The following is a 57,671-nucleotide window of genomic DNA, read 5'->3' as shown; positions in this document are numbered from 1 at the left end:
GCTGAAGCCGCGTATTCGCCCGACGATCACAACCTCTTTTTCACGCGCTGGTTCAAGCAGCCCAGCGAGACCAAGCGCTACAAGGGTGGCACTGCGGAAAGCATCTGGAAGTTTGACGGCCACGGTGAAGCGGTTTCCCTTACCTCTGACTGGTCCGGCGCTTCCTCTCACCCGATGTTCTGGAACGGCCGCGTCTACTTCCTCTCCGATCGCGATGGAATCATGAACGTCTTCTCCATGGACGAAGAAGGACACAACCTCAAGCAGGAAAGTCACCAGCGCATCTTCGACATCTCTACCGCCTCGATCGATGACGGGCACATTGTCTACGCCTGCGGCGCCGACTTGTGGCTGCTCGATTTGAAGGCCGGCCAGGAACAGGCCATCCCCGTCACGCTTGCCTCTGATTTCGATCAGCTTCGTGAGCACTGGGTGAAGAAACCAACGGACTACCTCACAGCCTTCCACATCTCTCCCGATGGCACGAGCGCCGTTTTCACCGCGCGCGGAGAGGTATTTACCCTCCCTGTCAGAAGCGGCCGTATCGTCAAGGTCGCTGCCAATTCTGCGATCCGTTTTCGCGAAGCGCGCTTCCTACCCGACGGCAAGAGCATCCTCGCCCTCTCCACCGAGACTGGCGAAGCCGAGTTCTGGAAATTCCCGGCTAACGGCGAAGGCAAACCCGACCAATGGACCAATGACGCGCATGTGCTCCGCATAGACGGTGTTGCCTCACCCGACGGCAACTGGCTTGCCCACCACGACAAGGACGAGCATCTCTGGCTTTTCAACACGAAAACCAAACAGGAAAAATTGATCGCGACCTCCATGATGGGTGACTTTGGCGATCTCCACTGGTCTCCTGACAGCAAATGGCTTGCCTTTGTGGAGTCGGCCAACAATCAGTTCTCTCAGATCAAGGTTTTCAACGTCGATTCCGGCGAAACCAAGGAAATCACATCAGACCGCTACGACAGCATCAGCCCCACTTGGAGTTCCGACGGCAAATGGCTGTATTTCCTCTCCGATCGCATGCTCAAGACAACTGTTGAGGGCCCCTGGGGATCGCGGCAACCGGATCCTTTCTTCGATCACCAGGTAAAGATCTACCAGTTGGCGCTCGTTCCCGATCAGCGCTCCCCGTTCCTGCCTCCAGACGAGTTGCATCTCGATGACAGCAAGAAGCCTGACGAAAAGAAACCCGATGAGAAGCCAAAGGACGACAAGCAGAACGATGCCGCAAAGCCTAACGATAAGGCAAAGAAATCCGGCGACGAAAAGAAGGACGAAAAGAAAGATGAGAAAAAAGACGACAAGAGCATTCCGGAAGTAAAAATCGACTTCGCCGACATGTCGCTCAGGCTCAGCGAGGTCCCCGCGGCCCCTGGCAACTACGGCAACTTGCAGGCCACCGAAAAGCGTCTCTGCTGGCTCAACGATCCTGACAACACACAAAAGCATCTCGCCGTGCAGTGCCTCGACGTGGCCAACAATGGCGATGACGTCGAAACCGTAATGGCGGACGTGAAGAATTTTGAGATCTCGCAGAATCGCAAGAAATTGCTCGTCCGCAAAGGGGACGACTTCTTCATCTTCGATTCAGACGTAAAACCCGCCGCCCTGGCCGATCCAAAGACCCTCGCGAAGTCCTCTATCAGCCTGGCCGGCTGGTCCTTCTCCACCAAGCCCGTTGACGAGTATCGCGGGTTATTCATCGATGCGTGGCGGCTCGAGCGCGACTTCTTCTACGACCGCAACATGCACGGCGTTGACTGGGCCGCCATGCGCGACCGCTACCTTCCGCTGGTGGACCGGGTCGCAAGTCGCGATGAGCTGAATCTCGTGATCGCCCAGATGGTCGGCGAGCTCTCCGTGTTGCACACCTTTGTGGTCGGCGGTGACGCACGAAAGCCCGCCGACCAGGTGGAAATCGCTTCCCTCGGCGCGCGGCTTCGCCGTGATGAGAAAGCGGGCGGCTTTGTTGTGGACCACATCTATGAGCACGATCCTGACCTGCCCAATCAGGCCCCGCCCTTCGCCCGATCTGAATCAATTGTCCGCGAAGGCGAAGTCATCGTTTCCATCAACGGCGAAGATCTGCTTGGCGTAACCGACGAGCGAGTCCTGTTGCGCGGCAAGGCCGGGGCCCAGGTCCTGCTTCGCGTCAAGTCGACCTCGGGTGCAATGCGCGATGTGCTCGTCGTTCCCCTCAAGGAACAGGATGAAGCACGGCTGCGCTACGCAGAGTGGGAATACTCCCGCCGTCGCATGGTCGACTCGGCCTCTGACCACACCATCGGCTATGTCCACCTGCAGGCCATGGGTTCTGACGATATCGATCAATGGACACGCGAATTCTATCCCGTCTTTGACCGCCAGGGATTGATCATCGACGTTCGCCACAACGAAGGCGGCGACATCGATTCCTGGCTCATTGCAAAACTATTGCGCCAGGCGTGGATGTACTGGCAGCCGCGTGTTGGCAACCCCTCCTGGAATATGCAAGAAGCATTTCGCGGACACATCGTTGTACTTTGCGACGAGCTGACAGCATCCGATGGCGAAGCGTTCACAGAAGGCGTCAAACGGCTCAAACTCGGCAAAGTCATCGGCGTGCGAACATGGGGAGGTGAGGTCTGGCTCAGTTTCGACAATACTCAGGCCGACAACGGCATCGCATCCGCCGCCGAACTCGGCGTGTACGGCCCGGATGGCAAATGGCTCATCGAAGGGCACGGCACTGAACCCGATATTGTGGTCGATAATCTGCCTCACTCCACCTTCAGCGGCAATGACGACCAACTCCAGGCCGCGCTCAAATTGCTGAAAGAGGAGATCAAGGCCGATCCCCGGCCCGTGCCGCAGCATCCTCCCTATCCCGACAAGTCATTCCGATTCAGCGGAACAGGAAACTAACACGGCTTGCATTCTTTCGTAACGGCCGAATTTCAACGATTCGGCCGTTTCCCCCAATCGGTCCCCCCAATAACCCATCGGTACCATTGAGCCTTCCGCAGACCGATGTCACTATTCCCGCATGCGAGTGAATCTCATCACCCGGCCTGCAGAACATTTCCAGCCTGGCCCTGGAACGATCCCCCTCTCGCTGACAATCCGCCCAGCTTGCGGCTTGCCAGGCGACTATGAGTGCCCAACCGATAGCGCGGCGCTGTTGCGCTTGCTTCGGAGGCAAACCGATCTACCTGCTTATGTGCTACAGAATTTCGAAAAGGACCTCGGAACCCCGTTCGGCGCCAAGCTCCTGGGCGTCGATTTGAACGACACCGTCCTCACCGACATCGGCTATTTCATCGACTAAGCGTCGAATCGCGCCCGGATAATCGCGCACTCACCGTCCGTCCGCCTTGTCCGGCTCTGCTTCAACTATGGAACAATGCGAAACTCTGCGTGCTCCGTAGCCAGCGAACTACCGCCCACCCAAACCGTGTAGTCCGTTTTCTCGATTACCGCCTGTCCGGCATTGTTATAAAAGGACAGCTCCGGAAATCCCAGTTTGAACGTAACCTGCTTCCGCTCGCCCGGCTTCAACGTGACCCGCTCAAATCCTTCCAGGCTACGCACCGGCTGCTCCATGCTTGCCCCCAGATTGCGCACATAGCACTGCACCACCTCAGTACCCGCACGCATCCCGGTGTTGCGAACCGTCGCCGTTACAGTCACAAGATCGCGCCCTTCGCTCCTATCGGCTTCTGCATGCGGCACCGATCCGCGGGAAACCGCAACATCCGAATATGCAAACTGCGTGTAGCTGAGTCCGTACCCAAACGGAAAAAGCGCATCGTTGGGAACGTCGATGTAGCGCGAAAAGAAACGAGAGTCCCCACCCGGCCGCTGCGAAAGATCAAGCCCAACTGGAGGACGCCCGGTAGGAAAGTGATTGTAAGAGAGCGGTTCCTGGCCCACCGCGCGCGGAAAACTCATAGGCAGCTTTCCGCTCGGCGCGACATCCCCGTACAACAAGTTGGCAATCGCTTCTCCCGCCTCTGTGCCCGGGAACCAGGCCTCCATAATTGCCGGAATGTGCTGCGCTGCCCAGTCCAGCACCAGTGGCCGGCCTGAAAAGACCAGCAGAACAATCGGCCGTCCCGTTGCCGCCACGGCTTCCAGAAGCTTTTCCTGGTTGCCCGGCAGATTCAAATGCGCGCGTGATCCCGCCTCGCCGCTCATCTCGCTAGATTCACCCAGTGCCAGCACGACTACATCCGATCCCTTCGCCACCTCCACTGCCTCGGCAAACCCTCCATCGGATTCGCCCAGAATCTCGGTGCCCTTCTCATATTTGATCGATCCGCCAGTCCGCTGGGCCCGTGCCTCCAACGCGTCCTTCACCGTAACGACATCAGGATCCCTTCGGTCGCCGCCCCACAATCCGGTCATCTCCGTGCTGTTGTCGGCCAGCGGACCAATCAACGCAATCTTCTTCACGCTCTCCGCCAAAGGCAGCAACGACGATCCACCTTCGAGCGCCCTGTTCTGCAACAGCACGATCGCCTCTTCGGCAGCTTTCCTCACCAGCGGCCTGTGCTCCGTAACAGCAGAGGTAACTTCGTTCCCCTCCGCATACGGATGTTCGAAAAGCCCCATCGCGAATTTGACGCGCAGCACCCGCCGCACAGCCTCATCCACGAGACCCATGGGGACCTGCCCCGACTTCACCAGCGCCGGCAACTCCGCGTCGTAGTAGTGCGACATCATGTCGATGTCCACTCCCGCCGAGATTGCCTTGCGCGCCGCCGTAGCCGCATCCAGCGCGATGCCGTGATTCCGCAACTCCATCACCGCCGTGTAATCGCTCACGACAAACCCGTTGAATCCCCATCGATCCCGCAAAATATCCTGCAAAAGGTACCGGTTCGCCGATGCTGGAACCCCATTGAGCGCATTGAACGAGCTCATGAACGTTGCCGCCCCCGCTTCCACCGCAGCCTTGTACGGAGGAAGATAATCCTGCTGCAATCTGCTCTCCGACATATCGGTCGTGTTGTATTCCAGCCCAGCTTCCGCCGCGCCGTAAGCCGCAAAGTGCTTTACGCACGCCGCCACGCTGGTCGGCGACAAAAGATCATCCCCCTGGTAGCCATGCACGTACGCCCGCGCCATGGCCACTCCCAGGTAGGCGTCTTCTCCTGCACCTTCCTGCGTCCTTCCCCACCGCGGATCGCGAGAAATATCCACCATCGGCGAGTAAAACCAGTCCACACCGCCTGTCCTCGCCTCCGATGCCGAAATGTGCGCGAGGGACATCACCAGTTCCGGATCAAACGTCGCCGCAAGACCAAGTGGAATCGGATATACCGTCTTGTACCCGTGAAGGATGTCCGCGCCAAACATCAACGGGATATGCAGCCTGCTCTTTTCGACAGCCGCGTGTTGCAATGCATTCGTGCGCGCCTGCCCCACCGTGTTCAGCATCGAACCCAGCCGCCCCGTCGACACCAATTCCATGGCATCAACCTTGTCGTGCGTCGAGGGATTCTTCCCGGGCGCAGCCGCCGCCTCCGCCGCCGTCTTTGCCTCACCGTCATATCCGCTGTCGCTGTACTGCACCAGTTGCCCCAGCTTCTCTTCAAGCGTCATCTGCTTCAAGAGCGCATCCACCCGCTTCTCGATCGCGGGCGAAGCCAATTGCAGGTTCGATGGTGGAGCATGTCGAACCGTAGCCGCGCGCTCCTGGGCCAACGCCACGCAGGCTGAAAGTGCGCAGACCAACGCAAACACGCCGCACCGTGCTGCCGAATTCGCTGTGGTGCCCTTCCCCTGCCGGAGCGTCATCCTCTTCTGCGTTTTTTTCATCGTGTCCTGCGTCTCCATTACCGGCCCGTTACACATACCAGTTTTCGCGCGCATTCGACTCCATGGGAAGGCACGTTCGATTCCGTCTACATCTGCGGAAGTGTGGAGATTCTGATGCCTGACGCGTCGAAACGAAGTCCACTCGCGCCTACACGGACAAACTTTGCGCAAACGATTGCGCAACGGATTAAATAGGTATCACCGTCTCTATATCACTGTCAATAATTAAGTATTTCCTGTCACATGGACCGCCAAATTTCCAAGCCTCAGCCCTGCTGAACTTGTCGTGCGATGCCCCCGCTCGTAACGGGCTTCACCAAAAACCGCGGCGACAACTCTCTCACCGCAATCGCCACCGCCGGCACCAGCATCACCAGCGAATTCAGCACCCACATCTCCGCACCTGCCGCCACTTGGTCTTTCAGCGGTGTCAGAAAACAAATTCGCGGAGCCGCCACGTACGACGGATACAGCACGCGTCCCGAAAACGCCAGAGTCGCCGACAAGACCGTGTTCACGACATCCGCGCTCAGCAGATACGGAATCATCGCCCAACGCGGCCACCGCACAGGCGCAGGCCATGGCCTCAGCACTACCCACCAGAACGCCAGCGACGTCGCGAAGAAACAAACGTGTTCGCAATCGTGAATCCCTTCGCTGCGAAACGTCAGTTCAAACGCCGTCGGAACATGCCATCCCAGATACGCTACGTTCATCGCGATCCACGCAAATACCGGATGCGTCACCACCCGTCCGACACCACGGATCCAGCCCGAGCGAAACAGCGGCCGCAGCAAGCCGTGAATCAAAACCCGCGGCATCCCCCGCAACATCGGCACCACCGGCGCACCCAGCACAATCAACGGCGGCGCGACCGACATCAGGATGAAGTGTTGAATCATGTGTGCTGCGAGCAGATAATCGTCCAGCGCATCGATCGGCGATGCCAGCGCCATCCAAAGCAAAACCACTCCCGCCAAAAAACTCGCCGCCCGCCAAATCGGCAGTTCCCGTTCACGTGTAACGCGCGCCACATTCCACCCACGCACATACAAGGCGAGCGCAATCGACAGCGTGATCATCGGCGCCAGCGGCAACGACCACCGGCGCAGCAATTCCCCCAGCGCCGGAACGCCATTCGCACCATCGTCAATCAGCATCAGGCACATCATCCAGTTATTTCGCGCCTCGCCGCATCACCGCACCGGAGTCTGCGTTGCTCCTTGCGCCACTACGCGCCGTGACGCATCCTGCGAAGCCGGCTGATAGTTCGGGTGCAGCGTTTCCAGGAACCGCACCAGCGCCGTTGTCTCCGCCGGAGAAAGCGCACTGCCATATGCCGGCATATTGCCTCCGCCAAGCAGCACCTGCCGGTAAAGCTGATCCTCCGTCAACCGAGTCGCCACCGCATCCAGTGCCGGTCCGCGCTCTCCGCCCAGCCCGCCAAGCTGATGGCAATTACGGCACTGCTTCTCCTGAAACACATTGGCTCCCTGCCGTTCCAGCGGTGTCCGGCCCTGCAGCAGTTCCACCGGCACCGCCGCACCGCTCCACGCATCCATCTTCGGACTCCATGGCGTATAGGTCCCCAGGTTCGTGAATACTCCCCAGCACACCGCAATAAACATCACCGCGAACACCGCCACCGGCCGCCGCCACCAGCTCTTCTCTCCAATCCCTGCCACGAACGGCAATCCAATCAGTGCAGACACCGCAACCACCGGCGCAATCAGAATGAACGGAGTCTCCATCTCCGGCGGCAAAAATGAAAGGACGGTATAGATCCACAAGAAGAAAAAGTCCGGCTTGGGAACCGTGTTGATAATCGTCGGGTCTGGCACGCCCTTTGGCCCATAAGGTCCAAACACCGCCGCGCAGCACGCCACCGCAAACAAGATCGCCGCCGAAAAAACCAGGTCCTTCCACACCGCACCCGGCACAAACGGAATTCCATCCGTGTGCGCCAGTTTGTTGTACTCCTCGATGTAGGTCTCGCGCCGAACGATGCGCCCAGGCGTCGGCCACTCATTGATCCCGAGTTTCAGCACCATCCATACATGTAGTCCTGTGAATGCAAGCAGCGCCCCCGGAATGACAAACACGTGCAGCGCAAAAAATCGCGTGAGTGTCGCACCGTTGATCATCGGCCCACCCAGCATCAGGTGCACAAGCTGCCCGCCGATCCATGGCACGCGCCCCACAATCGACGCGCCGATGCCCAGCCCCCAGTACGCGTCCTGATCGAACCGCAGCACCTGCCCCGTGAACGCCATGCCCAGCGTCATCAGCAGCATGAACACGCCCACAATCCACGTCAGCTCTCGCGGAAACTTGTATGCGCCAAACAGAAACACCTGCGCCATGTGAATCAGAACGACGGCGACCATGAAGTTCGATCCCCATCCATGCATAGCGCGTAGAAACCATCCCAGCGGCAATTCGTGATTCAGCAGTTCCAGCGAACTCCACGCATGCGCCGCGGACGGCTGATACACCAATGCCAGCAGGATGCCAGTCACCACCTGCAGAATCAGCAGAACCAGGCTTGCGCTGCCAAAGACGTACCACCAGCTCGCGGTACTCCGCGGCACGGGATGCAGCACCGCGTCCTTCACCGGCCCTTCGAGTTGTACGCGCCGCTCTACCCAATCGTAGACGCGCTTGTACCATGGCTCTTTGTGTCCGGGCATGCTTCAATCCTCGAAACCAGTTGCTGTGCCGCTTGTGTTGCATTCGAAGGGCAAGGCCTCTTGCTCGCGCGATTCTGCAGTGTCGGCATCTGCCCTGCATCGATCAGCAGTTTTCCGCCCTGCACCTTAAGCTCGTAGGTAAACAGTCCCCGCTCGGGAGGCCCCGAAGCTCGGTTCCCGTCCGCGTAGTACACGCCCCCATGACACGGACACATGAACAGCTGCGACTCCGAAAACCAGCGCACCGGGCAGCCAAGATGCGCACAGTTGATCGCAAACACGGTGAACTCATCCGGTGCAGCATGCCGCACGTACGCCGGCACCTTCGCAGTCGCCCCATCCCATGGGTCCGAAAACGGATTCGTAAACGTAATCAGCTTCGTCTCGCCTACAGGAAAGTCGCTCACCTCGCCGATGGCGATCCAAGCCAAATACTCTTTGCGCCGCAGCACTGGCCCCAGCACATACGCCACCACCGGCGTTGCAATCACCAGCGCCACCGCGGCATTCAATGCGATTCCCACATTCATCAGAAATGATCGCCGCGTGACGCTCTCCGTTTCCGGGCGCCGATCCTGCTCCGGCTCACCGGGCTGCGGAATCTTCTCATCCATAAATCGCTCCTGCTCGCGTAAGCGCTCTCAATGGTTCACAGGCGTAGCCGGCTTCTCCGCCGCATTCACATTCGGATAAGGCTGCCCGGGGTTCTGCGGTCTTTGCGCCATCAGCCACGCGCTCACATCCGTAACTTCATCGTCCGTCATGGCCCTTCCGGGAATATGCCCTCGCCAATCCGGTTCGCCGATATCCGGCCGTCCCGCAATCACTGTTGTACGCAGCATCTGTCCGTTGATCAGCGCAAGAAACGATCCATCCTGAATCGAACCAGCATTCCCCGGCTCCTGCGCCGATACTCCATGGCAACGCGCGCACGCAATCGCGTAGACAACCTTTCCCTTTGCCACATCGCCGGCATGGGTTGCTTTGTAAGGCGGTGGCGTTTCCCCGCCAAACACATTTTCCTTTCGCCAGCTTGCACGAATCCCCGCGACCAGCGCATCGATCTGCCTGTCGGTCAACTGCCCGCCGTTCTCCTGCGCAAACGCCGGCATTAGTGTTCTCTTCTCTCCCTTTGCAATCACATCGCGCATCGATGCATCGTCAATCAGCGCCTGGTACTCCGGATTCGCAAGATTCATCGCTCCGCCGTTCTGCCCATGCGCACCGTGACACCCCGCACAGTTCGCTCCATACAACATCTCAAACCCAAGCACCTCCTCCGGTCGCAGCACTTCGGGTCCAGCCTTCGGCTTCCCAGGCAGCTTACAACCCGCAAGCGCCAACAGCACCAGCGCGCCCCATCCCGCCAACGTATCCGCCGTCCTCATCGCTTCGGCTCTTCTCCACTGCGCTCCCGCATCAAGCCCGGCGACTCCACGCCCAGACGAATCGCCAACGGCACCTGCCGAAGCCGCTTGATCTTCCCCTGCTTCGTCACCACGTATCCAGCCACGAGACCAAAGATTACCTGCGCTGCCGCAAACGACCACCAATCGATGTGCTGATCCAAGAACGGATTTACGATCCCCAGCACGCTATGCAGCAGCCCCGTCCACGCCATTGGCGCAAGAATTCCGCCCAGTAGAATCGGATGCTTCGGCCATATCGGCAGGATCGCTCCGTACAGCAAACCCACCAGCAGCGTCGTCGCTCCCTGAATGATGTTCGCCGTCACAAACGCGCCCAAGCGAAAGTGGCTCATCTGCTCCATCGTCGGATTCACCCAGCCACCCACGCCCGCTCCGCCCAGCAGATTCACCACGTACCAGATACTGTGAAAGCGAATAATCCCGTAAATCTCCGCCGGGATCACCATCGCAATCCCGCCCGCAATCCCTCCGATAATTCCGCTTGAAATCGGAAACGTCTCCAATGGCAGTTGCGCGCGATGTGTCTCACCCACATCGATCCGCGCCACCTTCTCCCGCGACGGCACAATCACCACCGTCTCATCGGTGACCGCAATCTCCTCGTGCGCCTCATGCGGCAGCACCTCGCGAAACCATCCTATGATCGACACGACTGTCAAAATTCCACCCAGCACCGCAAGCCCCGCGCTCGTTACCAGCGAAGCAAATACCAGCGTCAGTCCCAGCGCCATCAGAAACGGCCACGCCGTCGGCGCTGGAAGATGAATCGATCGCGTGCGCAGCGCACCCGCCTCTTTCATCGAATCGTGCGACGTATGAGAGTCCGTCATTTCCCCACCACGTACACCACCGTGAATACCACCACCCACACTGCATCTACAAAATGCCAATAAAGCGCGAGCACCTTCACGCGTTCCGCATGTTCAGCGCGCAACTTCCCCGTAAGCGCGAATCCCATCGTCACCGTCATCATCAGCAGTCCAACCACCACGTGCGACGCATGCAAGCCCACCAGCGAATAGAAAGTCGTGCCAAACAGATTGGTGTGAACCGTCAGATGATCGTGAACGATCAGTTTGTACCACTCCATCCCGGTGTCCACCAGGAAGATCGCGCCAAGCAGAATCGTGACCATCCACCACAACCGGAATGCAAACATGCGCCCGTGTTCGATCGCCCGCTCCGCCAGCATGATGAATCCGCTGCTCGAAAGCAGGCATACCGTGCCGAAATACGGAATCTCCAAAACGTCCTTCGGAAACGGCCCGCTCACGTCGCGGCCCAGGTAATACAAATACGCCACCACAAAAATCGTGAAGATCGACGCTTCCGCCGTGATCAGACTCGCCATTGCCACAACGCCGCGCGAAGGCATTTTCCACTCGCCTTCATGCGTCACGTGTTCCAGCGGTACCGTCGCCATCGCTCTCCTCACTCAAATGCAGAATCCGGATCTTCCGGATGTTTCAAATCCCAAAGCGGCCGCCGGCTTGCCACCACCGGTTCCACCGGAAAGTTATAGGCTGGCGGAGGCGACGAAGTTGACCACTCCAGCGTCCACGCATCCCACGGATCCGGCCCTGCCTCCGCGCCACGAAAGTACGAATGCACCAGGTTATACACGAGAATCAGAACCGCAATGGCTTGGATGAAACCACCTACGGAAACAATCTGGTTCAGCAGCGTCCATCCGCGGTCCGGCTCATAGGTAAAAATCTGCCGCGGCATTCCGAGCAATCCAGGAATGTGCATCGTGTCGAACGTGACATGGAAGCCGATCACCATCAGCCAGAAGTGCCACTTGCCCAGCCGCTCATCCAGCATCCGCCCCGTCATTTTTGGGTACCAGTAGTAGATCGCCGCGAAAATCATGAAGACAATCGCACCCACCAGCACGTAGTGAAAGTGCGCCACCACAAAATAGGAGTTATGCGTCTGCCAGTTCCATGGCGATATCGAGAGCATGATCCCGGTAAGCCCTGCAATCACCCACTGGAACAAAAACGCAATCGAAAACAGCATCGGCGTGGCAAACCGGACTTTCCCGCCCCAGATCGTCGCCAGCCAATTGAATGTCTTGATCCCCGTCGGAATCGAAACCAGCATCGTCGACAGCGTGAAGAACGCATTTCCGAACGACGTCATCCCGATCGTGAACATGTGGTGCGCCCACACACTCAGGCTGATGAACGCAATGCCCACCGACGCCGCGACCATGGCCGGATAACCGAAAATAGCCTTCCGCGAAAATACCGGGATGATCTCATTCGCAAACGCGAACGCCGGCAGCACCAGCACGTACACCTCCGGATGTCCGAAGATCCAGAAGAAGTGCGCCCACAAAATCGCCGACCCGCCCGCCTGCGTATCGAAGAAATGCCCGCCCAGGTAGCGATCGATCAGCAGCATTGCCTGGCACGCAGTTAGCGGGCTCACCGCCACCAGAACAAGAAACGACACCGTCGCATAAAGCCACGGCAGCAGCGGCATGCGGAACAACGTCATCCCTTTGCACCGCATGCAAAACACGGTTGCAAGAAAATTGATCGCCGTGCCGATGCTTCCAATGCCGCTCGCCAGCAACGCCACCGCCCAGTAGTCCACCGTGTGTCCCGGTGAAAACGCGCGCTCCGTCAGAGGCGCATAGGCAAACCACGCCACATCCGGCGCCGATCCCGTCCCCGCTAGCCCAACGCCGCCGATAAAGCTGTAATAGAGGAGAAGGCCCGCAAACGCGCTGATCCAGAAGCTGAAGGCATTCAGCCGCGGAAAGGCCATGTCGCGCGCCCCGATCATCAGCGGCACAAGATAATTGCCGAAGCCAAACAGAATCGGCATGCCCACCAGGAACACCATCGTGGTGCCGTGCATCGTAAACAGCCGGTTGAAGGTGAATGGCGAGATGAAATCATTGTGAGGAAAGAAAAGCTGAACGCGAATCAACATCGCTTCAAATCCGGCCACCAGTAGGAACACCAGCGCGTAGCAGATGTACAGAATACCCAGCCGCTTGTGATCCACCGTCACAATCCAGCTGTGCACAAGCTCGAGGTACGTACCCGTCCTCGTCGAAGCAGGTGTTCGATCGATCCCCGCTTCAATCCCCTGTGCCGTTGGCAAACTCTCCGTGCCCATCTCCCTCTCCCTGAGTGCCGCTTTGCGCCGCCTCTTACTTTGCCGTATCAAAGTCCAGCTTTTGAAAGGACACTACTTTAGTCGTGCCGTAACGCCCGCAAAAATAAGCAGGCTTTAACCCCTGAGGGACGACTACTTCAACGTGAGCAAATACGCCGTGATTTGCTCGTTCTGCGTATCGGTTAAATGCATTGCAGGCATCAACGATCCCGGCTTGATCTGGTTTGGGTCCGTAATCCACCTCAGCAGTTGCTCCTGCGCATTCGGCGCGGCTCCCGCCGCAATCGTTGCGCGGCTCATCAAGTGCGTTAGATCAGGACCGTACCGCCCCGTCGCAACTGTTCCCGCCACCGTGTGACAACTGATGCAAGCCTGGTGCTCAAATACATACTGCCCAACCTCCTGCGAAATCTCCTCCGACTTCCCATGCCGCGCCAGCGACATATCTTCAACTGTCGCTGGCGAGTTTTGAACCGCCACTTGCGTTCCCGCATGCGCAACGTTCCTGGCGCCACGCGGATTCGCGCCACTTTCTTCACCCGTTCCCTGAGCCGTCAGCTCCGGCTCTCTCTTCTCCTGATTCGCAATCCACTCCTGAAACTGCTCGGGCGTATCCACGTAAACGCGCAGCAGCATCTTCGCGTGCTCCGCGCCGCAAAACTGCGCGCACTGTCCCACGTAGAGTCCCGGCTGTCCCGGATCGATCCACATCTCGTTCACGCGATTCGGCAACAGGTCAGTTTTGCCTGCAAGCTGCGGCACCCAGAAGCTGTGAATCACGTCCGCCGACGTCAGCTTCAGAAAAGTCGGCCGATCTGCCGCCGTCGCGCTCACCGGCACGTGCAGTTCATTCGCCGTCACCACGTTGTACTTTGGATAGCGAAACTCCCACCAGAATTGGTGTCCCACCACCGTCACGTCCAGGGCCGACGCCGGCTTCGGCGCATCCTGCACACTGAACAAGACCCGCGCCGTCGTCAGAAATAGCACCACAATAATCAGGATGGGAATAATCGTCCACGAGAGCTCGATCTGCACGCTGCCAAAAACCTGTGCGGGCTCCGACATATCGCCTTTGCGCCCCCTGAAGCGAACCAGCGCGTACGTCAACAGCCCGCTCATCGCCAGGAAGATCAAACCCGTGATCGTGAGTACGAATACAGAGACGTTGCTCACTTCGCTTGCCGGCGTACTGGCATGCGAAAACGTCGACGTAGAGGGAGCGCCCCAGGCAATCACACTCGCAGCAACTGGCGTCGCCAATGCCAAACACCATCGACAGATGAGGGCTATCGATCTCACTCGAATACGCAGACCTTGTCGGGTTCCAAGCTGCTGAATGAAACGCTATACCGCACGCACCGACGCGTGAAGTTGCCGTTATTCTCGGTGAACAGCGCATCGAACAATGCGCGCTCGATGCATTTGCCAGGTTTCTTGCGGGACCTCAACGGTGCAGGGGCTCACCGAAGAAGCTAATCATAGCACGCAGCCTCTGAGTCGAATCTCGCTTCGCCGAGCCTGCCGGCGCGCCATTCACGAACTTTTTAGGATCGATAGTTGTGCTGACTCGCTCTGTGCGTCGCAGGTTTCTGAAACCTTGATATGACGATTACCCGCCTCCTCCATATCCGGCTCCGTCCACAACAGAATCCTCTGCGGCAACGTCATTGGCGCCACAATGTTCTTACGCGTTGGAATGAGAGGTAGAAAAAGGCAGGACACTGGACAAGCGAGAAAAGCGTTCAAAGAGTTTGTCAAAAACTCAGGATTCGAAGTCCAGTTCCACCGGATCGATCAGCGGCACAAGCCACTCTAGCAGCGCAAGATGGGCGGGGTGAATAGCATAGGCATCGCATGCCGCACGGTCGGTGAATTTCATCAGCCCCGCAAATGTGTACCCCTGTCCTCGCGGTGACAGATTTTTTCCCACAAACACTTCAATCAAGCCAGGAATCTGCCCCTGAAATGCGAGAATCTCCCGCTCCGCACGTTCTTTTTCGGCGTCTGTCGCTCGCTCTTTCCACCGAAATCCAAAGATATGAATGAACACCGCAATACCCTTTAGTAGTTTGAGGAAGCTCTTATCCGCGTATAGCGTAGTTCGCTCTGAACTACGAACTCAGAATTCGAACTCTGGCTTCAGCTCTCCATCGCAAAGGCACGCCCGCTTTTGAGCAGCGTCGCCACAGCTTCCTTCGACGTCGACTCCGTATAAATCCGCATCAGCGGTTCCGTCCCGCTGGCCCGAAACAGGATCCACGTCTCCGCCGCATTCGGCTTCGTCTTCGCTTCGGGATTGTCGAGGTAGAACTTCACGCCGTCCAATGTCTCCTGCCGCAAGATCGGCATGCCCGCTATCGATGCATCGCCAACCTGCAGCACATGCGCCCGCGCAATCGCCGCGTTCTTCAGGTAATCGGGAATATGCAGATCAATGCGCCCGTACTGGTGCTCGCCATACTCGGCCTGCAAATCGGCGACAAGCTGTCCCAGCGTCTTCTTCTCTTCCGCCATCACGTTCGCCAGCAGCAGCGCATTCAACAGCCCATCGCGCTCCGGCAAGTGCCGTTGAAATCCGATGCCGCCCGACTCCTCGCCGCCCATCACGATCTCGCGCTCCAGCATCAGGTCGCAGACGTACTTGAATCCGATGCCGTGTTCGATCAGTTCGCGACCGTACTTCTTGCAAATCCGGTCCAGCATCTTCGTAGTGTTGAACGCCCGCGTCACGGCACCCGGCCAGCCCTTGCGTCGCAACACCCAGCTCAGCAGCACCGAGAAAATCTTGTGCGGATCGACAAAATTTCCGTGCTCATCTGTCGCGCCAATGCGGTCCGCATCGCCGTCCGTGCAAAGGCCTGCATCGCACTTGTACGCCACCGCAGCTTCGCCCAGCGCGCGAATATGCGGCTCAATCGGCTCCGGATTGATCCCTGGAAACAGCGGATCAACGTTCCCGCGAATCTGTACGTGATCCACGCCGATCCGCGTAAAGATGTCCGACAGAATCGTCAGCCCCGCGCCGTACATCGAGTCGATTGCAAACTTCATCCCCGACTTCGCAATCAGGTCGAGATCCGCGAAGCTTTCGATCGCCTTCAAATACGGCGGCAGAAAATCCACTTCCTCAATCGCCGCGGCAAGTGCAGCCTGTGGCGCCGGTTTTTCGAGATAGGACTCGATAGCCGCAATGATCGACGGCTTGCCGGATCCGCCGTACCACGCCTTGTACTTTACGCCGTTCCACTCCGCCGGATTGTGCGACGACGTGATCATGATGCCGCCCGCCGCGCCCCGGCCGCGCACGCCAAAGCTCAGCGCCGGCGTAGGCGTAATGTCATTGGCCATTGCTACGCGGATTCCCGTCGCAGCCACAACTTCCGCGCAAGCCCGCGCAAAAGCCTTCGACCCGAAGCGCGTGTCATAGCCGATGCACAGGCCCTTCGCAGGATCTTCCTGTGCGTGAATATAGGCAGCAACCGCCGCAGCCGCAGTGCGCACGTTAGCAAACGTATAGTCGTCGGCAATGACGCCGCGCCAGCCGTCGGTTCCAAACTTGATTTGTGGATGGGGCATACGAAACTGACTCTTCCTCGGATAAATGTAGACTGGCGAACGGGTCAAAGTCTGCTCTGAACAGGGATGCACCCGCATGCCCAGGGGTCACGCACAAACAATGCTGAATCAATTTCAGATCAGCTCGTCACGCCCCGACAGCCCCAGTTCCTTCACCACCTTGCCCACGTCCTGCGAATGATCGCGATGCACAATCAGCAGCGCATCGTCGGTATCCACAATGACAAGGTTTTCAACGCCAACCAGCGCAACAAACTTCTTAGGGCTGTAGACGTAATTGTTGCCTGCTTCGATCGTCAAGTGTCCATCGGACTCGGCAACATTCCCGTCGCCGTCGCCGCGCAGCCGCGTCTCCATCTGGTACTCGTAAAGCGAGGCCCACGAGCCCAGATCGTTCCACGCAAACTCCGCCGGCACGCAGAAAAGATGCGATGCGTGCTCGCCCTTCGCAGACCGCGGTTCCAGCACCGCATAGTCGACCGAAATATTTTCGCACTTTGGATAAAGCTCGCGAAACACCTCGTCAAACTCCGGAGCCCCGAAGCGCGCAGCAATCTTTTCAAGCAGCGGAGCCATCTCCGGCAGATGTTCCCGCACCGCATTCGCCAGCGTCTTCGCCGACCACAGAAACATGCCCGAATTCCAGTAGTAGTTCCCTGAGGCCACAAACTCCTGCGCGCGGTTCAGGTTCGGCTTCTCAGTAAAACGGCGAACCCGCAGCTCACCGCCATCAGACGCCTCTTCACCCGTCTCAATGTAGCCATAACCCGTTTCCGGCCGCGTTGGCTCAATACCCAGCACGACGATATTGTCGCCCGTGGCTGCCAGCGCAATCCCCTTCTGCAGCGCCTTCAGAAATCGCGGCTCGTCCGCGATCACATGGTCCGACGGAAACACCCCCAGCACCGCGGCAGGATTCTCCCGCTCGATCAGGAATGCCGCCAGCCCGCACGCCGGAGCCGTGTTCCGTGCGACAGGCTCCTCGATAATTTGGTGTCGCGGAACGCCCGTAAGCTGGTCGGCGATCTCCTGCGCCAGAAATTCATTGGTGATAACCCACGTCTTCTCCGCCGCAGCCAGTGGCTTCAGCCGCTCCACCGTTTGCTGAATCATCGAGCGCTCACCATCGAGCGCCAGCACTTGCTTGGCCCGGGCGCGCCGGGAGCGGGGCCAGAATCGGGTTCCGCTGCCACCGGCGAGTATAACTGGACGAAAATCAATAGACTTCGGCATGGAAAACACATCCTACCCGACAGAAGCTAGGTTTGCACAGTGATGGTCGATACTTTTTAGGTCTATAGAGCGGGCATGCGCCACGGCTCAACTGCGTAAAAAAAGGTTAGCATCTTCGGCCATCGACATCTCCCACCATTCGAGCCGCTCTAACTCTCATCGGGACCTCAATTTCGCGCGAATTCAGCCCCGACCGCCGGCAACCGGCAACTTCGGGTAAGCTAGCTGCATGTTCCGCGCCAGCCAAGGCTCAATCCACCTATTCCGCATCAAGGGAATCGACGTCTACCTGCACTGGTCATGGTTCCTAGTCGCCTTGTATGAAATCCAGGCACGGAAGGGCCAATACAGCTCCGTCGTCTGGAATGCCTTCGAATACCTGGCGCTCTTCATGATCGTCCTGTTGCACGAGCTTGGTCATGCTCTTGCCTGCCGCTCCGTCGGTGGAACCGCGGATAAAATCATGCTCTGGCCGCTCGGCGGCGTCGCCTATGTCAATCCCCCGCAGCGCCCCGGCGCAACCCTGTGGAGCATCGCCGCAGGACCTCTTGTGAACGTTGCGCTGGCTGTTCCCCTGGCCATCGCATGGAAAGCCGTCGATGCGCTCAATTGGCGGGAATCGAATCCAGATGCTTACCAGCTGATTTTTGCGATCCTCTTCACAAACATCGTTCTGTTGGTTTTCAACATTCTCCCCATCTACCCCCTCGACGGCGGCCAGATTCTTCGCTCCCTGCTCTGGTTTCCTCTCGGCCGCGCGCGCAGCTTGTTGATCGCTTCGTTTCTGGGCTTCTTCGGAGTCGCCGGGCTCATCGTGCTCGCATTCCTTGAAAAGTCCATTTGGACCGGCCTCATCGCCGCCTACGCAGGCCTCAATTGCTGGAACGGCTTCAAGACCGCACGCGCCTTGCGCAAGCTTGAAAAGATTCCCCGCCGCCAGGGGTTCGCCTGTCCCAGCTGCCGGACCGCGCCGCCCATCGGCCCCTTCTGGCGTTGCAACAAGTGTCAGGCCCAGTTCGACACCTTCCAGACCGGCGGCGTCTGTCCGCAATGCTCGGCCCGCTTCGAGAAAACAACCTGCCTGGACTGTCGTCAGTCCAGCGCAATAGCCGATTGGCAGGTAGGCCACGTCGCCGGCGTCGGCATCATCAGCAGCGAAGTCCCCGCGAATTAGCAGTTCCGCGACTCCGATGGGTGGCCCAGGTCCGGGGTCCCCACGAACGGGTCTATGTTCGTGGGGTGGAGATCTCGTTTCTGATACCTGGGAGGGATGCCGATGAGTCTGTTTGCCTTTCACAAATAGGAAGGCCCGGGCTCACCCGGGCCTTCTCTTCATCAGCAGTGAAACCCTACCCCAGATTCCCCAGGAACTCGCCCATCCGCCGCGTGCCCTCGTCGATATTCTGCTTGGTCACCGGGTATGAAATGCGAATATGCTCAGCCGTCCCGAACGCCTCGCCCGGCACCGTCACCACATGCGCCTCGTGCAGCAGCCGCGTCGCCAGCTCTGTCGCCGACTTGACGCCGCCCTTCCCAATGAATGCTCCGATATTCGGATACACATAGAACGCGCCCTCTGGCCTGGTGCACGTCACGCCCGGAATCTCAGCCAGCTTCGCCAGCATGTAGTCCCGCAACTCGATAAATTCCGCCCGGAAACTCGACACGCACTCCTGCGAACCCGCCAGCGCCGCAATGGCCGCTTTCTGCACCATACTGGCTGCGTTCGACGTCGACTGCGACTGCAGCTTGCTCAGGTTGGCCGCCAATGGCTTTGCTGCCAGCGCATATCCCGCGCGCCACCCCGTCATCGAGTAGGTCTTCGACAACGACCCGAGAATGACGATGTGCTCCTTCGCCCACGTATACGAACCGCCCGAAACCGGCTTGCCCGCATAGTTCAGATACACATAGCACTCGTCCAGCAGCAGGAAAATCCCGCGCTCATGCGCCAGGTGCACAATCCGCTCCAGGTCCTCCGCCGACATCACCGACCCCGCCGGATTCGACGGCGAATTCAGAATGATCGCCTTCGTTCGCGGCGTAATTGCCTTCTCGATCGCGTCCGCCGTGATGCGGAAATTCTCCTGCTCGCTCGTCTCGAGAAACACGACCTTGCCGCCCGCGTACTGAATGATGTCCTTGAAGCTCACCCAGTACGGTACCGGCAGAATCACTTCATCGCCGTGATCCACCAGCACCTGGATCGTGTTGAACAGCGCCAGCTTTCCTCCCGTGGTAAACACGGCCTCGTCGATTGAATAGTCCGACCCGAAATCGCACGCGTGCCGCTCCACAATCGCCTTCCGCACGTCCGGAATCCCCGGCACCACGGTATAGCGCGTGAAATTGGCCTCGATCGCCGCAATCGCCGCGTCCTTAATGTGTCGCGGAGTAGCAAAATGCGGCTCTCCGGCGCCAAAATCCACAAGGTTCGCACCTTGGGCGCGCAGTTTCGCAGCCTCGGCGCCCACCGCCATGGTTGCAGAAACCTCAATCCGGCCAATACGGTCAGCAAATACTTTCGCAGCAGCAGCAACGGTCATAATGCTTCTATCTTTACAGATTTTGCGCTGAGCAGCAAAACCGATTGCGTTGAATTCGCGCGGAATCACGGCTTGGCAGCTTGTTGTTTCTCCGCTTCGGCAATCAACTTCTTGAATACATCGACGGCAGGAACGCCCGGCGAAGACAGCGCGTCCTTGGTCCTGTACCGCCAAACTGCCGGGGCGTCGAGCGCGTTGTCACGTTTCCCGCGATACACCGCAAACATATCCTGCGCCGACCCAACCTCAATCTGTGGATGGGGATCCTGCGGTTGGGCATTCGTCGGATCGCCGGCTTGCGGTGCAGTTCCCCGATGTCCCCCAATCACGCCCCCTGAGTCTGTGGGATCGAAGATAACCGGGCGATTGTTGTTGGGGACGCCGCCAATTGTCGGTTCAACGATTTTCCCGTTTCCTTTGCGAACCGAAATGATCAAATCGGCCGAGGAAACGTCGGTCGCGAGGCTGAAACGGCCCCAGTTCATCAGCGCCTTCTCCACGTCCTCCTGGGCCGTGCGGTTGGCATTGGGAGTACCCATCGCCATTCCAGCGTCGGGATCGATAACGACAAGCACGGTCCTCGCCTCCAGAATGTCCGCTGGCAGTATGATCTTCTTCTTATCCTTGCCGGCCGCAACCAGGCAGCACATCAACAGTGCTGAAAACGCAAACCTCCCGTGATACCGCATAAGGCGCCTCCCAAGATGGAAGCCAGTCTAGTCTAGGGAGACCTTTTGCGGCAAAATCGTTTGCCATGATGCTGTCTCGTGACACGATCGCTTCCCGCACTGCCGCGCCCGCACCGTTTTCGAGCCCATTTGTTCGGAGTCCTTAGTCCCTAGTCCCTAGTCCTAGCCCCTGGCCCCTGTCTTTACTCCGGCTCCCTCTTCGTCAATTCCACCAGCCGCTTCATCAGCCCGAATGCCGCCGACAAAATCGGCCCCCCCATCGCGTCCAGGCTCAACGCCTCCACCGGTCCCTGTCCCAAATGGATTCCGCTCGGCGTCAGCAGGTTGATGCGCGCGGTGCCATTCTTCGGCTCCGGCGGTCTGGCCTGCGCCCACGGACCGATCGCCTGCGCGACCAGCATCCCGGCCTGGAGCAATTCGTCAATCAACCCATCCAGCGAATCATCACGCCGCTCCCACAGCACCCCGGCTCCGCTGTAATTGAAGTAGCGCGCGCGGTGATCCCGATAGGCCGCCACCAGATCGAGGCCCTTCGGCATCCCGATCTCCACCACCACACCCAGGACTTCCTTTTCCCGCCCCTGCGGCGGCTTGTCGCCCAGTTCCCGCAGCGTGTGACAAGCCTGGAGAAAAACCCGCGTCTCAATATCGGGCATCTTCAGGATCCCGCGAACCGCATCCCTCGCAGCCTGTTCATCACCCGTGTCTTTCAGGTCCCGCGCCCGCTGAAACGAGGCCCACGGTTCCGTCAGAGCCACCTTCGGATGCGCCCGGACAAGCTCAACCAGCGGAACATCTCCGAAGAGCGTATTCCGAATCTCGCGGTGAATCGACGAGGGATTAAGTGCGACAAAGTCCGACAAACTGAACCTCCTGCGCCCGAACGCGCAGCCAGCAAGATTCAGCCTGCGCTGCTGATACGGCTGCGCAGGCGCTTGAGAACGTTGGGGGGAACCAGCCCGGCAACTTCCCCGCCGAAACTGAATACTTCCTTGAGCATGCGCGAACTCACAAACGAATAACGCCCCGCCGGCTGCAGAAAAACAGTCTCGATCTCTGGCGCCAGGCGCCGGTTCATCAGCGCCATTTGAAATTCATGTTCGTAATCGGAAATTGCGCGAATCCCCCTCAACACCGCGGTTGCGCCAAGCTGCCGCGCAAAATCGACCATCAACCCGTCAAACGTTGCCACGCTCACATTGCCCAGCGCCGCCGTCGACTCGCGCAGCATCTCCACGCGCTCTTCGACGGTAAACAGGGGATTCTTAACCGGGTTCTTCAGGATAGCGACGGTCAGATGCTCAAACAGTTTTGAACCACGCTGGATCAGATCGATGTGCCCGTTCGTCGGAGGATCGAACGTGCCGGGATAGAGGGCTTTCACGCTCATCGAGTCTGCTCCGGTTTGATTCTACGGCATTTCCGGTTCATCAATCACAAAGGGGGTTAGCGACAAAGATGCGCACGTGCAGTAAGTCAATTCCTTGTCAGCATGCAGCAAACCGGCGCAAGTACACCTCGATGAGCCGCAAGCGTTATGCGCCGTCTGCGTCGATTCTACGGAAGAGAAAAAGCCATGACATAGTCGCCTTGCTTGGAGCCCAATTTGCCGTGGCCTCCCGCGCAAATGAGCAGATACTGCTTGCCCTTCCACAAATAGGTCATGGGCGTTGCATTGCCTGAAGCAGGCAATTGGTAGCTCCACAATTCCTTTCCGGTCTCCGTGTCGAACGCGCGCAGGTGAGGGTCAATGGTGGCGGAGGTAAACACCAAGCCACCGGCAGTCACGATCGGACCTCCCAGGTTAATCGAGCCCGTCGTTTGCCCCGGCACCAGGGTGCCCAGCGAAACATTCCACGTAATCTTGCCGGTGAATAAATCGACCGCAGCTGTTGTTCCCCATGGCGGACGGTTACACGGGGTACCACTGGGCGAAAACAGAAATGAGCGATAGAGGCCATACGGGGAGGGCTCCTGGTCACCGAACTCTCCGTAAATGCGGTTGTCCTGATTCTTATGTACTTCAGCGTCATATTCCGCACGCGGAATCAGTTTGACCCACGCGATCAGGCGATTCGTGTTGACGACCATGACATGGTGCTGCGGGTCATACGCGGCACTCCCCCAGTTCACGCCTCCGACGTTTCCGGGAGCCTGCACCGTGCCATGTAAACTCGGCGGCGTGAAAATTCCTTCGTTCCGCAAAGCGCCGATCTTGTCGCGACACCACTTCTCATCCTCCGGCCTCGGTCCCCACGCTTCCGAAGCTTCAAATCGTTCAGGCACCAGTGAAATCGCCGAAAACGGTTGGGTCGGCGAACTTTCCTCACCGACAATATCGGATGCAGGCACCGGGCGTTCTTCAATTGGCAGAAGTGGCGTGCCAGTCAGGCGGTTGAGCACAAATACGTGGCCCATCTTGGTGTTGATCACGACTGCGGGCGTTCCATCTTTCCAATCGATCAAGGTGGGCTGGGCGGCGACATCGTAGTCCCACAGATCGTGATGCACAACCTGAAATCCCCAGACAAATTTGCCGGTCGACGCGCGTAGCGCCACCACCGAGTTGGCCCATTTGTCGTCGCCTTTTCGGATGCCGCCGAAATAATCAGGCGCCGCGCTTCCTGTAGGCACAAACACCAGGTCGTGCGCAGCATCCACTGAAAAGACCGCCCAGGCATTACCCGCTCCTGTTCGCGGCTTGGTGTCCTTTGCCCAGGGGATGGGGTCCCAGGTCCAGCGGAGTTTACCCGAGCGAGCATCGAATGCGCGGACAATGCCGCGGCCGGTATCCACCCGCCAGTTGTCGGCAATCGAAGATCCCACGATCACCAGATCTTTGTAGATCGCCGGCGGAGAGGTCACCTGGTAACCGCCTGTCCACTCCGTCTGCGTGGCCGCGTCTTGATTCAGATCCACCGTGCCGTTCGTGCCGAAATCAGTACAAGGCTTGCCCGTTTGACCATCCAATGCAATCAGGCGGGCATCCAATGTGCCGATGAAAACGCTTAAACTGCATGGCGCGCCGCTTTTCCTGCGTGGGTCTTGCCATGCCGAAACCCCGCGCGAACTCACCTCTGAAAAATTCTGATCGAGATTCACGCCAGGGTCATATTCCCAAAGCTTCGCTCCGGTCCCAGGCTCAATTGCGATCACGTGGTCGTACGGCGTACTCAGCAGAAGCTTCCCACCGACCAGAATGGGCGTCGATTCGAACGCGGCCTTCCGCTTCAGCTTGGTCGGCATGTCATTTGCGCCAGTGCGGTAGCTCCACGCTACCTTCAGACTGTTCACGTTGCTTCGATTGATCTGCGACTCAGCCGAGTAGCGGGTACCGCCGGGATCTGCTCCATAGGTTGGCCAACCGCTTTGCCCAGCAATCTGAATGGGCGCGCGCGCCCACGACATTGCGGAGACTGTGGATACAAAAATTATGGAAGTAGCCCAGGCGATGTCTTTCCTCATGCCCGCTACGATAGCGGGAGACACGCAAGGCAGGCAACGACGCGGGACAGCAGACTGCCGGATCGTGAATCTTTTCGAACTGCCGACGCATTTTGCAGCCAGCGCTAACCATCGGAGTAGCTCAGCGTTTTCAGACCGGTCGCAGCCGTAGATCTGACACCCGCTTACTTGCTGTACGCGAGTTCTTCGCTGCTGGGCTGCGCCGTCTTTGAAGACAGGTAAAGCGAGACAACCGTGATGTCGTCCGTCTGGCCGAAGTGCTGCGCTGTTTGCGCAATGTACCGCGCCGATTCGTTGCTCACCTGCTGCGTCCGCTCGAAGCCGAACAGTTCGCCTTCCCCGTTGGTCGCCTCCACCACGCCATCCGAAAGAAACACAAGCCGGTCGCCGCGCTTCAATTGAAATGTCGCCTGCTCGTACTCCGCGTCCGCAATCACTCCAAGCGGCAGGCTCCCCGCTAGCGAAATCTCCCGCCCATCGCGATAGGGATTCAGGTGTCCGGCATTGGCAATCGTCGTGGTTCCGTCGGGATAGACACGCGCGCACAGGCAGGTCGCAAAGCACGGCGCACAATCCAACTCCTTCACCGCGGTTCCCGGCGAAGAGACGGCCCCGATCAGCACATGATTCAGATGATTCAGCACCGTCGCCGGATCATGCGACAGCTCATTCCGCAGCGCGCCCACCAGCGTGCTCGAGTTCATCGCCGCTTGCAGCCCTTTTCCGCTCACGTCCCCCACCACAATCAGCAGCGAATCATCTTTCAGCGGCAGCACCTGGAAAAAATCTCCGCCTACCCCGTTCACCGGCAGATACGCGCTCTCCAGCATGAAGTTGCGATTCGACGGCAACTGCGTCGGAATCAGCAAAGCCTGTACGCTCCGGGCCGCTGAAATCTCCGCGGCCGAGCGCTGCTCCTCCTGGCTGATCCGCACAAAGCGATACAGGATTACCGCGATCAGGCTCCCCAGAAAGATCGTGTAGGCTATTGTTCCAATTCCGAATTCAATTGGCCCAAAGTAGAAGCGATGAGAAGCGAACTGGTCGGGCAGCCAATGCCGGCTCGCCGCAAAATCGAGGACAGTGTTCGCAGAGTCGGCTGTTGCCGCCAGAAAGAACGGAAGCAGCATAACCCCGGCCTCGCTCTTCCCCGCTCGCCACGCTTGGAACAACAAAACCACCACCAGCCCGCAGAAGAGAACCTCCGAGGCAACCGACAGGATTTGATAAACGAGTGTCAGGTGGATGAAGGAAACGAAAGGAACCAGGACCACGCCAATCTGTACGCCACGAACAACCCTGCGCGACTTCGTGCCCGTAAAATGGAGGACAAACTCCAGCGTGACGGCCATGAAGATGCGACCGCTAAACATGGTGAGAATGCGGTAAACCGACAGCGGCATGATCGCCAGCCCGAAGGCCGAATCAGCCGCTCCACCCGCAGCTACCGACAGGCACAACAGCGCAAGCCACAGGTACTCCGGGTGATGCCGCTGCGCCATGTAGAGAAATCCACCCAGCACCGCCACACAGACAAAAAGAAACGCAACGACCAGGTCGGAGATGACCCCCTCATTCCACTGCCGCCCGATCGCCATCGCGTGGCGCTCCGCCATATCGTTCGCCGCGCCCAGTTCAACCCTGCGCAAAAGCCCGTGGGAGACAGGCGTATCCGGCCCCGCCCAGGTGCGAATCGCAATCACCGTGGGCCCCGAGGCCGAAGGATTGAGTTGCGCCACAAACGGCGGAGACTGGTACTCGGATGGCGACTCCGTCATGCCCTTGGTATGGCCCGCTTCCATGCCATTCACAAACACATCAAGTTGGCCAACCGAATTGCTTGAAACCACCAGCGAAAGCGGTTCGCTCGAAGCAAGATTGCCGAACTGGGCAATTTGCTGTGGCTGAATCTTCAGCCGGTACCACCCATATCCGCTGTAAGTATCGATTCCTTGCTCAGCAAGCGAGGAGCTAAGGCTCACGGTTGGCCAGCTGGAATCGTCAAATCCCGGCTCGGCCCACCGCAGATCGTCGCCAGCCTGGAAGCGCCACTGGCCATCAAGAATGGTGACCCCGCGAACTCCGCTGGCCGCCCCGCTTCCCGCAGCATTGCCCGGAGATGCAGAAGGCTGCGCCAATACCGGCAACGCGCAGAAGCAAACGGCCGCGAACCCGCAGAGAATAATCTGCGCAAATTGTTTCGCGACCGTTTCCCGGATGGTCTTCATTTGAACCTTCAGTTTAGAGCAAGCAACCGAGCGCGCCGTCATCAAGGCTGTACGAACTTCTTCCGTCCCGTGTTCCACGCGGCACTGCATCCCGCACCGGTTTGTGCCTGAGTGCAAGTCGTTCTAAGAAGACTAAAACAAATTTGTATTCAATCCGGTAATAAAGTGAATCCCCGAAATTGCAAGTTTGTGGAGCTTCAAGTCATGCGTAATGAAAAGATCCACGCCTGACTCAGCTGCGCAAGCCAGGTGAATTGCATCGGCAGGAGTCACGTTGGTGGTCTCGCGAATCACACTATAGCGGTCTGAGGTTCCAACGACAAAGGGCAATAGTTCCACTTTGCCGCTCGATACGAAAAACTGTCGGATTTGATCGACAACGTTCTGTGCTCCCACCTTTCGTGGTCCCGCCAAAACTTCCCCCAGCGTGAAGATGCTTGTTACCAGCTGATCTCTTCGGCGCGTCATTTCTTCGTGGATTGCCTTGACGCGCGGCGCATACGTTGGATTGCCTTCAATCAGATAGATAAAGAGCATTGAGTCCCAGTAAATGCGGCTCATGCACTCTTACCGGAATGGGGATATCCTTCTGCAGGGAATCTAAGTTCATCTCTTTCGCGCTTCAAATACTCTTCGCCCCCGCCAAGCTGCTTGAATACTTCAGCACCGATACCGTACAGATCCATCAAGCCAGGCCCTTTCGGAATGTTCGAAATCCTCGACGCTGACTCCCGTGACGATGGCAGAATGCGATACACGAATTCAACCGTTGTGCTTGGCCCTCCAGAAGCTGGCCCCCCGCTCTTCTCGATCAGTTCCAAACCGGCTTCATTCTGAAAAGGACGCGATGACAAGGTCGAGAAAACAGAAGGCGCCCGGTTTGTCCAACCGAGCTCCTTTTGAACATTCCCCACTCGAATGCGAAGCAGTTCCTCGCCCTTCTGCCGAGCGGGTTCGACATATCGAGCGATCACGTGCCTTTTTGTCATCTCGGTTATTGTCATTTAATCTCCATACATACATTCATACATTAACACTCATTCATTGTTGGGTCGAAAGAAAGGCGGCCAACACTTCGGCCGCCCTCTCAGACTTCGATTTCGCAGCTCTATCCCCGTCGGACCCGAACCGCTTCCTTTGCCTCGGCATGGCCAGCCGCCGGAACCTCAGGCACCTCCGCCTTGGGTGCGCCGATGTTCAGCGCCTTCCGCACTTCGGCGTCCATTTTGGCAAAGATATCCTTGTTCTCTTTGAGGAAGTTGCGCGTATTCTCGCGTCCCTGCCCGATGCGCTCGCCAGAATAGCTGTACCACGCACCCGACTTCTCCACGATGTTGTTGGCCACCGCTAGGTCAAGCACATCGCCTTCGCGGCTGATGCCCTCGCCATAAAGAATGTCAAACTCGGCCTCGCGGAATGGAGCGGCAACCTTGTTCTTCACAATCTTCACTTTGGTCCGATTGCCCGTAACCACGTCGCCTTCCTTGATGGCGGCTATGCGGCGAATATCGATTCGCACCGACGAGTAAAACTTCAGCGCGCGTCCGCCCGTCGTCGTCTCCGGATTACCGAACATCACGCCGATCTTCTCGCGAATCTGGTTGATGAAAATCAGAGATGTGCGCGACTTCGAGACCGTGCCCGTCAGCTTCCTCAGCGCCTGCGACATCAACCGCGCCTGCAAACCCATGTGCGACTCGCCCATTTCACCGTCGAGTTCTGCCTTAGGCACCAGCGCAGCCACCGAGTCCACCACCAACACGTCAATGGCCCCCGAGCGCACCAGCGCTTCCGTGATCTCCAGCGCCTGCTCGCCCGAGTCCGGCTGCGAAACCAGCAGATTGTCCACATCGACGCCAAGCTTCTTGGCATACCCAGGATCCAGCGCATGCTCGGCATCCACAAAGGCCGCCAGCCCGCCGTTCCTCTGTGCTTCTGCGATGATCTGGAGTGTAATCGTCGTTTTGCCCGATGACTCAGGCCCGAAAACCTCGATTACTCTTCCCCGCGGTACGCCACCCACACCCAGCGCCGCGTCAAAACTGATCGATCCGGTTGAGATGACAGAGATCGGAACCAGGGCCTCCCGCGATCCAAGACGCACAATGGACCCTTTTCCAAACTGCTTTTCGATCTGCGAAAGGGCCAATTCGACCGCTTTTGCGCGCTCATCGGCAATAGGCATTAGATATTTCTCCTCTAGAAATGCTCGCTTGGCGCGACTTGTTGGGAACGACAGAAAACACGCGGCGGCTATTGGTATTTCGAACGGATTGTAGCAGGATGCGACACTCAATTGATACTGAAAAAGCGAAGAAAAAGAGAAAACAGTAAAGAGGCGTATTCCCTGTCACGAAGCAAACAAATATGCAACAATCCGGTGGACAAAACTGTCCCAATTCAAGGGGGCATCCCATGCACAAAACTGTCCGCTTTCAGCGGCACCGCTTCGCCGTGCTGGCGGTCGCTGCCGTAGTTGTCGTAACCGGTGTGGCACGGCATGCGTCGGCGCAGAGTCCCGCGGAACACAGTGCGGCGGTGCCGGCGCAGAATGCCGGCGCGGCACCAGACGCACAAAAGACGATGACCATCCACGTTCAGCTCTCTGACAACCAGGGTCATCCCGTCGAGGCATTACAGGAGGGCGACTTCACCCTTCTCGACAACAACCAGCCACAAAAACTGCTCGGGTTCCGGGCCGTCGATGCATCGGTTCTGAAATCTGATCCGGTGCAGGTGGTGATTGTGGTCGACATGATCAACGCCGACGCAATCACAGTGGCGCGCGAACGCGAGGAAGTCGGCGCCTACCTGAAGGCAAACGGCGGCGAACTCCCCAATCCAACCTCGATCGCGCTGATCGAGGACAGTGGAGTGAAGGTCCTGCCGGTTTCAACGCAGCATGGAGATTTGCTGCTCGCCTCCTTCAATCAAACGCACTCAGAACTCCGCGGAATCGGCCGAGGGGGAGGATTGTATGGAGCCACCGAGAACGTTCAGAAGTCGCTGCTCGAACTGGGCCAGTTGATCCAGTACGAGGGCAAGAAACCTGGGCGCAAGCTGGTCCTGGTTGTCGGCCCGGGATGGCCATTGCTGAGCCTCGCCGGGGATCGGGCGGATAGCAAGCAAAGAGCATGGGTGTTCAGCAATATCGTGCAATTCACGAATTTGTTGCGCGACTCGAATGTTGCGCTTTATTGCATCGACCCGTTCGAAGTGGGGGGTACAGATCTGTTCGAATACAAGGGATTCCTGAAAGGCATTTCAGCAGTCAAGGATGCCACATATCCCGACCTCGGCCTTCAGGTGCTGGCGACACACACGGGGGGACAAGTGTTTATCAGCGGCCGCGATATCCTCGGTTCGTTGAAGATCGCTGTTCGCGATGCGAGCGGAGGCTACGACCTGACCTTCGCGCCGGCGCCCGGCGATCGGGTGAACGAATATCACGCTCTTGATGTACGCGTGGACAAGCCAAACATCAAGGTGCGGACCACCTCGGGATACTACGCGCGCGTTCAGTGGGTGCGTGACGGAAAAGGTCAATGAGCTGAACAGGGCTAGCCTTGGCGGACCGCGCTGAGCCCGTAATCTGACGTTTGGTCAGATTCAAACCGTATACGCTCCGATGCGCGTTTCCCGCGAGGTCAGCGCATCGCACAATCGGTCCAGTGCCTCATAGGCCGTATCGTTTTGCTTGCGGAAACTCCGAAACGCCTCTTCGCTGGCCCACCGGTCGATCGTCAGATACGACCCCGCAATGTACGCATCACGCAGCAACTCAGTCCCGAGATACTCCGGAGAACTGCGAAACAGCTGAGCCCAGTTCCCTTCCGGCCCGTATGCCGCCTCAAATGCGGATACCTGTTCCTCGGCAATTTCAAACTGCCACACCACCAAAAACATGCGCCCTCGGCTTCTCGTTCCATGGTAGCGCATGCAATGTGGCCTCATGCGTTACGCGCATTCGCTCTCATCGAGTTGGCCAACTGGTCACCCAACCCGGCCGCACGTTGCCAAGACCTAATTCGCGGATGATCTGCCGTGACAATTCAGCACGAACGAGGGTGCCCCATCCAAGCTCCGCTTGGGTGGGAAAGCACGATCTGACCATCGGTGCTTTTCATTTTTTCCAGGTGTCGCGTAGCGACATCCACGACTGCGGTCCGGCGATCGATATGTTGGTTCGATCCAGAAAGGCAATGGGCGCTCAGCAGAAAAATGCAGAACACCAGCCACGCGCGCATTGGCACCTTGCGCGTCCTGAAATACTATCGATTCAGCCGGATATTGGCGGGGCTAAGGATCGGCAACTCTCGAGTTGCACACTCAACGGGATTCCAATGCAAACCAGGTTCAAGAGGTTCAGTGTCATTGCCGCCTTCGCACTGCTTCTTGCGGTGCTCATCGTGAATGCGGCGATCACGAAGAGACAACTTGACCGGCAGGTTGCGACCGGGCTTTGGGTCGCTCATACCCATCAGGTTCAGCTCAAACTCAGCGAAACTCTTGCGCTGCTCACAGATGCCGAAACCGGCCAGCGCGGCTTCCTCTATACAGGGGAGGAACGATACCTTGCGCCATACAATCTTGCAATTCGACAGATCCAGTCGCGGATAGACGAGCTCTCTCGCTTGACTGCGGACAATCCCAGCCAGCGAGCCGCAATCAGACAACTTCGTTCGCTGGCGCGCGAAAAGCTTAACGAACTTGCCGCAACCATCGCGCTCTACCGCTCCGGCAAAGTCGATGATGCTCGAAAACTAGTGCTCAGCGACGCTGGACTCCGTACGATGGAAAACATTCGCACCGTCGTTGCCTTGATGGACGAGGAGGAAAGCCGCCTCGAGAGTGATCGCGATGCTTCCTATCGCGCCACCATCCGGCTTACGTCGATCTGTATTTATCTCACCACGGTCATCGCGGCATTCGGTCTGGTTCTGCTGGCTTTCTTCATTCTTCGGCAAATGAATCTTCGCGAGCGTCATACACGCGAGATACATGCGCGCGAAGAGTGGTTCCGTGTAACGCTCAAGAGCATTGGTGACGCCGTTATCGCAACCGACCAGAATGGACACGTTACATTCTTGAACCCGGTCGCCGAAGGTCTAACCGGCATTTCAACCGCAGAAGCGATGGGCAAGAGCATTCTGGAAGTTTTTCCGATCTTCCACGAAAGCACGATGGCGCCTGTTGACAGCCCTGTTGTACGCGTGATCGCGGAAGGGCGCGCAATGGGGCTCGCGAATCACACTGTGCTCCGCCGAGCTGACGGTACCCTGACCCCAATCGATGACAGTGCTGCTCCGATTCGGGATGACAGCGGCAATTTGATCGGCGTTGTCCTGGTCTTTCGCGACATCACGAGTGATCGGAAAACAGAGCGCGTATTGCGCAATACCGAGAAACTGAATGCCGCGGCGCGCCTCTCGGCTACCGTTGCTCATGAGATCAACAATCCGCTCGAGGCCGCCGTCAATCTTGTCTATCTCGTCAGAATGACTCCGGCGTTGCCCGAAGACACCGTGCGGCAGCTGGCACAGGCAGAACAGGAATTGGAACGGGTCGCCCACCTGACCCGGCAAACACTCGGATTTTTCCGAGACAAGAATGCACCTGGTCCCGTTCAAATGGAGGCCCTTGTCGAGTCGGTACTTCGCATTTACTCGAACAAGATGAGAAGCAAGAGAATCACCATTCATCGACGATTCGAAGAATGCCCCCCGATCCGCGGTGTCGAAAATGAAATCATGCAGGTTGTGTCGAATCTCATTTCGAATGCCGCAGATGCTGCGGCGACCGGAGGAGTCGTCGCGATCACCCTCAAATGCCTCGAAGAGGCAGGAAAAAGCACGGTTTATATGAAGGTGGAGGATGATGGACCTGGGGTCGCCGACGAACACAAGGATCGGATCTTTGAACCCTTCTTTACCACGAAACAGGATGTCGGCACTGGGCTCGGCCTGTGGGTATCTCGCGAGATTATTGAGCGGCACGGCGGCACTATCCAGTTAGTGAAGCGCGAGGACGGCGCTCAGGGTGCAGCTTTCAGCGTCGCTTTCGAAGCCGCCCGGCGTTCGATGTGATCGCTGCTGGCAGCCTGCGCGATCACGCGCCGTTCCCATCTGAAGATCAATAGCCGTTGCCACAACAATGAAACGGTTCTTCCCGGCCTCGTAGATCCAGCGATGTCGGAGCCCCGCGTCTTCGAACCGCCTCTTGGAATGAGTCACAGCCGTACCTACACGGCACGCAGTGCACCGATCGGCTCCGTCGCCGCCGCTCGCGCCGCCGGCAGCGCAGATGCCGCCATCGTCAACAGCAGCATCACAGCAGCACTCAGCGCATACAGCAGCGGATCCGTCGGACTCACATCGAATAGAAACGAACTCACAATCCGCGACAGCGCCACTGAGCCCGCCACGCCCAGGCCGCATCCCAGCATTGCCAGTTTCACGCCGCCCGCCAGCACCATCCATGCAATCTTGCCGCGCTCGGCTCCCAACGCCATCCGGATCGCAATCTCCTGCACCCGCAGCGTGACCGAGAAAGCGACGACTGCATAAATCCCCGACACCGCCAGCAACAGCGCTCCCAGGGAAAATGCTCCGATCAGCCCGGTGTTGAATCGCCGCGGCGCTTCGGTGTTGGCCAGCGCATCCACCATCGGACGCACCTCCTTGAGCGCCAGCATCGGATCTACCTCCGCCACCGTCGCGCGCAGTGTTTGCTCCATCTGGTCCGGCGGCAACGCCGAACGCAGCACGATATATCCGCCTGCCGCATTGGTCAAATTGTCCGGCGCATCCGTGCCATTCAGCGAGTCCGGCTGATCCGTCGGCAGGTAGTACTCGTCTCCGGCCAGCTCATCGCGCGACCGCCTGGTGTCGCCCACCACGCCTACCACGGTAGCCCAGGGCAGCCCGCCGTTCGGATTTCCAAGATGCATCCGCTTTCCCACCGCGTCCTGTCCCGGCCACGCGTGCTTGGCCATTGACTCGTTTACGATCAGCACGAGCTGTGCGCCGGTTTTGTCCTCGCGTGTGAAATACCGCCCCTCTCTCAGAGGAATTCCCATCGCACGGAAATAGTCGCCATCACTCACGGTGCATGGCGCAAACTGCATCTTCCAGCTATCCATCCGCACGCCCTCTATCGTGTAGTCCGCCATCGGCACAGACGCCGTCGCGGGCAGAACCTCGGCCATCCCCGTCGCCACAATTCCCGGCTTCCCTGCGAGACGATCAAGTACTTCACGGTTAAATCGCTGTGCCGAAGATCCCGTGCCATACTGCTCGAGCGGCAATTGATACCCAGCCACCAGCACGTGGTCCGGCCGAAATCCCGGATCGACCGCCAGCATCTTCTGGTAGCTGCGCACAAACGCCACCGACACCGTCAGCAGGATCATGGCAATCGCAATTTCCGCCACCACCAGCGCCGATCGCAGCCATGCATGGCTCGTCCCGTGCTGGTCCGCCCGCTTTCGCGCAGACTCTCCAGCAGGTTGGTCCGCATCGCGGCAAACGCCGGCACCACGCTACACAGCGCGCCCGTCGCCACCGCCAGGAGCAAGGCAAATCCCGCTACCCCCTGGTCCATGTGGATCGCATCGATGCGCGGCATGGACTCCGGCAGAAGCACCAGCGCCGTCTTCAGCGCCACCGCGGCGGACGCGAATCCCAACAGGCCGCCAGCCACGCTCAGCAGCAGTCCTTCCGCCAGCGCTTCGCGGATCATCGCGCCTGCCCTCGCGCCCAGCGCCAGCCGCACGGCATACTCCCGGCGCCGCCGGATAGCCCGCACCAGCATCAGAATCGCCACATTCACGCAAGCGATCGCAAGCACGATCAGAACCGTGAGAAACAGCGTTCGCAGCAGCGGCCGGGCGGAGTCAACCACTTCCTCCCGCAGAGGCGCCGCAGCCCCGCGAATGCGAATCGCCGAAAGCTTCGCCGGAAAATCGCGCATGATTTCGTGCGCCACGCGATCGGCATCCTGGCTGGCTTGCTCCACGCTCACGCGATCCTTCAAGCGCGCCACCATGTTGAAACGCCATTCGGCCGCGTGGCTCTCGGAGAGATCTTCCGCAGTCAGGCTCATCGGCACCCACAACTGCGCCTGCCCCAGCCGCCCCGTCTCCAGCGGAAATTCAAACTCACGCGGCATCACGCCCACAATCGTGAAGGTCTTCCTATCCAGCACCATTGAATTGCCGATAACATTGGGATCTCGATGAAACCGATTCAACCACATCGCATAGCCAATCACTGCTAGCGGTGCATGCGCCGAATCTTCCTCTGGTGTGAACACCCGTCCCAGCATCGGTGCCACACCCAGTGTCTCGAACGCGCGCGCCTCCATGCGTGCGGCGTGAATCACCTCCGGCGTCCCACCGCTCGCAAGCTCATAGGTCATCCGTGTGTAACCGCCCGCCGCCGAGAATGCCGTGGCAGCCTTCTCATACGTTGCCAGTTCGCGCGCAGTCACGCCGATGCCGGTGTTTTCGCCCACATGATCGCCGAGCGCTACCAGTCGCCCCGGATTCTGAAACGGAAGCGGCCGCAACAACACGCCTTCCACCAGCGAAAAGATCGCCGTCGTTGCGCCAATGCCGGCCCCAAGCATCAGCACCACCGCCGCCGCAAATCCCGGCGCTTTGCTCAACTGACGCAATGCATAGCGAAAACTGCTCAGGAACCCACCCACGCGTCACCTCCGGGAAAAATGACGAGACGGCAAAGCAACAGACCGCCGCGGAAGCATGCGGCAAGCATACTGTGGTCCACCCGCTTGAGACCGCTGAAAACGAAAACGGATAAAGCGGCAACTTAGTTCACAGTAAACGGAATATTCACGGATTGCGTAGTCGTTCCGTTTGTTCCCTGAACAGTCAGCACGTAATTTCCGATTGTGGTTGTTGCCTGGGTCTGGACGAACACGTAACCGGTCACAGCGGCAGTTCCTGAGATAGTCCCCGGTTGTGTGGATACCGTGCAGGTGGGAATACTCACCGCACCGGCCGGGCCTGTCACAGAGCAGGTCAGCGGCACTTTCCCCGTAAATCCCCCGCTCGGAGTAACAGTGACCGCCTCATGGATTGACCCGCCGCGCCAGGTGATCGTAAACGGATTACCCGCCAGCGTGAACGATGCGCCCGTGGAAGATCCAATGACGTATGCAGCGCTCGAAACCACGCTGGTCCCCATCGTGGGGCTGATGGCAATCGCCTTGATGGTAAGCGAGGTCGAAACCGGAATCGCACTCGTATACACCGCCGACGTAGCCGTGGGGGTAGAGCCATTGGTCGTGTAGTAGATGGTGGCGTCGGGAGTCTTGCTGCTCAATACAACGTTCTGCGGCGAGGAGTAAGTGCCCGAGCCCGGCGAGAAGTCAGGATGCACCGCCTGGGTCGTGTACGTCCAGCTAATGAGCTTCTGGCTTGAAGAGAGCCCTCCGGTCCCCCCGGTGAAACCGACATATGCCGTATTCGCGCCGACAATTTGCGGAATGTTGATCGCCTGCGAAAAGGTGAAGGTTTTGTTTGTGACGAGATCGAGCAACTTTAGAGTGATCGTAAGGCCGGTATAGGAAACCGTCGCCTGGATCGAATCTCCGCTCCCCAACTGAATCCCGCTCGGACTGATGTCCACCGTCGGCAGAACAGGCGCTTGTCCATTGCTATAAATGCCGGTGGAATCGCTCCCCTCGCCGTTGTAGTTATAGAAGTTGAACTTGATCGCGACACTCTTCGTGATGTCCTGGTATCCGAGTCCCGCCGAGTTTCCGCCGAGCGCGGTCGAGCCCATATTCTGAATGGTGAACGTAAACCCGTTTGCCTGTGCATTGGACAATTGGAACTGGAAGGTCGTGCTAAACGCCTGGATGTTGATCGGCGTATTCCAGAAGACACTGCCGGCCTGATTCAATCCGCCGTTGGTCAACTGCAATCGGGTATCGTTGGTGCCCACGGCGCTGCCATTCAGTTGCAGTCCTGCTGTTGATGAAAAACCGCTGCCGAAGTTGATCGTGTTTCCCCCGACCTGAATCACATAGGCGGCAGTGGTCACGTTGCTGTTCTGGAGAGCAGGATCGATAGCGATGGCTTTGATGGTCTCTGAGACGGTAACGTGGATGGGTGCAGAGTAAAGAGTCGACGATGCGGAAGGCGTAGAACCGTCGGTGGTGTAGTAGATTTTCGCGCTCGCATCGGCGTCAGACAATGTAACGTTCTGCGCCGCCCCATAGGTTCCGCCGCCCGGGGCAAAGATCACCGGCGCAGCTTGGGTCGTGAACGTGAACACGGCACTGCTTACACTGCTCTGCAAAAATCCGGGCGCACTTGCGATCGCCTTGAGGTTCGTGTCGGCGCTAATGGTGATGGGCCCCGCGTACTCCGTTGAGGCTGGCGTCGGCGTCGTTCCATCCAGTGTGTAGAAAATAGCCGCCGACGGAGTCGCAGAGCTAAGCGTGACGCTCTGGCTCGCGGAGAACGTGCCCCCATTTGGGCTGATCAGGGGAGCTGCAGTCGTCGATTGGCCATTCAGCAGTCCGTAAACATCAACTTCTCCATGCGCCGCAACATAAACCTTTCCGTTTGTCACCACCGGGATGGAGAACTTGTTGGCAGCGCCCGCGTGGTCGCGTGTCGCGTTGGTATCGCTTTCATAGATCGTGTTGGTCAGATCGTTCGCATCCCAGGCGTAAAGCACAGCAGGCCCATTGCTGTTGAACTGATCTGAGCGTACTGCCCAGGCGATGCCGTTCTGCGCTCCGTCTGAGGAGACCGAGAAGGTGGGGTCCGGAAATGCAGACGTAATCGTGGATTGGCTGTCAGGTTGCGAATCCATGACACCGCCATTCAGCTTGAACAACATTGGAACATTATTCTCAGCCCAGAAATAGACGTTTCCGTTCCAGTAGGCAGGAGTACTCCAGAAGCCTACGGCCTGCGGAATAACGTCGGAGATATCCTGCAGTGCATTCGTATTGGAGGAAGCTCCTGAAGCAAAGCCGCCGAGGTTATCCCGATTCAATACAACGATTCGTCCCTCTTTGCCTCCTGTGATCAGCAGATGGGGATTCGCGCCCTGCTGGTCAGGCGGCATCAGCAGGCCACCGGAACCCTGGTCCCAATCATGGTTATTCAGTATCTGGTAATTAAACGGCGTGAACTCATCCACGGGCGTGATCTGTCCGTTGGCAATGTTAAAGGCCACAACGCTCTCGCCATACTCAGTGCTGGCGTTGAAGGGCGGCGCGCCCGATCGCGTACCATTTCCGGTCACGATGAACATGCGTCCGCCCGCCACGGTTGTATCGATGGGCAAGCCCGCGCCTGAAGCCCAGATACCCGCGCCCACGCCGTTCGGCGATAGGCATAGCGCCGTGGTCTGTTGCAGCGTCGTTGCGTTGTAGGCAAACAACCAGCCGTGCCACGGACCGTTGTCTCCGTGAGCTGCGTAACCAATGTAGACATAGCCGTTATAAAAATCGAGTGCTGGCCGCTGATTCTCCCATAGCGCGCTGAAGGAGAGCTGCCCGCCGGAGCTGCCGTTCCCGGTGCCCGCGACCGTCGCGGTGATATTCACGGGACTATTGGGTTGCTCTGTTCCAGTCACGATGTTGATTGCGTGCAGCCGCGAGAAATACACGCCGCTCTCTTTGGTCGATGTCACCACGAACATCGTATTCGTCGCCGGGTCGATCGCTGGAGTGCCTGTAATCCCCACGGTAGGCGCCACGTCCGGTGAGCCGTTATCCTGCCACGGCACCGCAGTCGCTCCCGCTCCGGCTCCGTAATTCGAAGTCAGCAAACTCGCGTGCCAGATCGGATTCGCATTCGCGCCTCCATTGGAATCCGCGTCGAAAGCGTAAATAGAATCATTTTCGGTGGCCACGAACAGCACATTGTGGACTTGGCCGTCACTCATCTTTATCCCAGGCACGTAGAGTGGCTGAGCGTAAACGGTGCTGTCCACCGGAAGCGAGAACAGCTTGCCGAACGAGTTCGTATTCACGTTCGAAGGGTTCAGCGCCGTCTCGCTCGTGTTCTGTCCGGCGTGGCCTGGATCGTATCGCCACGTCAACACAGGAACCGGCGTTGGTGTTTGCGCCAACAGCACCTGCGCCATCACGCACAGCAGGGACCAGGCGAAAATGCGAGAGAGAGCCGAAGATCCGAAATGGTGGCAATGGCTAGGAAGCGACGACTGGGAATGGGAGCGGAACGACCTGAACCTCACGAACATATGATCTTCACCCGGGAACAATGGAATACACTGCAGAGCTCCTTCGTCATCCAGAGGAGACAGGGAGCAAGGAACGTTGTCATCGTTGTGAAACTCGAATGCAGTTGAGGAGATCGAAAATCAGGCGATGCCCTGCGGATGAAGCGCCTCTCGCGATCACAGCTCTTACGGCTTCCAGCTATGCGTTGCCCTTATCAATCCATTGATACCTCATTGATGAACCAGGCATTTACCGGCCTATCCATCATCTTTTCGAACCCGGCGAGATAGCCGTCATCGGCCCGCCATTTAAAGAAGTGCCGCAGAACCGCATCGCTTTCACGTCCGCGCCTGGTTTTTAAGTTTGGTAAGGAAATTGAGGCTCGTCAGGGCATAAGCCCTCATCATGAATGGATGTGCGCATACGGTTACCCCGTTGCTTCTACAAAGATGAATTTTGCACCTGGCACCTTCGATCACTGGCGTCTCGGACGTTACTCGTCAATATCTTGCTGCAACGATTTCAGCAACTCGCTCCCTGCCAAGTGCCCCCAGCTCTCGCCTCTGAGACCTGGGAATCGATGAAAGCACTCCTCCGACACTAGGCTAATGGGGACGATTTTCATCCCGATCCGTAGCCCGAGGGCTCATGCAGAACTCCGATATCCTTTATCCAGGCACCCCAGCTGCGCGGCGTTCCTTTTTACATGGAGTTAATCTTCGTGGTGAAAACTAGCAAGGTTCCATTCCCCCGCATTGGCGAGTGAACGTGCAGAGCCAAGGGATCGCAGCCTTCCCATGTCCAAATTTCGATGGGTACCGATTTTTGTTTTCTGTCTTACGTCCCGGTGCGCTCTTTTCCAAGCGGAACCAACACGTGCGCAAGCAGTGGCCCAATCGACGTGTCCGCGCCCTGCGGTTGGCAGTGTGGTCGAGGAGCCGGAGGATTTGCGGAGCCGAAATGGGGTGCTGGAAGCGGAACTCACGGCGCGCGATGTCCCTGACGTGCACGGCAGCACGCTCTATTGTTATACCGATGCAGCGGGTCGCGAATCGCCGACCTTGCGGGTGAAACCGGGCGATCTGGTGATTCTTCATCTGAAGAATGCGCTGACCCCGACGGATACGGCGAAGGCGTCCTCGATGGCCGCGCATAACCATCGCACATCTTCTCCTGAGGGCTGCGGCGGTGGAGAAATGAGTGCGGTAGCAACAAACCTTCATTTTCATGGTCTGACGATTCCCCCCGTTTGTCACCAGGACGACGTGCTCAACACATTGGTCCAGCCTCGGGATCCGACATTTGAATATCGCTTTCGGATACCAGACGATGAGCCGCCCGGTCTGTACTGGTACCACCCGCACATCCATGGATTCAGCAAGCAGCAGCTGCTCGGCGGAGCGTCGGGAGCGCTGATCGTGGAGGGCATCGAGCGTGCAAAAAGAGTGTTAGCTGGCCTTCCGGAACGGGTCTTCGTCATCCGCGACCAGGATCTCGTGAATCCAAACGCTCCGCCTGCGAAATCAGAGCCGGTGGTTCCGAAGTTCCTGGTAGACCGCGATGGCGACGCGGCCAACACTGGAACGGGTTTCGGCAAACCGGCGAAGGATCTGTCGATCAATTACGTCCCCGTGCCTTATCCGGATTATGCTCCGGCGGTGATCGAGATGAAACCAAAGGAGCGTCAGTTATGGCGGGTTCTCAATGCTTCGGCCATTACATATCTGAATATAGAGGTCTTGTTCCAGCACGCGTCGCAGCCTTTAGGCCTGGTGGCCATGGATGGTGTGCCAATGAGCCACGACGATCCGCAGGGTGAGTTGGTGAATTGGCAGAAGCATCTTGTCGTTCCTCCCGGAGCCCGGGTTGAGTTCATTTTGGATGGACCTGCGGAAGGGGAAGACGCTCTGCTGGTGACGCGAACCGTTGATACAGGCCCCGGCGGCGAGAACGATCCGAATCGCATGCTGGCAAAAATTGTTTCCACGCCGACTGCGCCGGAACCGCACTCAAGGCTGAGCAGCACTCCGGAACCACTAGCGGTGAACGCGGACGCATGGCTTGGCGATGTCACCCCGGTACGCGTGCGCCGGTTGTATTTTTCAGAGAAGCTTGATAACCCCGATGATCCCACCAGCGCGATCGAGTTCTATCTGACGGAGGAAGGCCAGCAGCCGAGGGAGTTCGATATGCATTCGAGCGAGCCCAACATTGTTGTCCAGCAGGGAACGGTCGAGGATTGGATTATTGAGAACAGGTCAAGCGAGCTTCATGACTTCCATATTCATCAGCTTCACTTTTTGCTGATCGGTTACATGGGCAGGCCAATCAACGAAAACTTCTTACGAGATACAGTGAATGTCCCATATGACAACGGACATAGCCTGGCTTATCCGAGCGTTCGTTTGCGCATGGACTTCCGCGATCCGAACATTGTGGGAACATTTGTGTATCACTGTCACATTCTGGAACACGAGGACAAGGGAATGATGGGATCAATTCGCGTGGAGGCGCCGGCATCGTCGAATCATCAGGCGAATGAGGCGACACAGGTGGGAGGATCAGATGCGGGAACGTCTTCGCGCGTGGTCCAACGCCCATTAAATTCTCATTGAATTTAATACGCCGCCATACGCACGCAGCGTCGATAAAAAACGCTCGATGATTCACCGGCTTTTCATCGAATTAGCATTCTGGAGAAATGAGTTAGAAATATATCTCTTCCAGTTGAGGTAACTCAACTTTGGAGGATTTAGATGACCGTGAAGTCCCTCGCATCCACGGCAATGAATGTTGTCCGCACCGGGCTGGTATCCGTCTCGATATTCCAGTTCGCTATTGGCAACAGCTTTGCTGCCGGAGCTTCCCCCGAGAAGCAGCCGTCACGCGATACCGATACTGCCACACCGATCAAGCACGTGATCGTTATTGTTGGCGAAAACCGCAGCTTCGATCACGTCTTTGCTACGTATGTGCCGAAAAAAGGCGAACGAGTGTGGGATCTTTTGTCCGAAGGGATCGTGAAGGCCGACGGAACGCCGGGCCCAAACTTTTCGAAAGCGGAACAGCTTGCAGCCAATGACACGAAGTCAGACGGATACCTTCTCGATCCGTCGACGAATTCATTTGCTGGTTCCGTCTTGCCGGCGCCTCTCGCCGGAGGGCCGATGGACTCCTTCGTCAAGAATGACAGCCTCAGCTTGGCCAGGAAATCTGAAAACGGCTTGCCTGCCGATTACTACGGATATCTCGTCACTGGGGGTAGCGGCCTGACAGCAAAGACTCCGGACACTCGCATCAAGGCTGTGAACGCGCTTCCGCCGGGTCCTTTCCAACTCACGAACGGGGACACCTTCACCTATAACTCCTACGCCGCCAGCCCTGTCCATCGCTTCTATCAGATGTGGCAACAGCTGAATTGCAGCGCAGCGAATGCCACCCAGGACAATCCTTCAGGATGCAGCGCGAAGTTGTTTCCGTGGGTTGAAGTAACTGTGGGCGCCGGCACCAACGGCCTGGCACAGCCTGCGAATTTCAATACCGAATACGTCGCTGGCGACACGACAACCGGTGAGGGCTCGACTTCGATGGGCTTTTACAACGTGCAAAACGGCGACGCACCCTACTTTAAGCACCTCGCCGATACCTATGCCATGAGCGACAACTTCCATCAATCCGTGAACGGTGGAACGGGCGCCAACCACATCATGCTCGGGCATGCCGACATGATCTGGTTCAGTGATGGCAACGGGAATCCGGCAGTTCCTCCGCATAACGCAACGGTCGATCCCGGAACGAAGAACGCAGGTGTGGTCGATGAAATTGAAAATCCGAATCCAGCGAAGGGCACGAACAACTGGTATTCCGAAGACGGATACGGCGGCGGTTCGTTTGGAGTCGCTTCGTTCGGCGGCGGATCCTATACAAATTGCTCTGACCTGAAACAGCCCGGCGTTGCCGAGATTCGAAACTATCTGAAGTCGCTTTCGAACCCCGTCGATCCGCGCTGCGAGAAAGACCGCTACTACCTCTTGAACAACTACAACCCCGGGTACTTCGGCAACGGCAACAACGCCTATACCGATACCAATTCAAATAACACGGTCTTCACGATTCCACCGTCTTCAGTGAAGAGCATCGGCGATGTGCTGATCGCCGCGAACATCTCCTGGAAATATTACGGCGATCAGTGGAACAACTACGTCCCCGATCCATATCAGCTCAACTTCTCGGCTATCGGTAAGAACACTGACGAGTATTGCAACATATGCAACCCGTTCCAGTACGACACCTCCATCATGAAGAATCCAACCGTCCGCAACGCTCACATTCAGGACACCGAGAACCTGTATGCGGACATTAAGGATGGCAATCTTCCGGCGGTCTCGATTGTGAAGCCCAGCGGATTGGTCGACGGTCACCCGGCCTCTTCGAAGCTGGACCTGTTTGAGGGTTTCACTAAGAAAATTGTGGATGCCGTAAAAGCGAATCCGACCCTATGGGCGGATACTGCCATCTTCATCACCTTCGACGAAGGCGGCGGGTACTACGACTCGGGATATGTTCAGCCGGTGGACTATTTCGGCGACGGTACGCGCATCCCGATGATCGTCGTTTCGAAATACTCCACGGGTGGACACATTTCGCATGAGTATTCCGATCACGTCTCGATCCTGAAGTTCATCGAACGGAATTGGGGACTGAAAGCGATCACTCGCCGCAGCCGTGACAACTTCCCCAACCCAATCACTACCGCGGATAACCCCTACGTGCCGGTCAATAGCCCTGCACTTGGTGACCTATTCAGTCTCTTCAGCTTTACAGATAGCGAGTAGAGGTCCGATCCTTCGCCCGCGCCGGAGTTGGATTACCAACTCCGGCGTTCGATTTTGATCGTGGAGATACAGACTGCAGGCGATTCGTTGCCCCATATCTCGCCTCTCAGACCCGCGAAGCGATGAAGGCCACTCCGCAGTACGGCGGACGCGGTTTCAACAACTTCCCACTCCAAGCGGTGCTTAGGAGCATCAATCGTGGTCTATCGATTCGGTGTCATGTTACTGTAGGTGACATTCTCGTCGGGTCGGAAACCAATAGATGGAGAATCAACAGGTCTTTGCAGAACGTCTCTTCGGAGAGGCTCTCGATTTGCCGCGGGAGGAGCGCGCCGCGTTCCTGGCCGGGGCATGCCGCGATACGCCTGCGGTGCGGCAGCTGGTTGAGGCGCTGCTCGTAGAGAACGACAGGCTGAGCGGATTTCTCTCCGATCCTCCGTACAAAAAGGCAGAGACGTTGGCTGCGATTCTCTCGCCGGGTACGCGGCTGGGGCGATTCACCATCGTCGATCAGTTAGGCGCGGGCGGCATGGGCGTCGTGTATCGTGCTCGCGATGAAAAGCTGGAGCGCGAAGTCGCCATCAAGATGGTGTCAAAGGGCGTTCTGGCCAGCGAAGAGGCGCGCCGTCACTTTCGCCGGGAGGCACTGGCGTTGGCCAAGTTGAACCATGCTCATATTGCGGCGGTATACGACGTGGGCGAGCAGGACGGCGCGGATTTCCTGGTGATGGAGTTGGTGGAGGGACAGTCGCTGGCGGCAAAGCTCCGCGTAGGTCCGCTGAAAGTGAACGAGGCGACCGTCATTGCGCGCCAGGTAGCGGATGCGTTGGGCGAAGCGCACGAACACGGCGTAATTCACCGCGATCTGAAACCGGCGAATGTCATGATCACGCCAAAGGGCGACGCCAAGGTTCTCGATTTTGGCCTAGCCAAGCTCCTGACGACGGGCGTGGATGCCACCATGTCGGTGGCGGAGACGCGGGGGCTGCTCGGCACTCCCGTATATATGTCCCCGGAACAGGCGCTCGGCAAGAGCGTGGATGCGCGAGCGGATTTGTGGAGCCTTGGAGTCCTGTACTTCGAATCTCTGGTGGGACGACCACCGTTTGCGGGAAACAACAGCCTAAACGTTTTGCATGCCATCACTGCAACGCCCACGCCGTCAATTCGCACCTTTCTGCCGGAATTACCACCGCTGGCCGAGCACATCGTGAACAGGGCGCTCGAGAAGGATTGCGATCTGCGCTACCAGCGCGCAGCGGAGATGGAGACCGACCTGAAGCGGTTGTCGCGGGATCTTAATCCGGGACTGGCTTCAGTGAGTTCCGTTTCAGTAGCAGGTTCAGTGGCACCGGCGGAGGGTCGGCGCGGCCGCCGCGGTGTGGCGATGGTCGCAGGTCTTGTGGGTTTGCTTTTCCTGCTGGCTGTTGCGTATGTTCTGCGCCCAACTGTGCCCCCGCCGCGCGTGATCGCAATCAAGCAGATTACGCATGATGGAAAACGGAAGATGTACACGCCAGGGTATCGAGTTCAGAACTCGATGGTCACCGATGGACTACGGGTTTACTTCCAACCGCTGGAATATCAGGGCCTGCGGCTGGTTTCGGCTGAGGGAGGGGAATCTGCAAAGCTGCCGGTTCCATTTGACCTCACGGCGCTTATCGGCTTGTCACGGTCGAAATCCGAACTCCTCCTTTTAGGGCCACCGAACAATTCGCAACAGTTTGACAGTGGAGGCCTTTGGACTATGCCCGTGTTGGGCGGCCAGACACGACGAATCGGAGACATGGTGGTCCTCGATGCAACCTGGTCTCCGGATGGAGCTTCAATCTACTACGGGGCTGGGCCCGATATCTGGGTGTCGCGAAGCGATGGAAGCCAGAGCCGGAAGATTCTTACCGTCGTTGGAGAACCAAATTGGATTCGATTTTCTCCCGACGGAAGGCTCATGAGATTCGGGGTGCGCGACGAGAAACGTAACACCAATACGCTGTGGGAGGCGCGCGCCGATGGAAGCGGCCTGCGGCGTTTGTTGAGTGGAGATCAGTGGCCCAATGAATGTTGTGGATCATGGACACAGGATGGAAAATATTTCGTGTTCGCTTCGACGCGCTCTGGAGCCTGGAATCTGTGGGTGGTGCGGGAAAAGCAGGACTGGTGGCGAAAGACGAATACAGAACCGGTAGAACTGGCGACGGGAGCCTCGATTGCCCAAAGCCCGCTGCCGAGCCTTGACGGTAAAAGCATTTACTTTATCGGGATCACCAAGCGAGGAGAACTGGAGCGTTTTGACTCAAAGAAGGGTTCATTTGTGCTATATCTTCCTGGAGTCTCGGCCAATACGTTGGCGTTTACGAGAGACGGGTCCAGGATTGCCTACACCAGCTTGCCTGAAGGGAAACTCTGGGTGTCCAAGTCTGACGGCAGCGAAGCTCGCCAGCTGACTTTCGCACCCCTGAAAGCCGGTCTGCCTCGATGGTCGCCGGATGGAAAGCAAATCGTCTTCGCTGGGGCCGAGCCGGGTAAGACGCACCAAGTCTATATGATCCAGGCGGAAGGCGGAAATCCGGAGCGGCTGACCAACGGAGAAAACGGAAACTCGGACCCCTCCTGGTCACCGGACAGCGATGCGATCGCGTTGGGCGCCACCGTCGACACGGCAAGCTCATCCACGCAACACCCGATTCAAATCTTGAACCTGAAGAGCCACCAACTGACTGCACTGCCGGATTCAGGTCGATACTGGTCGCCGCGCTGGTCTCCCGATGGACGCTGGATCGTGGCAATTGATTCTCAAACCGGCGCGCTAGGACTTTTTAACTTCAGCACCCAGAAGTGGGAAGAATTGACGAAGCTGCAGGGCGGGTATGAAGACTGGTCGCGGGATAGTGAATGCGTCTATTTCTTCGGCGGCGCGAACCCAGAACACTCGCCTGAGTATCGGGTCTGTCTCAATGACCGTCGTCCTCAGCTTGTGGCAGACCTGCGGCAAATTGGACAACCGACAGCGGATTGGGGAGGTTGGAGTGGAACAACCCCGGATGGCTCGATCCTGGCTGTGCGCGACACCAGTCTGGAAGAGATCTACTCGCTCGAATTGGATCTGCCTTAGCATCGTCCGCAAAACGGTTCGGGCAGGAGCATCGGTAAATGCTCCTGCTCGGATCGGATCAGATCTGAACTTCACTTCGACTGCGCTGCGCCGTTGGAGTTGGACATCAGCGCTAGTTGAACACGGCTGGGAGCGAGGTGGTTGGCGGCGAAATCGCGGGCCGCGCGACGCTCTGCTGCCGACTCGGATACGGAGGCGTGAAGCGAGCCGCTGGCGGGAGCGTATTCCGTGAGGAAATAGCGATCGCCATACTTGCGGAAAACTACATACCCGGCTTTGTTCTGAGTGGGGTCGTATCCCGCCTGAATCATCGCCCATGCGGAGTGATTGCCGCTGTTCAGGGTCAGGATGTTCTTGTCCCGCATGGACACGGTGTAGACGCCTGCCGCGAAATGCTGCGTCCCGTAATCGAATGCGAAAGGCACAGCGACCTTGGTGGAGGGCCGGCCGGTTTGGGCGATCACTGTCTGCGACAGGGACGCAATGGCAACGAGGGTGGCAAGGGCGATGGTGCGGATAGTCGTTTTCATGATGATCTCCTTGGGGAAGGGGTCTTGATGACCGGCTTCACTTAGGAGTGCGCAATGAGGACAGAAAAGGGGCCACGCAAATCAAAAATTATTTTGGGGCGCCGGCCGAATCCTCTTCTCCGGTTCCGTTTGGGAGCGGCGCGCCGGGATTGAGTTCGCGGAAGAGAAAGATGCGGGCGAGAGCCCAGTCGCGTTTTACTGAGCGCGGCGCGACATTGAGGATTTCGGCGATCTGTTCGACCGAGAGGCCGCCAAAATACCGCAGCTCGACAACGCGGGCCTGGCGAGGATTGTTTGCCGCAAGCTTTGCCAGGGCTTCGTCGAGGAAGAGGACTTCGTCAAGACGCTCAGGCGAGATGGCGAGGTTGTCTTCCATTTCGACGCGCTTGAGGCCGCCGGCGCGCCGCTCAGCGTTGTGCTGGCGCGCATAGTCGACAAGGACGCGGCGCATAACGTGCGCTGCCAGGCCAATGAAGTGGGAGCGATTCGTCCATTCGATATCCTCGCCAACCAGGCGAAGGTAGGCCTCGTTGATCAGCGCGGTGGCCTGCAGTGTGTGACCATCGCGCTCGCGTCGCATATAGGCGGCGGCGATGCGATGAAGTTCCGCATAGACGAGAGGAAGCAGATTCTCTGCGGCCGTGGAATCGCCGTCATGCATGGCCTTGAGGAGCAGCGTGACTTCTCCGGGGGTGGGGTCCATCGACGTCTCCTGTTTTGCATGGTACAGCGAATGTTCTCGTTGCGTGATACCCGCGTCCGACTTCGGTAAGATGATATTCAAATCAAGCTGCTAATGGATCCGTTGCGTTTTCGAGGGGGACAACTGTCCAGAAACGGAATTCGGCAAAACGGGCGCGAGAGCTTTGGACTATCGCCTCAGAATCTGCGCACGCTTCGCGCACTCAAGACGCCCTCGCAAATCCAGAAATTCATTGACGCGATCGAGTACCAGTATGCAAATACCGCGTTGTCTCCCCAACGCGTGTTGCGCGAGCGCAAAGGGCACTGTCTCGAGGGAGCCATTCTTGCCGCCGCGGCTTTCCGCGTCAACGGCTATCCACCGCTCCTGATGGATCTGGAGTCGGTGCGGGACGACGACCACGTATTGGCCGTCTACCGCCAGCACGGCCTGTGGGGAAGTGTTGCCAAGTCAAACTTCGCAGGACTGCGTTTTCGCGCGCCTGTCTATCGCACGCCGCGCGAACTCGCGCTCAGCTACGTCGACCACTATTACAATCTGCGCGGCGAACGTACATTGCGCACCTACTCGGCCCCGGTGAACCTTGCGCGCCTCGACAACCGGCATTGGATGACCAGCGAAGATGACGTCTGGTGCGTCCCGGAACTGCTTATCGCCGCGCGGCATTACCCGCTTTTCCCTGACAAGGTGGCACGGGCTCTTCCGCGCCTCGACCGCCGCAGCTTTGAAGCCGGCATGCACGGCTGGACGAAGCACTAGACCGCTTTGCTCATGTCAAGCCTTCATCGATGATCAATGTCGCTATGTCATTTAAAACAAACGTCAAAAGAATTGCTGGCTTTTGCAGATAATTTCCCCGCTGGGAGACGTATAGATAGGGGGGTGACCAATTGAACGACACCCAGGGAGGCCAGATCTACGAGGGCTGACCTCTAACCGCACCCGCAACTCCGCGCCAGCAGTTCGGCAAAGTGTAGCGCCTGCTTATGCCCCAGTTGTTGAATCTGTTCGCGGCAACTGAAACCGTCCGCCAGGATCACGGTCAGCGGACCCGCCGAGTCCACCGCCGGCATCAATCCATCGCTCGCGATCGTCTTCGACACTTCATACTTTTCTTTCTCGAATCCGAAAGGGCCCGCCATTCCGCAGCATCCCGCCTTGATCGCCTCCACGTTCGCGCCCGCGCGTTTCAGCAGCGCGATCTCACTGGCCGGTCCGCCGAATACAGCCTTGTGGTGGCAATGTCCATGCACCAGCACCTTCGCCCCTTCAAGCCGCGCCGGAACCCAGTCAGGAGCCTCGGCCGCGAGCCAGTCTGCCAGCAGCCACACCTGCCTGCTCATGCAATGTGCCCGTTCGTCTTTCGGAAAGAACTCGAGAAGTTCGTCTTTGAAAACACTCGCGCAACTCGGCTCAAGAAAGATGAACGGCATTCCGGCATCGATCTCGGGAGCCAGGCGCCCCAGCACGTCGGCGAGATACGCCCGCGCCTGATCGAGAAAGCCAAAGTCGTAGAGAGGCCTTCCGCAGCAGATGTGGCGCTTCGCCGTCTCAACCGTGAAGCCCGCTCCGCTGAGGACAGTCTCCGCCGCAACCAGTGTCTGCGGGTGATAGTAGTTGTTCCACGTATCCGGCCACAGAAAAACGGTTTGAGATTCGTCGATTCCCACCCTTGCGTCTGAACAGCGCCGCAAGGATGGGGCACCCAGGTTCGGCGCCACGCGAGATGTCACATACGGTTTGTTTGCGAGGCTGGGCAAACTGCGCTGCGGCGCAACGCCGGCGATCCGCTTGATGATCGGGCTTGTAAGGGCGCTGGTAAGAATGGCATTCGTGATCCCCGGCGCCATCGAGCCGAAGCGCGCCAGCTTGTCCGCGAATCCGAACACGTAGTTCTGCAGGGGATGCAGCCGTCCCTTATAGTGCTGCGCCAGGAACTCCGCTTTGTACGCAGCCATATCCACCTGCACCGGACACTCCGTCTTGCATGCCTTGCAGCTCAGGCACAAATCGAGGGCCTCGTGTACCGCCTTGCTTTGATATCCCTCTGCATGCAGTGACCCCGCCAGCATCTCCCACAGCAGGTGCGCGCGTCCGCGCGTGGAGTGCTTCTCGTCGCCTGTCGCGCGATAGCTCGGGCACATCACGCCACTGTCCGTTTTCCGGCACGCGCCCACGCCTACGCACCGCTCGGTAGCGTGCTCCAGCGAACCCTCATCGCGAGCGAATGCAAAGTATGGTTTGAACTCGACTCCAGCACTTTCACCCGCGCTTTCTTCCTGACGCGGGCCAGCCGAAGGCGATTGGTGGCTCTCAATTCCTTTACGGAGGTTTTCGATGGGGTCGTATACACGAACCGCATCAATCAGCTTCCCCGGGTTCATGCGGTTATCTGGATCCCACAGCGCTTTGAACTCGCGAAACGCCTGCATCAGCTCCGGCCCGAACATCTTGGGCAGGAGCGCCGCGCGCGCTTGCCCGTCGCCATGCTCGCCGCTCAGCGAGCCACCAAAGCCCAGCACCACATCTGTGGCACGATCGAGAAACTCGCGAAAATCGCGAAGCCCCTTTTCGCTGCGGAAATCGAAGTTGATGCGCATGTGCACGCATCCCTGCCCGTAGTGGCCGTAGAGCGGGCTCGAGTAGCCATACTCCGCCATCAGCGCGGCAATGCTGCGCAGATAAGCTCCCAGCTTCTCCGGCGGAACGGCAGCGTCCTCCCAGCCTTCCCACCGATCCGGCTCACCCGGAACAAACACCACCGCTCCCAGCGCCGATTCGCGCACGTACCACACGCTCGCTGCTTCCGCAGGCGTGCAGATATGCGCAACCGGTGGGTTGCGCCAGCTCTGGCAATCGCGAGCGAGCGCCTCGGCCTTTGCCTGCGCTTCCTCTGCGCTCCAGGCCCCCATCTCCACCAGCAGGAATCCCACACCGGGCGGCAACTGGTCGAGTTCCTTCAGGGCCAGGCCTTTGCGACGCATGAACTCAACTAGCAGTTGATCGAATCCCTCGAGCCCGATGGGCTTGTGCTCCAACGCCAGCGGCACCGCATCAGCCGCGACGAAAGGATCGTCGAATCCCAGCACCGTGAGCACGCGAAAGGGAGGGCTCGCCGTCAGATTCAGCGTGGCCGACAACACGGTGGCGCAGGTGCCTTCGCTGCCCACCAGCGCCTTCGCCACGTTGAAGCCATTCTCCGGCAGCAACTCGTCGAGGTTGTAGCCGGAGACACGCCGCGGAATCCGTGGAAACTTCGAGCGCACCAGGTCGCCATATTGGTCGCGAATACGCTTGAGGCCGGCGTAGACTTCGCCTTTCCGCCCGCCTGCGCCGATGATGCTCTCAAGTTGTTCCGGGCTCGAGCGGCCGACGGTCATGCGTGAGCCATCGTAGAGCACAATCTCGAGCGACTCCACGTTGTCGACGGTCTTGCCGCCTAGCAATCCGTGCACTCCGCAACTGTTGTTGCCGATCATGCCGCCCAAAGTGCAGCGCGAGTGCGTCGCAGGATCTGGAGCATAGGTCAAATGATGCTTCTCTGCCGCATCGCGCAGGCGGTCAAGAACAACGCCGGGCTGAACTGTCGCCAGCTTTGCCTCTGGATCGATCGAAGTAAGGCCATTCATGTAGCGCGAAAAGTCGAATACCACTGCAACGTTCGCGCACTGGCCGGAGAGACTGGTTCCACCGCCCCGCGGCAGTACCGCGGCGCCCAACGCGCGGCAGGCTTCGAGTGCAGCTTCGACGTCTGCTGCATCGCGTGGCAGAATCACGCCGATGGGAAGCTGGCGGTAATTCGACGCATCCGTCGCGTAGAGCGCGCGCGAACCTGCATCAAAAAGCACGTCGCCGCGAAGCCTGGATTTCAACCGCGCTTCAAGCTCGCGATGCTCGCTGAACTGCTCGTGGTCGAGACGAGGCTGATTGAGAATGGTGAAAACGCCCACGTGGGAATAGTAGCGCGCTCAAGGCATTTCTCCTTCAGCGACAGCCTGTTGCATCGTATTGGGGTGGTAATTTCTTAAGGAAATTGCCACTTTGCCGAGAGGCTTCGACGACAAGCTGAAGGAGAAATGCTCAGCGTGTCGGCCACTCTTCCACAACAATGCCCAACTCGTTCAGCTGCTGGATTGCGGCCTCTACATTGCGCCGGATCTTCGGGCGGTCCTTCGCGGGGGCGCCGGGAAGCTCTGCCACCGCCACCACGCGGCCATATTGCCATGCACTCGGGGGCAGTGCAACCATCGCTTCAGGAAGATCTTTGAGGCGAATTTCGATTTCCTGCCGCCGTGCCGCTTCTGGACGCAGCATGGTGCCTTTGCCCACGTCGCTTGAGTTGGCGTCCGCCTGCACAATGCGCAAGGTAATGGCATCCGGTCCAACTGCGAGAAACGGATTTGCCCATGCCGACGGATCGTGTACATCCACATACATGCTCTTGGTTGGGAGCGAAATGCGGGAAAGCGCCGCGCGCTGCTGATCGCTGGCAGTAGCACGCGCCTGGGCTGCAGCCTGCGCCTGGTGCTCGGCATTTACGGCATTTTTGGCCACGCCTACGACGGCCTGCTCTTCTCGATGGCAGGCAACTAAGGCGACCGCCAAAAGCGCGATCATGGCTGCAAACCCAGCAGCTTTGGATGGAAGGATCACCAGTCAAGAATATCAGGGGCTCGGTCCTTACTCAGCCTGCTGATCGGGGACTGGGCAGCTTACTCGCCTTTCCAGACCGGAGTCCGTTTTTCAAGGAAAGCCCTGGTTCCCTCGGCTTTATCCGCGGTGTCGCAGAGATGCCCGAACCGATCCGCCTCGCGCAGCAACGCAAGATCCAGCGGCAGATCGAGTCCTTCGTCTACCAGCCGCAAGGTCTCTGCAATCGCCAGTGGCGCCTGGGCCGCCATTTCGCCCGCCAGCGCTTCGGCGCGCTGCATCAACTCGGCGCCAGGTACTACCTCGTCGACAAGACCGATCCGCAACGCTTCACGGGCATCGATAATCGCACCGGTCAGCAGAAGCTTGAGTGCCGCTCCACGTCCAACCAGCCGCGGCAGCCGCTGCGAACCTCCATATCCCGGGACCACTCCCAACTTCACCTCGGGCTGTCCGAATTTCGCGTCGTCAGCTGCGATCCTCAACGAGCAGGCCATCGCCAGCTCGCAACCGCCTCCCAAGGCAAACCCTCTTATGCAGGCGATTACGGGTTTGTTCAGGGTTTCGATCTTGCGGAAAACCGCCTGGCCCCGAAGCGCAAAGGCCTTTCCCGCACCTTCCGCCGCGGCTGCCAGTTCGCGGATATCTGCGCCGGCTGCAAAGGCGCGTTCCCCGGCTCCGGTAAGCAAAGCCACTCGCACTTCTCTGTCCGTCTCCAGTTCGTCGAACACGGAACTCAATTCGGCAAACGTCGCCGCGTTCAGGGCGTTCAGTACTTTGGGTCGGTCCAGAGTGACGGTGGCCAGCATCCCGTTCTTTTCGACGCGAATGTTTTCAGTTTCCATGTCTATGCACTTTACTCATTTAACCGCAGCTTCAAGTGTGTCTGTCAATGGCGAGAGGCACGCTGTTCGGGGACTACCCCCCTATTATCCCGTCTCATTGGGTAAATGTCCTATTTGCAGCAGACTACAGAGGAGGTTGCCGTCAAAGGTCTCTCTCCTTTGGACTTAGCTGTAGAGGATTCTCTTATAGGGACTTATGGCCCGTTTCACAGGTTCACCACGCCTTTTCGGAAGGGGAGGATTTGTAGTTAGGCCTATTCCATTTTCGCTTAACATTCCGCGCCCTTTTCAAAGCCGAAGTTCTCTCATCAATTTGAGGATTTACCGCACAGATTCAGCTTAGACGAACCGGCGAAATAACCTGCAAATTAGCGAGGAGAGTTTGGCGTTTGTTATGAATGGGTTAGGTGGAAATGTTGAGATCGGGGGCTTGACGTGGTGTTGGGATGAGCCCCTTAGGAGAGATTGGGAAAGCCATGTTTGCGATTCGGCGCCATTTGCTTGAAGGACGGGTTGATGGCAATGCGATTAAGAAAAGCAACTGCGGGATCCTCCACTCCCGTTGGTCGGTCGGAATGACAGGGCTTGTGCGTGGGATGGTGGCTTTGTGCGTGGGATATTCGCGATCATTGGGCCATACAAAAAGGAAAGGGCGGCGCCGGTTTCGGCCCGCCCTTTAAATTCTGAATACCAGAGATGTACAAGTAAATTTCAGGAGGCAATGTCAGAGTAACGAGATTCTGGTCGGGCGTCTTGCGTCATTCGGACGATGATCGGCTCCACCATTGGGTGGAGGTATTTCCAGTACCAGCACAATGAATCAAAAGGGCTTCCGCGGATCGGGCGCTCTGGGCTGATAATCGGTGTAATGCCCCCGTTCGGTCACGCTTTTCGTCTGGATTTGGATTAATACATCTTGTTGCGCATCGAAACGAACCCGATTGCACAAGGCCCCGCATGCCGCCGGGGGTGTACCGCGGTGGGACTGGCACGCGCGACTGCATCATTTTCCTGCTGTCTCGTGGTCATTCTTCTCGCGTGCGTCGAATGGGCTCCAGCCCTGGAGCCGACCACCCCGCTGGCGAACTACGTTCGCCAAACATGGGTGATGGAGAACGGGCTGCCGCAAAACACGGTGCAGGCTCTTGCGCAGACACGGGACGGCTTCGTCTGGCTGGGGACGGAGGTGGGGCTTGTTCGGTTCGACGGCAATGCCTTCGTGGTGTTCGACCAGAATTCCAAACCGGCGCTTCCCGGCAATGACATCCAGTGCCTTCTGGCCACAGACGACGGCGCTCTTTGGATCGGCACCAGCGATGGGCTTGCGCGATTCCAGAACGGGTTGGCCACTACCTTTACGACTGAGAACGGTTTGCCCGGCAACTCCATCCGAGCCCTCCGGCAAGGACGGGAAGACACCGTCTATGTCTCAACCCAAAACGGCAGCGTCGAGATCAAGGGTTCCCGGGTTACGCCGCTCTTGACTGACTGGAATGACGGGCCGCACCCGCTGTTTCACTTCCAGTTGACCAACAAAGCCGATGTGTCCGTCCATACGACCGCGGTCTACATTGTCGAGAAGGATCATCCGCAGCGGACGCTCGTCGTCGGAAAGGACATTCCGGGTACGCGCATCCAGGCGGCATACGCCGACCACGAAGGCGGATTATGGATCGGAACCAACGGCGGCCTGGTCCGATGGGTTGCGGACAAGATCGACCGTTTCCCGGTGACCGATTCGCTAGCTTCGGCATCCATCCTCTCGGTCCTTGAAGATCACGAAGGAAATCTATGGGTAGGCACTGAAACGGGCGGGCTGCACATCCTGCGCGATGAACGCTTTCGTACATTCGGAATGCGCGACGGCCTGTCCTCCGATGCCACAACAACCATCGTCGAGGACAACGCCGGAACGCTTTGGGTGGGAACGAGCGGAAATGGACTTGGCGCCATCTCCCGCAATGGAGCTTTCATCACGCGAGTGAAAACCCTTCAAGTGAAGGACGGTCTTTCGAGCGATGTAATTCTTTCTCTCGCAGCGGCGCCAAATGGAGATCTGTGGGTGGGCACTCCTGACGGCTTGAATCGCATTCGCAAAGGGGTCGTCACTTCGTTTACAAGTGCCGATGGCCTTCCTGACGACTTCGTCCGTTCCCTGCTGGTAGATGCGGATGGCTCGCTGTGGATCGGGACACGACGTGGCCTTGCACACTGGGTCGCAGGCGGCGCGCACATTGATACCTTCACCCAGGCAACCGGTCTCGGCAGTGACCTTGTTGGCGCCATGGCGCGCGATATCCATGGCAACCTGTGGGTGGCGACGCTTGCCGGCCTCTCGCACCTCCAAGGTGCTCCCCAACCCACCATCTCCAATTTCACGTCGGCAAACGGCCTTTCAAGCAACGTGATCACCGCACTGTTGTCGCGCAGTGATGGGACTCTGCTGATCGGCACTCAGGGCGATGGATGGAACATCTGGGACGGGCACGGCTTTTCATCGGTAGAAAAGTCCGGTTTGAATCGCACGACCATTCACGCAATTCTGGACGATGAGCACGGTCACTTATGGTTCGCCACCGAAAATGGGATCGCGCGCTGCGACTGCGAGATGGCTGGCGGCTGCTCGCATTGGATGGAGTTTGGCCCTGCCGACGGCTTGCGCGGGCGCGCAATGGCTACGAACAGCCACCCCTCCGCCTGGCGCACGCGCGACGGGTGGCTCTGGTTTGCAACGCCGAAAGGACTGGTTGCAGCCGACCCTGCCCATTTTCCCGTAAATACCGTGCCGCCACCTGTGGCCATGGTGCGTTTTGCCGCCGACGACGTGGACGAGCCATTGCATGGAGAGGACTCTTTAAAGGTTCAGGCAGGACATAATCACTTCCAGTTCGATTACGCAGGCCTCAGCTACACCGCTCCGCAAAAAGTTCGTTATCGCTACATGCTTGAGGGCTTCGATCACCAGTGGACAGAAGCCGGCGCGCGGCGCTCTGCGTACTACACCAACATTCCGCCCGGCAATTACACCTTTCGCGTTCAGGCGTCGAATAACGACGGCGTCTGGAATACGGAAGGCGCTGCATTCGCATTCACGTTGCGGCCGCATTTCTACCAGACAATTTGGTTCTATATTTTGCTGGCCGCGCTGGCGGCGGGAGTCGTCGTTCTGCTGTTGCGTCTGCGATTGCTGCGCGCCGAGCGGGAATTCCGCGCAGTTCTGGCCGAACGCAACCGCATTGCACGCGAGGTTCACGACACGCTGGCGCAAGGTTATGTTGGAGTATCGGTTCAGCTCGAGGTGCTGTCAGAGCTTCTCCGGAACAACAACACAGCAGACGCCATCAAGCACCTCGATACGACCCGCCAACACGTTCGTGAGGGCCTTGCCGAAGCACGCCAGTCCATCTGGGCCCTCCGTTCCCAAGACAGCGGCGAAAATACGCTGCCGGTGAAGCTGCGTCGCGCCACCGAACTGGCCAATGGTCGTGGCGTTGAGGCAACGTTCAGCCTCTACGGTGCCTACCGGCCTATGCCGCCTGGAATGGAGCGGGAATTCCTGCGCGTGGGCCAGGAAGCCATCCATAATGTGAAGAAGCATGCCGGCGCAACCCATCTCTCTGTTCAGCTTGAATACGGTACGACAGACATTGCACTTGAGGTGCGCGACGATGGCCGGGGATTTGAAATGAGTGCCGGGTACATGCCGCCGCCGGGTCATTTCGGGCTGACTGGAATGCGCGAGCGCGCAGACGCGATTGGCGGCACGCTCGAAGTGACGAGTGAGTTGGGATTAGGCACAACAGTGCGGCTGCAAGTGATGACGCCGAAAGAAGTGCAGGAAAGGTCGGGGGAATGATGGCGGCACAGGAGAACATACGCGTTCTGGTGGTGGAAGACCATCACGTGGTGCGGCAGGGTCTGGTGGCACTTCTGAATGTGGTGAATGGAATTGAAGT

General features: G+C 58.3%; 41 protein-coding genes (2 of these 41 cut by a window edge). 11 read left to right on the top strand and 30 right to left on the bottom strand.

All coding sequences use genetic code 11. The features are described from left to right. Together VK574_RS13520 and VK574_RS13515 are read left to right on the top strand one after the other, a co-directional pair. A protein-coding gene (locus tag VK574_RS13520; RefSeq protein WP_472800371.1) for a S41 family peptidase crosses the window boundary here: on the top strand, positions 1 to 2,916 show its 3' portion. 495 nt of this gene lie to the left of the window's left edge; only the last 2,916 of its 3,411 coding nucleotides appear in the window; its start codon lies beyond the left edge, outside the window; the stop codon is at positions 2,914 to 2,916. Between the two features lie 262 nt (positions 2,917 to 3,178). After that, a complete protein-coding gene (locus VK574_RS13515) occupies positions 3,179 to 3,319 on the top strand; it encodes a hypothetical protein (protein WP_472800370.1) in 141 nt (46 codons plus the stop codon). A 65-nt stretch (positions 3,320 to 3,384) separates the two neighbouring features. Here VK574_RS13515 and VK574_RS13510 read toward each other — a convergent pair whose 3' ends face one another. The 12 genes from VK574_RS13510 to VK574_RS13455 all read right to left on the bottom strand — a co-directional run bounded on the left by VK574_RS13510 (position 3,385) and on the right by VK574_RS13455 (position 17,881). Continuing rightward, on the bottom strand, positions 3,385 to 5,868 hold the full coding sequence (locus tag VK574_RS13510) for a glycoside hydrolase family 3 N-terminal domain-containing protein (RefSeq protein WP_472800369.1): 2,484 nt from the start codon (positions 5,866 to 5,868) through the stop codon (positions 3,385 to 3,387). A 212-nt stretch (positions 5,869 to 6,080) separates the two neighbouring features. Continuing rightward, positions 6,081 to 6,974 carry a cytochrome c oxidase assembly protein gene (locus tag VK574_RS13505; RefSeq protein ID WP_472800368.1) on the bottom strand — a complete coding sequence of 298 codons (894 nt, stop codon included), beginning with the start codon at positions 6,972 to 6,974 and terminating at the stop codon, positions 6,081 to 6,083. A gap of 36 nt (positions 6,975 to 7,010) precedes the next feature. After that, positions 7,011 to 8,504: a cytochrome b N-terminal domain-containing protein gene (locus VK574_RS13500; RefSeq protein WP_472800367.1), complete on the bottom strand. Its 1,494-nt coding sequence runs from the start codon at positions 8,502 to 8,504 to the stop codon at positions 7,011 to 7,013. Continuing rightward, a complete protein-coding gene (locus tag VK574_RS13495) occupies positions 8,456 to 9,118 on the bottom strand; it encodes a QcrA and Rieske domain-containing protein (RefSeq protein WP_472800366.1) in 663 nt (220 codons plus the stop codon). Before VK574_RS13495 ends, VK574_RS13500 begins: the two co-directional genes overlap by 49 nt. 27 nt (positions 9,119 to 9,145) lie before the next feature. Continuing rightward, entirely contained in the window at positions 9,146 to 9,892 is a 747-nt protein-coding gene (locus VK574_RS13490) for a c-type cytochrome (protein ID WP_472800365.1), read from the bottom strand. Further along, complete coding sequence (locus VK574_RS13485; RefSeq protein WP_472800364.1) at positions 9,889 to 10,764, bottom strand: hypothetical protein; 876 nt, start codon at positions 10,762 to 10,764, stop codon at positions 9,889 to 9,891. The genes VK574_RS13490 and VK574_RS13485 overlap by 4 nt, the downstream gene beginning before the upstream one ends. Next, on the bottom strand, positions 10,761 to 11,357 hold the full coding sequence (locus VK574_RS13480; RefSeq protein WP_472800363.1) for a cytochrome c oxidase subunit 3: 597 nt from the start codon (positions 11,355 to 11,357) through the stop codon (positions 10,761 to 10,763). Before VK574_RS13480 ends, VK574_RS13485 begins: the two co-directional genes overlap by 4 nt. Before the next feature lie 8 nt (positions 11,358 to 11,365). Then, entirely contained in the window at positions 11,366 to 13,069 is a 1,704-nt protein-coding gene (gene ctaD / locus VK574_RS13475) for a cytochrome c oxidase subunit I (RefSeq protein WP_472800362.1), read from the bottom strand. A gap of 132 nt (positions 13,070 to 13,201) precedes the next feature. Next, positions 13,202 to 14,332 (bottom strand): cytochrome c oxidase subunit II, encoded by a 1,131-nt coding sequence (gene coxB, locus VK574_RS13470; RefSeq protein WP_472800361.1) that lies wholly within the window; start codon positions 14,330 to 14,332, stop codon positions 13,202 to 13,204. Between the two features lie 502 nt (positions 14,333 to 14,834). Then, complete coding sequence (locus VK574_RS13465; protein WP_472800360.1) at positions 14,835 to 15,122, bottom strand: Dabb family protein; 288 nt, start codon at positions 15,120 to 15,122, stop codon at positions 14,835 to 14,837. An 89-nt stretch (positions 15,123 to 15,211) separates the two neighbouring features. After that, positions 15,212 to 16,648, bottom strand: coding sequence for a phosphoglucomutase/phosphomannomutase family protein (locus VK574_RS13460; RefSeq protein ID WP_472800359.1), 1,437 nt, complete (start codon positions 16,646 to 16,648; stop codon positions 15,212 to 15,214). A 114-nt stretch (positions 16,649 to 16,762) separates the two neighbouring features. Then, positions 16,763 to 17,881 (bottom strand): mannose-1-phosphate guanylyltransferase, encoded by a 1,119-nt coding sequence (locus VK574_RS13455; RefSeq protein ID WP_472800358.1) that lies wholly within the window; start codon positions 17,879 to 17,881, stop codon positions 16,763 to 16,765. Positions 17,882 to 18,110: 229 nt separating this feature from the next. Between VK574_RS13455 and VK574_RS13450 the strand changes: the two genes are divergently transcribed. Beyond that, entirely contained in the window at positions 18,111 to 19,055 is a 945-nt protein-coding gene (locus VK574_RS13450; RefSeq protein ID WP_472800357.1) for a site-2 protease family protein, read from the top strand. 175 nt (positions 19,056 to 19,230) lie between these two features. Here the strand turns inward: VK574_RS13450 and VK574_RS13445 are convergent, their stop codons facing one another. The 9 genes from VK574_RS13445 to recA form a co-directional block, all read right to left on the bottom strand. Beyond that, positions 19,231 to 20,427: a pyridoxal phosphate-dependent aminotransferase gene (locus tag VK574_RS13445; RefSeq protein WP_472800356.1), complete on the bottom strand. Its 1,197-nt coding sequence runs from the start codon at positions 20,425 to 20,427 to the stop codon at positions 19,231 to 19,233. A gap of 65 nt (positions 20,428 to 20,492) precedes the next feature. Beyond that, positions 20,493 to 21,116 (bottom strand): hypothetical protein, encoded by a 624-nt coding sequence (locus VK574_RS13440; RefSeq protein WP_472800355.1) that lies wholly within the window; start codon positions 21,114 to 21,116, stop codon positions 20,493 to 20,495. A gap of 182 nt (positions 21,117 to 21,298) precedes the next feature. Beyond that, positions 21,299 to 21,979 carry a hypothetical protein gene (locus tag VK574_RS13435; RefSeq protein WP_472800354.1) on the bottom strand — a complete coding sequence of 227 codons (681 nt, stop codon included), beginning with the start codon at positions 21,977 to 21,979 and terminating at the stop codon, positions 21,299 to 21,301. A gap of 38 nt (positions 21,980 to 22,017) precedes the next feature. Next, on the bottom strand, positions 22,018 to 22,506 hold the full coding sequence (gene coaD / locus VK574_RS13430; RefSeq protein WP_472800353.1) for a pantetheine-phosphate adenylyltransferase: 489 nt from the start codon (positions 22,504 to 22,506) through the stop codon (positions 22,018 to 22,020). Positions 22,507 to 22,673: 167 nt separating this feature from the next. Next, entirely contained in the window at positions 22,674 to 24,524 is a 1,851-nt protein-coding gene (locus VK574_RS13425; protein ID WP_472800352.1) for a pyrroloquinoline quinone-dependent dehydrogenase, read from the bottom strand. A gap of 221 nt (positions 24,525 to 24,745) precedes the next feature. Then, positions 24,746 to 26,809: a PP2C family protein-serine/threonine phosphatase gene (locus VK574_RS13420; protein ID WP_472800351.1), complete on the bottom strand. Its 2,064-nt coding sequence runs from the start codon at positions 26,807 to 26,809 to the stop codon at positions 24,746 to 24,748. Between the two features lie 132 nt (positions 26,810 to 26,941). After that, entirely contained in the window at positions 26,942 to 27,370 is a 429-nt protein-coding gene (locus VK574_RS13415) for a type II toxin-antitoxin system VapC family toxin (RefSeq protein WP_472800350.1), read from the bottom strand. Then, a complete protein-coding gene (locus tag VK574_RS13410) occupies positions 27,367 to 27,813 on the bottom strand; it encodes a hypothetical protein (RefSeq protein WP_472800349.1) in 447 nt (148 codons plus the stop codon). The genes VK574_RS13415 and VK574_RS13410 overlap by 4 nt, the downstream gene beginning before the upstream one ends. A gap of 104 nt (positions 27,814 to 27,917) precedes the next feature. Continuing rightward, complete coding sequence (recA, locus tag VK574_RS13405) at positions 27,918 to 28,988, bottom strand: recombinase RecA (RefSeq protein WP_472800402.1); 1,071 nt, start codon at positions 28,986 to 28,988, stop codon at positions 27,918 to 27,920. A gap of 236 nt (positions 28,989 to 29,224) precedes the next feature. Here recA and VK574_RS13400 point away from each other — a divergent pair, with 236 nt between their 5' ends. Beyond that, positions 29,225 to 30,358, top strand: coding sequence for a VWA domain-containing protein (locus tag VK574_RS13400; protein ID WP_472800348.1), 1,134 nt, complete (start codon positions 29,225 to 29,227; stop codon positions 30,356 to 30,358). A gap of 60 nt (positions 30,359 to 30,418) precedes the next feature. Here VK574_RS13400 and VK574_RS13395 read toward each other — a convergent pair whose 3' ends face one another. After that, entirely contained in the window at positions 30,419 to 30,715 is a 297-nt protein-coding gene (locus VK574_RS13395; protein WP_472800347.1) for an antibiotic biosynthesis monooxygenase family protein, read from the bottom strand. A 437-nt stretch (positions 30,716 to 31,152) separates the two neighbouring features. Between VK574_RS13395 and VK574_RS13390 the strand changes: the two genes are divergently transcribed. Then, a complete protein-coding gene (locus VK574_RS13390; protein WP_472800346.1) occupies positions 31,153 to 32,895 on the top strand; it encodes a CHASE3 domain-containing protein in 1,743 nt (580 codons plus the stop codon). 155 nt (positions 32,896 to 33,050) lie between these two features. Here VK574_RS13390 and VK574_RS13385 read toward each other — a convergent pair whose 3' ends face one another. The 3 genes from VK574_RS13385 to VK574_RS13375 all read right to left on the bottom strand — a co-directional run bounded on the left by VK574_RS13385 (position 33,051) and on the right by VK574_RS13375 (position 38,928). Further along, positions 33,051 to 34,220 (bottom strand): FtsX-like permease family protein, encoded by a 1,170-nt coding sequence (locus VK574_RS13385; RefSeq protein WP_472800345.1) that lies wholly within the window; start codon positions 34,218 to 34,220, stop codon positions 33,051 to 33,053. After that, a complete protein-coding gene (locus VK574_RS13380) occupies positions 34,217 to 35,518 on the bottom strand; it encodes an ABC transporter permease (protein WP_472800344.1) in 1,302 nt (433 codons plus the stop codon). Before VK574_RS13380 ends, VK574_RS13385 begins: the two co-directional genes overlap by 4 nt. A 122-nt stretch (positions 35,519 to 35,640) precedes the next feature. Beyond that, positions 35,641 to 38,928 (bottom strand): chitobiase/beta-hexosaminidase C-terminal domain-containing protein, encoded by a 3,288-nt coding sequence (locus tag VK574_RS13375; RefSeq protein WP_472800343.1) that lies wholly within the window; start codon positions 38,926 to 38,928, stop codon positions 35,641 to 35,643. 1,077 nt (positions 38,929 to 40,005) lie between these two features. Between VK574_RS13375 and VK574_RS13370 the strand changes: the two genes are divergently transcribed. From VK574_RS13370 to VK574_RS13360, 3 genes are all read left to right on the top strand, one after another. Next, complete coding sequence (locus VK574_RS13370; RefSeq protein ID WP_472800342.1) at positions 40,006 to 41,655, top strand: multicopper oxidase family protein; 1,650 nt, start codon at positions 40,006 to 40,008, stop codon at positions 41,653 to 41,655. 141 nt (positions 41,656 to 41,796) lie between these two features. Next, positions 41,797 to 43,875, top strand: coding sequence for an alkaline phosphatase family protein (locus VK574_RS13365; protein ID WP_472800341.1), 2,079 nt, complete (start codon positions 41,797 to 41,799; stop codon positions 43,873 to 43,875). A 262-nt stretch (positions 43,876 to 44,137) separates the two neighbouring features. Beyond that, positions 44,138 to 46,987, top strand: coding sequence for a serine/threonine protein kinase (locus tag VK574_RS13360; RefSeq protein ID WP_472800340.1), 2,850 nt, complete (start codon positions 44,138 to 44,140; stop codon positions 46,985 to 46,987). A gap of 71 nt (positions 46,988 to 47,058) precedes the next feature. Here the strand turns inward: VK574_RS13360 and VK574_RS13355 are convergent, their stop codons facing one another. Both VK574_RS13355 and VK574_RS13350 read right to left on the bottom strand, forming a co-directional pair. Further along, positions 47,059 to 47,517 carry a hypothetical protein gene (locus tag VK574_RS13355; RefSeq protein ID WP_472800339.1) on the bottom strand — a complete coding sequence of 153 codons (459 nt, stop codon included), beginning with the start codon at positions 47,515 to 47,517 and terminating at the stop codon, positions 47,059 to 47,061. Positions 47,518 to 47,605: 88 nt separating this feature from the next. Next, positions 47,606 to 48,220 (bottom strand): sigma-70 family RNA polymerase sigma factor, encoded by a 615-nt coding sequence (locus tag VK574_RS13350; RefSeq protein WP_472800338.1) that lies wholly within the window; start codon positions 48,218 to 48,220, stop codon positions 47,606 to 47,608. A gap of 93 nt (positions 48,221 to 48,313) precedes the next feature. On the opposite strand from VK574_RS13350, the gene VK574_RS13345 reads away from it, so the two are divergent. Then, positions 48,314 to 48,979 carry a hypothetical protein gene (locus VK574_RS13345; RefSeq protein WP_472800337.1) on the top strand — a complete coding sequence of 222 codons (666 nt, stop codon included), beginning with the start codon at positions 48,314 to 48,316 and terminating at the stop codon, positions 48,977 to 48,979. A gap of 173 nt (positions 48,980 to 49,152) precedes the next feature. Here VK574_RS13345 and VK574_RS13340 read toward each other — a convergent pair whose 3' ends face one another. The 3 genes from VK574_RS13340 to VK574_RS13330 form a co-directional block, all read right to left on the bottom strand. Further along, positions 49,153 to 52,170, bottom strand: a complete 3,018-nt coding sequence (locus tag VK574_RS13340) for an FAD-binding and (Fe-S)-binding domain-containing protein (RefSeq protein ID WP_472800336.1) — start codon at positions 52,168 to 52,170, stop codon at positions 49,153 to 49,155. Between the two features lie 130 nt (positions 52,171 to 52,300). Next, on the bottom strand, positions 52,301 to 52,873 hold the full coding sequence (locus VK574_RS13335; RefSeq protein ID WP_472800335.1) for a hypothetical protein: 573 nt from the start codon (positions 52,871 to 52,873) through the stop codon (positions 52,301 to 52,303). Positions 52,874 to 52,932: 59 nt separating this feature from the next. Next, complete coding sequence (locus VK574_RS13330; protein ID WP_472800334.1) at positions 52,933 to 53,715, bottom strand: enoyl-CoA hydratase/isomerase family protein; 783 nt, start codon at positions 53,713 to 53,715, stop codon at positions 52,933 to 52,935. 979 nt (positions 53,716 to 54,694) lie between these two features. On the opposite strand from VK574_RS13330, the gene VK574_RS13325 reads away from it, so the two are divergent. Continuing rightward, positions 54,695 to 57,571: a sensor histidine kinase gene (locus VK574_RS13325; RefSeq protein WP_472800333.1), complete on the top strand. Its 2,877-nt coding sequence runs from the start codon at positions 54,695 to 54,697 to the stop codon at positions 57,569 to 57,571. Further along, a protein-coding gene (locus VK574_RS13320; RefSeq protein ID WP_472800332.1) for a response regulator crosses the window boundary here: on the top strand, positions 57,568 to 57,671 show its beginning. Its footprint extends 553 nt past the window's final position; the window shows 104 of its 657 coding nt (coding positions 1–104); it begins with the start codon at positions 57,568 to 57,570; its stop codon lies beyond the right edge, outside the window. Before VK574_RS13325 ends, VK574_RS13320 begins: the two co-directional genes overlap by 4 nt.

Source organism: Occallatibacter sp. (genome assembly GCF_035317045.1).
Taxonomy (GTDB): Bacteria; Acidobacteriota; Terriglobia; order Terriglobales; family Acidobacteriaceae; genus Telmatobacter.
Note: the sequence above shows the minus strand (reverse complement) of the source record. Positions and strands in the feature narration are given on the sequence as shown.

Bases quoted from the DNA above. Each gene is read 5' to 3' on its own strand.
- VK574_RS13510 (WP_472800369.1), bottom strand. From the start codon at position 5,868: ATGCGCGCGAAAACTGGTATGTGTAACGGGCCGGTAATGGAGACGCAG.
- VK574_RS13505 (WP_472800368.1), bottom strand. From the start codon at position 6,974: ATGCTGATTGACGATGGTGCGAATGGCGTTCCGGCGCTGGGGGAATTG.
- VK574_RS13500 (WP_472800367.1), bottom strand. From the start codon at position 8,504: ATGCCCGGACACAAAGAGCCATGGTACAAGCGCGTCTACGATTGGGTA.
- VK574_RS13495 (WP_472800366.1), bottom strand. From the start codon at position 9,118: ATGGATGAGAAGATTCCGCAGCCCGGTGAGCCGGAGCAGGATCGGCGC.
- VK574_RS13490 (WP_472800365.1), bottom strand. From the start codon at position 9,892: ATGAGGACGGCGGATACGTTGGCGGGATGGGGCGCGCTGGTGCTGTTG.
- VK574_RS13485 (WP_472800364.1), bottom strand. From the start codon at position 10,764: ATGACGGACTCTCATACGTCGCACGATTCGATGAAAGAGGCGGGTGCG.
- VK574_RS13480 (WP_472800363.1), bottom strand. From the start codon at position 11,357: ATGGCGACGGTACCGCTGGAACACGTGACGCATGAAGGCGAGTGGAAA.
- ctaD (WP_472800362.1), bottom strand. From the start codon at position 13,069: ATGGGCACGGAGAGTTTGCCAACGGCACAGGGGATTGAAGCGGGGATC.
- VK574_RS13460 (WP_472800359.1), bottom strand. From the start codon at position 16,648: ATGCCCCATCCACAAATCAAGTTTGGAACCGACGGCTGGCGCGGCGTC.
- VK574_RS13455 (WP_472800358.1), bottom strand. From the start codon at position 17,881: ATGCCGAAGTCTATTGATTTTCGTCCAGTTATACTCGCCGGTGGCAGC.
- VK574_RS13450 (WP_472800357.1), top strand. From the start codon at position 18,111: ATGTTCCGCGCCAGCCAAGGCTCAATCCACCTATTCCGCATCAAGGGA.
- VK574_RS13445 (WP_472800356.1), bottom strand. From the start codon at position 20,427: ATGACCGTTGCTGCTGCTGCGAAAGTATTTGCTGACCGTATTGGCCGG.
- VK574_RS13440 (WP_472800355.1), bottom strand. From the start codon at position 21,116: ATGCGGTATCACGGGAGGTTTGCGTTTTCAGCACTGTTGATGTGCTGC.
- coaD (WP_472800353.1), bottom strand. From the start codon at position 22,506: ATGAGCGTGAAAGCCCTCTATCCCGGCACGTTCGATCCTCCGACGAAC.
- VK574_RS13425 (WP_472800352.1), bottom strand. From the start codon at position 24,524: ATGTCGTGGGCGCGCGCGCCCATTCAGATTGCTGGGCAAAGCGGTTGG.
- VK574_RS13420 (WP_472800351.1), bottom strand. From the start codon at position 26,809: ATGAAGACCATCCGGGAAACGGTCGCGAAACAATTTGCGCAGATTATT.
- VK574_RS13415 (WP_472800350.1), bottom strand. From the start codon at position 27,370: ATGAGCCGCATTTACTGGGACTCAATGCTCTTTATCTATCTGATTGAA.
- VK574_RS13410 (WP_472800349.1), bottom strand. From the start codon at position 27,813: ATGACAATAACCGAGATGACAAAAAGGCACGTGATCGCTCGATATGTC.
- VK574_RS13400 (WP_472800348.1), top strand. From the start codon at position 29,225: ATGCACAAAACTGTCCGCTTTCAGCGGCACCGCTTCGCCGTGCTGGCG.
- VK574_RS13395 (WP_472800347.1), bottom strand. From the start codon at position 30,715: ATGTTTTTGGTGGTGTGGCAGTTTGAAATTGCCGAGGAACAGGTATCC.
- VK574_RS13390 (WP_472800346.1), top strand. From the start codon at position 31,153: ATGCAAACCAGGTTCAAGAGGTTCAGTGTCATTGCCGCCTTCGCACTG.
- VK574_RS13385 (WP_472800345.1), bottom strand. From the start codon at position 34,220: ATGATCCTGCTGACGGTGTCGGTGGCGTTTGTGCGCAGCTACCAGAAG.
- VK574_RS13365 (WP_472800341.1), top strand. From the start codon at position 41,797: ATGACCGTGAAGTCCCTCGCATCCACGGCAATGAATGTTGTCCGCACC.
- VK574_RS13360 (WP_472800340.1), top strand. From the start codon at position 44,138: ATGGAGAATCAACAGGTCTTTGCAGAACGTCTCTTCGGAGAGGCTCTC.
- VK574_RS13355 (WP_472800339.1), bottom strand. From the start codon at position 47,517: ATGAAAACGACTATCCGCACCATCGCCCTTGCCACCCTCGTTGCCATT.
- VK574_RS13350 (WP_472800338.1), bottom strand. From the start codon at position 48,220: ATGGACCCCACCCCCGGAGAAGTCACGCTGCTCCTCAAGGCCATGCAT.
- VK574_RS13345 (WP_472800337.1), top strand. From the start codon at position 48,314: ATGGATCCGTTGCGTTTTCGAGGGGGACAACTGTCCAGAAACGGAATT.
- VK574_RS13330 (WP_472800334.1), bottom strand. From the start codon at position 53,715: ATGGAAACTGAAAACATTCGCGTCGAAAAGAACGGGATGCTGGCCACC.